Origin of the sequence: Shewanella sp. GXUN23E, from assembly GCF_050865035.1 — a bacterium.
In the GTDB taxonomy this organism is placed as follows: Bacteria; Pseudomonadota; Gammaproteobacteria; order Enterobacterales; family Shewanellaceae; genus Shewanella.
This window is the reverse complement of record NZ_JBOZWP010000009.1, coordinates 1-57671: the sequence shown is the minus strand read 5'-3', so window position 1 is coordinate 57671 and position 57671 is coordinate 1. Positions and strand designations below refer to the sequence as shown.

Annotated in this window: 50 protein-coding genes (1 of these 50 running past the window's edge); 32 read left to right on the top strand and 18 right to left on the bottom strand. The window is 54.6% G+C overall.

Going from position 1 to position 57671, the window contains the following annotated elements:
- Both ACRRUX_RS10035 and ACRRUX_RS10030 read right to left on the bottom strand, forming a co-directional pair.
- On the bottom strand, positions 1-343 hold the 5' portion of the coding sequence (locus ACRRUX_RS10035; RefSeq protein ID WP_432529779.1) for a class I SAM-dependent methyltransferase. The gene continues 236 nt to the left of window position 1, outside the view; 343 of the gene's 579 nt are visible here — the first part of the coding sequence; it begins with the start codon at positions 341-343; its stop codon lies off the left edge, out of view.
- A gap of 215 nt (positions 344-558) precedes the next feature.
- Positions 559-1422 carry a YicC/YloC family endoribonuclease gene (locus ACRRUX_RS10030; protein WP_432529777.1) on the bottom strand — a complete coding sequence of 288 codons (864 nt, stop codon included), beginning with the start codon at positions 1420-1422 and terminating at the stop codon, positions 559-561.
- A 271-nt stretch (positions 1423-1693) separates the two neighbouring features.
- Here ACRRUX_RS10030 and rph point away from each other — a divergent pair, with 271 nt between their 5' ends.
- Positions 1694-2407, top strand: coding sequence for a ribonuclease PH (gene rph / locus ACRRUX_RS10025; RefSeq protein ID WP_432529775.1), 714 nt, complete (start codon positions 1694-1696; stop codon positions 2405-2407).
- Between the two features lie 126 nt (positions 2408-2533).
- Positions 2534-3175: an orotate phosphoribosyltransferase gene (gene pyrE / locus ACRRUX_RS10020; protein WP_432529950.1), complete on the top strand. Its 642-nt coding sequence runs from the start codon at positions 2534-2536 to the stop codon at positions 3173-3175.
- A gap of 93 nt (positions 3176-3268) precedes the next feature.
- Here the strand turns inward: pyrE and folE are convergent, their stop codons facing one another.
- The 5 genes from folE to coaBC form a co-directional block, all read right to left on the bottom strand.
- A complete protein-coding gene (gene folE, locus ACRRUX_RS10015) occupies positions 3269-3913 on the bottom strand; it encodes a GTP cyclohydrolase I FolE (protein WP_432529773.1) in 645 nt (214 codons plus the stop codon).
- 181 nt (positions 3914-4094) lie between these two features.
- Positions 4095-6074 carry an alpha/beta hydrolase family protein gene (locus ACRRUX_RS10010; protein WP_432529771.1) on the bottom strand — a complete coding sequence of 660 codons (1980 nt, stop codon included), beginning with the start codon at positions 6072-6074 and terminating at the stop codon, positions 4095-4097.
- A gap of 308 nt (positions 6075-6382) precedes the next feature.
- Positions 6383-6976 (bottom strand): nucleoid occlusion factor SlmA, encoded by a 594-nt coding sequence (gene slmA, locus ACRRUX_RS10005; protein ID WP_432529769.1) that lies wholly within the window; start codon positions 6974-6976, stop codon positions 6383-6385.
- Positions 6977-7111: 135 nt separating this feature from the next.
- Entirely contained in the window at positions 7112-7570 is a 459-nt protein-coding gene (gene dut / locus ACRRUX_RS10000) for a dUTP diphosphatase (protein ID WP_432529767.1), read from the bottom strand.
- Positions 7567-8763: a bifunctional phosphopantothenoylcysteine decarboxylase/phosphopantothenate--cysteine ligase CoaBC gene (gene coaBC / locus ACRRUX_RS09995; protein ID WP_432529765.1), complete on the bottom strand. Its 1197-nt coding sequence runs from the start codon at positions 8761-8763 to the stop codon at positions 7567-7569. Before coaBC ends, dut begins: the two co-directional genes overlap by 4 nt.
- 290 nt (positions 8764-9053) lie before the next feature.
- Here coaBC and radC point away from each other — a divergent pair, with 290 nt between their 5' ends.
- The 5 genes from radC (at position 9054) to ACRRUX_RS09970 (ending at position 12378) form a co-directional block, all read left to right on the top strand.
- Positions 9054-9731, top strand: coding sequence for a RadC family protein (gene radC / locus ACRRUX_RS09990; protein ID WP_432529763.1), 678 nt, complete (start codon positions 9054-9056; stop codon positions 9729-9731).
- 121 nt (positions 9732-9852) lie between these two features.
- Positions 9853-10089 carry a 50S ribosomal protein L28 gene (gene rpmB / locus ACRRUX_RS09985; RefSeq protein ID WP_011758449.1) on the top strand — a complete coding sequence of 79 codons (237 nt, stop codon included), beginning with the start codon at positions 9853-9855 and terminating at the stop codon, positions 10087-10089.
- Between the two features lie 6 nt (positions 10090-10095).
- Positions 10096-10269: a 50S ribosomal protein L33 gene (gene rpmG, locus ACRRUX_RS09980; RefSeq protein ID WP_011758450.1), complete on the top strand. Its 174-nt coding sequence runs from the start codon at positions 10096-10098 to the stop codon at positions 10267-10269.
- 199 nt (positions 10270-10468) lie between these two features.
- Entirely contained in the window at positions 10469-11803 is a 1335-nt protein-coding gene (argA, locus tag ACRRUX_RS09975) for an amino-acid N-acetyltransferase (protein ID WP_432529760.1), read from the top strand.
- 65 nt (positions 11804-11868) lie between these two features.
- Positions 11869-12378 carry a PH domain-containing protein gene (locus tag ACRRUX_RS09970; RefSeq protein ID WP_432529758.1) on the top strand — a complete coding sequence of 170 codons (510 nt, stop codon included), beginning with the start codon at positions 11869-11871 and terminating at the stop codon, positions 12376-12378.
- Positions 12379-12516: 138 nt separating this feature from the next.
- Here the strand turns inward: ACRRUX_RS09970 and rarD are convergent, their stop codons facing one another.
- Positions 12517-13419, bottom strand: coding sequence for an EamA family transporter RarD (gene rarD, locus ACRRUX_RS09965; protein ID WP_432529755.1), 903 nt, complete (start codon positions 13417-13419; stop codon positions 12517-12519).
- Positions 13420-13546: 127 nt separating this feature from the next.
- Positions 13547-14023: a thioesterase family protein gene (locus ACRRUX_RS09960; protein WP_432529753.1), complete on the bottom strand. Its 477-nt coding sequence runs from the start codon at positions 14021-14023 to the stop codon at positions 13547-13549.
- A 273-nt stretch (positions 14024-14296) separates the two neighbouring features.
- On the opposite strand from ACRRUX_RS09960, the gene recQ reads away from it, so the two are divergent.
- Positions 14297-16120 (top strand): DNA helicase RecQ, encoded by a 1824-nt coding sequence (recQ, locus tag ACRRUX_RS09955; protein WP_432529751.1) that lies wholly within the window; start codon positions 14297-14299, stop codon positions 16118-16120.
- Here recQ and ACRRUX_RS09950 read toward each other — a convergent pair.
- A complete protein-coding gene (locus ACRRUX_RS09950; RefSeq protein ID WP_432529748.1) occupies positions 16117-17880 on the bottom strand; it encodes a hypothetical protein in 1764 nt (587 codons plus the stop codon). The two genes, recQ and ACRRUX_RS09950, sit on opposite strands and share 4 nt — an antisense overlap.
- A gap of 418 nt (positions 17881-18298) precedes the next feature.
- Here ACRRUX_RS09950 and leuA point away from each other — a divergent pair, with 418 nt between their 5' ends.
- The 5 genes from leuA to ACRRUX_RS09925 all read left to right on the top strand — a co-directional run bounded on the left by leuA (position 18299) and on the right by ACRRUX_RS09925 (position 24883).
- On the top strand, positions 18299-19867 hold the full coding sequence (leuA, locus tag ACRRUX_RS09945; protein WP_432529746.1) for a 2-isopropylmalate synthase: 1569 nt from the start codon (positions 18299-18301) through the stop codon (positions 19865-19867).
- Positions 19864-20952 carry a 3-isopropylmalate dehydrogenase gene (leuB, locus tag ACRRUX_RS09940; protein ID WP_432529744.1) on the top strand — a complete coding sequence of 363 codons (1089 nt, stop codon included), beginning with the start codon at positions 19864-19866 and terminating at the stop codon, positions 20950-20952. The genes leuA and leuB overlap by 4 nt, the downstream gene beginning before the upstream one ends.
- Complete coding sequence (gene leuC, locus ACRRUX_RS09935) at positions 20952-22406, top strand: 3-isopropylmalate dehydratase large subunit (RefSeq protein ID WP_432529742.1); 1455 nt, start codon at positions 20952-20954, stop codon at positions 22404-22406. Before leuB ends, leuC begins: the two co-directional genes overlap by 1 nt.
- Before the next feature lie 2 nt (positions 22407-22408).
- Entirely contained in the window at positions 22409-23014 is a 606-nt protein-coding gene (gene leuD / locus ACRRUX_RS09930) for a 3-isopropylmalate dehydratase small subunit (RefSeq protein WP_432529740.1), read from the top strand.
- A gap of 531 nt (positions 23015-23545) precedes the next feature.
- Positions 23546-24883: an outer membrane protein transport protein gene (locus tag ACRRUX_RS09925; RefSeq protein WP_432529738.1), complete on the top strand. Its 1338-nt coding sequence runs from the start codon at positions 23546-23548 to the stop codon at positions 24881-24883.
- Positions 24884-25021: 138 nt separating this feature from the next.
- Here ACRRUX_RS09925 and nrfD read toward each other — a convergent pair whose 3' ends face one another.
- The 4 genes from nrfD to ACRRUX_RS09905 all read right to left on the bottom strand — a co-directional run bounded on the left by nrfD (position 25022) and on the right by ACRRUX_RS09905 (position 31201).
- Positions 25022-25969 carry an NrfD/PsrC family molybdoenzyme membrane anchor subunit gene (nrfD, locus tag ACRRUX_RS09920; RefSeq protein ID WP_432529736.1) on the bottom strand — a complete coding sequence of 316 codons (948 nt, stop codon included), beginning with the start codon at positions 25967-25969 and terminating at the stop codon, positions 25022-25024.
- On the bottom strand, positions 25966-26538 hold the full coding sequence (locus tag ACRRUX_RS09915) for a 4Fe-4S dicluster domain-containing protein (RefSeq protein ID WP_432529734.1): 573 nt from the start codon (positions 26536-26538) through the stop codon (positions 25966-25968). The genes nrfD and ACRRUX_RS09915 overlap by 4 nt, the downstream gene beginning before the upstream one ends.
- 12 nt (positions 26539-26550) lie before the next feature.
- Positions 26551-28830, bottom strand: coding sequence for a thiosulfate reductase PhsA (phsA, locus tag ACRRUX_RS09910; RefSeq protein WP_432529732.1), 2280 nt, complete (start codon positions 28828-28830; stop codon positions 26551-26553).
- 433 nt (positions 28831-29263) lie between these two features.
- Positions 29264-31201, bottom strand: a complete 1938-nt coding sequence (locus ACRRUX_RS09905; RefSeq protein ID WP_432529730.1) for a sensor histidine kinase — start codon at positions 31199-31201, stop codon at positions 29264-29266.
- Positions 31202-31324: 123 nt separating this feature from the next.
- On the opposite strand from ACRRUX_RS09905, the gene ACRRUX_RS09900 reads away from it, so the two are divergent.
- Entirely contained in the window at positions 31325-31939 is a 615-nt protein-coding gene (locus ACRRUX_RS09900) for a response regulator transcription factor (protein WP_432529728.1), read from the top strand.
- A gap of 125 nt (positions 31940-32064) precedes the next feature.
- Positions 32065-33555: a glycerol kinase GlpK gene (glpK, locus tag ACRRUX_RS09895; RefSeq protein ID WP_432529726.1), complete on the top strand. Its 1491-nt coding sequence runs from the start codon at positions 32065-32067 to the stop codon at positions 33553-33555.
- Between the two features lie 60 nt (positions 33556-33615).
- On the opposite strand, the gene ACRRUX_RS09890 is transcribed toward glpK, so the two are convergent.
- Genes ACRRUX_RS09890 through ACRRUX_RS09880 form a run of 3 tightly spaced genes read right to left on the bottom strand, consistent with a single transcriptional unit; the run spans position 33616 to position 35710 of the window.
- A complete protein-coding gene (locus tag ACRRUX_RS09890) occupies positions 33616-33981 on the bottom strand; it encodes a hypothetical protein (RefSeq protein WP_432529723.1) in 366 nt (121 codons plus the stop codon).
- 53 nt (positions 33982-34034) lie between these two features.
- Positions 34035-35075 carry a 2Fe-2S iron-sulfur cluster-binding protein gene (locus tag ACRRUX_RS09885; protein ID WP_432529721.1) on the bottom strand — a complete coding sequence of 347 codons (1041 nt, stop codon included), beginning with the start codon at positions 35073-35075 and terminating at the stop codon, positions 34035-34037.
- On the bottom strand, positions 35072-35710 hold the full coding sequence (locus ACRRUX_RS09880) for a hypothetical protein (protein ID WP_432529719.1): 639 nt from the start codon (positions 35708-35710) through the stop codon (positions 35072-35074). Before ACRRUX_RS09880 ends, ACRRUX_RS09885 begins: the two co-directional genes overlap by 4 nt.
- A gap of 427 nt (positions 35711-36137) precedes the next feature.
- Between ACRRUX_RS09880 and mraZ the strand changes: the two genes are divergently transcribed.
- The 15 genes from mraZ (at position 36138) to lpxC (ending at position 53146) form a co-directional block, all read left to right on the top strand.
- Positions 36138-36608, top strand: coding sequence for a division/cell wall cluster transcriptional repressor MraZ (gene mraZ / locus ACRRUX_RS09875; protein WP_432529717.1), 471 nt, complete (start codon positions 36138-36140; stop codon positions 36606-36608).
- A gap of 25 nt (positions 36609-36633) precedes the next feature.
- A complete protein-coding gene (gene rsmH, locus ACRRUX_RS09870) occupies positions 36634-37575 on the top strand; it encodes a 16S rRNA (cytosine(1402)-N(4))-methyltransferase RsmH (RefSeq protein WP_432529715.1) in 942 nt (313 codons plus the stop codon).
- Between the two features lie 17 nt (positions 37576-37592).
- Positions 37593-37907: a cell division protein FtsL gene (gene ftsL / locus ACRRUX_RS09865; protein WP_432529713.1), complete on the top strand. Its 315-nt coding sequence runs from the start codon at positions 37593-37595 to the stop codon at positions 37905-37907.
- Positions 37904-39655: a penicillin-binding transpeptidase domain-containing protein gene (locus ACRRUX_RS09860; protein WP_432529711.1), complete on the top strand. Its 1752-nt coding sequence runs from the start codon at positions 37904-37906 to the stop codon at positions 39653-39655. The genes ftsL and ACRRUX_RS09860 overlap by 4 nt, the downstream gene beginning before the upstream one ends.
- Positions 39652-41145, top strand: coding sequence for a UDP-N-acetylmuramoyl-L-alanyl-D-glutamate--2,6-diaminopimelate ligase (murE, locus tag ACRRUX_RS09855; RefSeq protein WP_432529708.1), 1494 nt, complete (start codon positions 39652-39654; stop codon positions 41143-41145). Before ACRRUX_RS09860 ends, murE begins: the two co-directional genes overlap by 4 nt.
- The gene (locus ACRRUX_RS09850) at positions 41142-42509 is read left to right on the top strand and encodes a UDP-N-acetylmuramoyl-tripeptide--D-alanyl-D-alanine ligase (protein WP_432529706.1); all 1368 of its coding nucleotides are present in this window, start codon (positions 41142-41144) and stop codon (positions 42507-42509) included. Before murE ends, ACRRUX_RS09850 begins: the two co-directional genes overlap by 4 nt.
- The gene (gene mraY, locus ACRRUX_RS09845; protein WP_432529704.1) at positions 42509-43591 is read left to right on the top strand and encodes a phospho-N-acetylmuramoyl-pentapeptide-transferase; all 1083 of its coding nucleotides are present in this window, start codon (positions 42509-42511) and stop codon (positions 43589-43591) included. Before ACRRUX_RS09850 ends, mraY begins: the two co-directional genes overlap by 1 nt.
- 6 nt (positions 43592-43597) lie before the next feature.
- The gene (gene murD / locus ACRRUX_RS09840) at positions 43598-44938 is read left to right on the top strand and encodes a UDP-N-acetylmuramoyl-L-alanine--D-glutamate ligase (protein ID WP_432529702.1); all 1341 of its coding nucleotides are present in this window, start codon (positions 43598-43600) and stop codon (positions 44936-44938) included.
- The gene (gene ftsW / locus ACRRUX_RS09835; RefSeq protein WP_432529700.1) at positions 44928-46145 is read left to right on the top strand and encodes a cell division protein FtsW; all 1218 of its coding nucleotides are present in this window, start codon (positions 44928-44930) and stop codon (positions 46143-46145) included. The genes murD and ftsW overlap by 11 nt, the downstream gene beginning before the upstream one ends.
- Positions 46145-47251, top strand: a complete 1107-nt coding sequence (gene murG, locus ACRRUX_RS09830; RefSeq protein WP_432529698.1) for an undecaprenyldiphospho-muramoylpentapeptide beta-N-acetylglucosaminyltransferase — start codon at positions 46145-46147, stop codon at positions 47249-47251. The genes ftsW and murG overlap by 1 nt, the downstream gene beginning before the upstream one ends.
- Positions 47252-47253: 2 nt before the next feature.
- Positions 47254-48699: a UDP-N-acetylmuramate--L-alanine ligase gene (gene murC / locus ACRRUX_RS09825; protein ID WP_432529696.1), complete on the top strand. Its 1446-nt coding sequence runs from the start codon at positions 47254-47256 to the stop codon at positions 48697-48699.
- 130 nt (positions 48700-48829) lie between these two features.
- Positions 48830-49594: a cell division protein FtsQ/DivIB gene (locus ACRRUX_RS09820; RefSeq protein ID WP_432529694.1), complete on the top strand. Its 765-nt coding sequence runs from the start codon at positions 48830-48832 to the stop codon at positions 49592-49594.
- Between the two features lie 3 nt (positions 49595-49597).
- A complete protein-coding gene (gene ftsA / locus ACRRUX_RS09815; protein WP_432529692.1) occupies positions 49598-50833 on the top strand; it encodes a cell division protein FtsA in 1236 nt (411 codons plus the stop codon).
- A 29-nt stretch (positions 50834-50862) separates the two neighbouring features.
- On the top strand, positions 50863-52047 hold the full coding sequence (gene ftsZ, locus ACRRUX_RS09810) for a cell division protein FtsZ (protein WP_432529690.1): 1185 nt from the start codon (positions 50863-50865) through the stop codon (positions 52045-52047).
- Positions 52048-52228: 181 nt separating this feature from the next.
- Entirely contained in the window at positions 52229-53146 is a 918-nt protein-coding gene (gene lpxC / locus ACRRUX_RS09805) for a UDP-3-O-acyl-N-acetylglucosamine deacetylase (RefSeq protein WP_432529688.1), read from the top strand.
- A gap of 9 nt (positions 53147-53155) precedes the next feature.
- Here lpxC and ACRRUX_RS09800 read toward each other — a convergent pair whose 3' ends face one another.
- Positions 53156-53608, bottom strand: coding sequence for a DUF721 domain-containing protein (locus tag ACRRUX_RS09800; protein ID WP_432529686.1), 453 nt, complete (start codon positions 53606-53608; stop codon positions 53156-53158).
- A 27-nt stretch (positions 53609-53635) separates the two neighbouring features.
- On the opposite strand from ACRRUX_RS09800, the gene ACRRUX_RS09795 reads away from it, so the two are divergent.
- Entirely contained in the window at positions 53636-54538 is a 903-nt protein-coding gene (locus ACRRUX_RS09795; RefSeq protein WP_432529948.1) for a M23 family metallopeptidase, read from the top strand.
- 53 nt (positions 54539-54591) lie between these two features.
- Entirely contained in the window at positions 54592-57315 is a 2724-nt protein-coding gene (secA, locus tag ACRRUX_RS09790; protein ID WP_432529946.1) for a preprotein translocase subunit SecA, read from the top strand.
- Positions 57316-57671: the final 356 nt, after the last annotated feature.

The window sequence follows — 57671 nt, the reverse complement described above, 5'->3', positions numbered from 1 at the left end:
TTTGCGGTAGTTGACTGGCTGGGACATGTAAAAGTGAGGCACAGGCCCAAATGCCATCGAACAGAACATCTGAGCTGAAATCCATAAAGCGACAGACTTCAACCGGCTGACCAATATACTCCTGTGCCATGGCTGCTAACTGTTCGCTGGCGTCTATGGCTGTAACTGAAAAGCTCATTTCCTTAAAAAACTTACTGTCCCGGCCTGAACCGCAACCCGCATCCAAAATATGACCGCCAGCGGGTACAAGGGATAAAAACTTTGACGTCAAAGGTGTCATTTCGACGTCTTTGGTTGTGTCAAAAAACGCTTTGGCGTGTTGGTTATAGTAGTCGTCGGACATTGGTTGCATCCTGAATAAAGTCAATGAATTTTATATGGGTAGCAGGGCATCTTCAATTGAGCATTTCACAGTAGCCAAAGGGGACAGTCACAAATTGAACCGTATGTTCTCTTAGCGTGTTCCAAGCCATGTAATCTTGAAGCTGAACATTAATCGAGAACACAAAAAAGCCCTGCTGAGGCAGGGCTTTTGAGTGTTTACGAAATAAGTTCGACTTATTCCATATTTTGGATCTGCTCGCGCATCTGCTCGATCAGCACTTTCAGCTCAACGGCGGCTGAGGTGACTTCGGTGCTGATGGACTTGGAGGCCAGGGTGTTCGACTCGCGGTTGAACTCCTGCATCATAAAGTCCATGCGGCGGCCTTCGCTGCCACCTTTTTTGAGGATGCGGCGGGCCTCAACTACATGGGCTTCAAGGCGATCCATCTCTTCGGCGACATCCAGCTTTTGCGCCAGCAGTACCATTTCCTGCTCGATACGGGCTGGATCCAGTTCGCCCTGGATTTCCGCCAGACGGCTGTGCAGTTTTTCCCGTTGCCATTGCATCACTTTGGGCATGTGCTCACGTACGATGGCGATCTGCTCGGTTACCGCATCCAGGCGGGTTGCCAGCATGGTTTTGATGGCGTCACCTTCGCGGCCACGGGCTTCAATAAATTGGTTCAGGGCACTGTCAAAGGCGCTCAGCAGTTCGGCGGCCACGGCGTCCATGTCCTGCTCGGCAGTGGCAATTACGCCGGGCCAGCGCAGAATATCGGTCAGGCTAATGTCGCCATTGCCTGCTTCCTGTTTCAGCCAGTTGGCGGCGCCGAGCAGTTGTCTTGCCAGATCCTGATTGACCTGCAATTCAGCGCCGGCTTTGTCGGCGAGATCCACTCTCAGGTTCACTTCCACTTTACCGCGGTGCAGACGTTTGCGCAGGCGGTCACGCAGGACAGGCTCGAGGCTTCTGAATTGCTCGGGCAATCGCAGGTAGGTTTCCAGGTAACGCTGGTTAACTGAGCGGATTTCCCAGGACGCTGTGCCCCAATCGGCTTTGTACTCGATACGGGCATAGGCTGTCATGCTTTGGATCATGTGTGTTCCTGAATTTCTGAAGATTGACGGTGAGGATTATATACCCATATGGGGATGCTGCGAACCTGTGAACAGTCAGGGGGGGTATCCGCCGGAATACGTGAGAAGTTGGGCTAAACCGGCGTGGCTTGAGTGTGATTGGCGCTGCTATTTTGCAGGTTTGCTGTGTTCTATTGGGGTTTCTGCCAAGGGATCGTGGCATCGGGCGTTGCAACTCCCTATAATACTCAGCCAAATTTGCATGTTTACAGCTATCAAGACAGGAATTGCCATGCGTCCAGGTAACAGAACTCCGGCTCAGACTCGTCCGATCTCCATCACCCGTAACTTCACTGCCCACGCTGAAGGCTCTGTGCTGGTTGAGTTCGGTGAAACCAAAGTGCTGTGTACCGCCAGCTTTACCGAAGGCGTACCAAGATTCCTCAAAGGCTCAGGCCAAGGCTGGGTAACTGCCGAATACGGTATGCTGCCGCGTTCTACCCACAGCCGTATGGATCGTGAAGCTGCCCGTGGCAAGCAATCCGGTCGTACCCAGGAGATCCAGCGTCTGATCGGCCGTGCGCTGCGCGCCGCGGTGGATATGAAGGCGCTGGGCGAAAACACCATTGTGATCGACTGTGACGTGATCCAGGCCGATGGCGGTACCCGCACTGCGGCCATTACCGGTGCCTGCGTTGCGCTGGTGGATGCGCTGAACTGGGCCCGTAACAAGGGCGTGCTGAAAACCAATCCGCTGAAGTTCCTGATCGCTGCGGTCAGCGTAGGCATTTTCGATGGTGAGGCTATTTGCGATCTGGAATATATCGAAGACAGCGCTGCTGAGACTGATATGAACGTGGTGATGACCGAAACCGGCAAGATCATCGAAGTGCAGGGCACTGCCGAAGGCGAGCCATTCAGCCACGAAGAGTTGCTGACCATGCTGGAGCTGGCCAAGCACGGCATTCGCGAGATTATCGATGTGCAGAAAGCTGCACTGAATTGATTTTTAAAAGAGGACCCGTCGAGGGTCCTTTTTTTAAGCCGGTTACAGGGCTTGGCACTTGCTGTGTCCAAACTGTGGCAATCGATCCCCCAAGAAATACCCAAGAAATATAAAGTGAGGAATAAAGTGAAAGCCTATCAGCGTGAGTTTATTGAATTTGCCCTTGAGCGTCAGGTATTGAGATTTGGCGAATTTACGCTTAAATCGGGCCGCAAGAGTCCTTACTTCTTTAACGCTGGTCTGTTCAATACAGGTCGTGATTTGGCGCGTCTTGGCCGCTTCTACGCGGCTGCGCTGGTGGATTCAGGCATTGAGTACGATCTGGTGTTTGGCCCTGCTTACAAGGGCATCCCGATTGCCACTACCACCACGGTGGCGCTGGCTGAGCATCATGATGTAGACATGCCTTACTGTTTCAACCGCAAAGAGAAGAAAGACCACGGTGAAGGTGGTTCACTGGTTGGCAGTGAACTGAAAGGCAAGGTCATGCTGGTAGACGATGTGATCACCGCCGGTACTGCCATTCGTGAATCCATGGATATTATCAAAGCCCACGATGCGACGTTGGCTGGCGTACTGATCGCGCTGGATCGTCAGGAGAAAGGCAAGGGCGAGCTGTCTGCCATTCAGGAAGTGGAGCGTGATTATGGCTGCGCGGTGATTTCCATTATCAAACTGGCTGACCTGATTGCCTATCTGGCGGAAAAGCCAGGTATGGAAACTGAGCTGGCTGCGGTAAGTGGCTATCGCGAGCAGTATGGTATTTAAGCCATGCAAGCAGGCCTGCTCCAGGCCTGAAAACAGAAAACGCTGCCAATGAGCAGCGTTTTTTTATGTCTATTGTTGATGGCCCTTCGGCAATTACTGATGCAGAAACTCGGCGCGGGTAGCCGGGTTGGACTTGAAGATGCCGCCCAGTGCCGTGGTGGTGGTGGAGCTGGTGGCATCCATTACGCCGCGGGATTTCACGCAGTAGTGCACTGCATCGATTTTCACCGCCACGTCTTTGGTTTCCAGCAATGTCTGCAGGGCTACCAGCACCTGTTGGGTCAGACGCTCCTGCACCTGAGGGCGCTGGGCAAAGAAGCGCACAATACGGTTGATTTTGGACAGACCAATAATCTTGGTGCGTGGCAGATAGGCCACAGTCGCCGTGCCGTCTATGGTGACCAGATGATGCTCACAGGTGCTGGTGAGGCTGATGTCCTGCACCCGTACCATTTCATCAAACTGCATCTTGTTGTCGATCACAGTGATCTTGGGGAAGTTTTGGTAATCCAGCCCCGAAAAGATTTCATCGACATACATTTTGGCGACCCGTCTTGGGGTTTCGACCAGGCTATCGTCGCTCAAGTCCAATGACATCAGTTCCAGAATCGCGCGCATATGCTGTTCAATCTGCACTTTACGCTCATCCGCTGTCAGGGAATTTTGCGTCATGGGGGTTTCCAGCCCACGCTCGAGCAGAGCTGCCTGTACTTTGGATGCCGCTTCACTTAATGCCATATTACCTCCGCGATAAATCATGCCTGCCGGGAGTAGTCCTGAGTCCCGACCGGGACGGGGAGAATACCGCGATTTGCGGAAGATTCATACATTCAGGATAACAAAAAAACCGATTAACCCAGTCAGGTATTTGGGTTAATCGGTTTGATAATGGTAGCCGCAGGCAGGGTGACCCTGGGGGTCAGTTCAGGTGTTGCTGCAGAAAGTCGAGCATCTGGGCATAGTATTTGGCTCTGTGCTCATCCTTGTAGAAGCCGTGCCCCTCATCGTCCATCACCAGAGTCTGGAACGGTTTGTTGGCTTTCTTAAGGGCATCGGCCATGGCTTCATATTGCTCAATGGGGGCGCGTTCATCTTCACCGCCATGCACCAGCAAAATGGCCGCTTTCAGTTTGTCGGCATTATAACTGGGCGACATGGCCTTGAGTACAGTTGCATCCGTGCCTATGGCCCGCTCCAGATAGGCGCGGCCAGCGGCTCTGTCCTGCACATCTCCTTCTTCATACATCATAGGCAGGTCATAGATCCCGGCAAAACCGATGGCACATTTGAACATATCCGGCTCCAGAATCGCACTTTGCAGTGCGCTGTAGCCGCCGAAGCTGCCACCGGAAATACAGATACGCTTGCCATCAGCAATCCCCTGGTCAATCACGTAGCGGGTGCCATCGATAATGTCATGCTGAATAGCACTGCCCCATTGGTGGTAACCGGCATGTTCAAAATTGTCGCCAAAGCCACCGCTGCCACGGAAATTGACCTGTAATACAGCATAACCTTTTTGCGCCAGCAACTGATTTTCCGGGTCGAACATCCACCAGTCTCTGGGGCCATGGGGACCGCCGTGGGGGACGACCACCATAGGCAGGTTTTTGGCTTCAGTGTTGGCGGGCAGGGTTAGATAACCGCTGATCTGCATGCCATCGCGGCTCTTGAATTCAATGGGTTTAACTTCAGCCATTTGCTCAGGGTTGAGCCAGCTGCGGCTGGAGAACAGATACTGCAGTTTGACCGGTTTGGTGGTGAACAGATAAAAGTCACCGGGATTTCTGTCATTAAAGGCATGCACCACAAAGGTATCACTGCTGCGGTTTTCACTGACAATCCGTACCTGATGGCCGGGCAGGCTGGCCAGCAGTTGTTTCAGGTATTCACTCTTGGGGTTGTCTGCATTGACGAAGGCATAGGTTGGATAACCCGCGGCAAACTCAACGGCATACAGTTGCTTGCTGTTTCCATCAATCCAGAATTGGCTGGCTTCGACTTTGTCGTCCTGCACTATGGGGGTGTGCTTGCCGGATTTAAGATCAATATGGCGGATCTGTCTGGGCTCGCCCTGCTCACTGACCAAGGCATAGATGCTGTGAGCATTCTCGGCGAACGAAACAGGGGTTAGGCCGTCCAGATCCAGACCGCTGACATTGGTAATGTCGGTCCACTCGCGGTTCTCCCGGCGATAGATTTTGACGTCGTAGTTTTTGTCACGCCCCATGGCGAAGCGCACATCGCCATCATGGTCGGTCAAAAAACTGGTATACCCAATGGGGCCTACTGTGACCTTTTTACGTTTGCCTGAGTAGACATCCACTTCATACACCACCTGAGGTTTTTCCAAATCCAGCGAATTGGTGCTCCAGTGGATCGCTGAAACCAGCATTTTGTCGGGATTGTCGTGCAGTGGGTCCAGCATAAATGAAGTGGCATTGATGGCCGTTGAACGCTTGATATTTGAGCCAATTTGCTGATTTTTATTGTTATATCCAAATAAATACTCAGAGCGGGAACCGTCGACATTGGTGGCCATCATCTCCCCATAGTACAGAGGATGATCGCTCCAGCCTTTCAGGTACTCTTTGGTGACCACCACTCGTTCATCGTTGACCCAGTAAAAATCGCCGATTTGGCCACGCTCACCAAAGTGGACGGCGTGTTTGGGTTTTAGGGTTTGTAAATCGAGAATGAGCAGCACATCTTTGCCTTCGAGTTTTGACTCGACCCCCAAATAGTCTCCGCCAGGGGAGATTTTGGGGTTAAAGAATTCACTACCTTTGGCGAAGTGTTGCGCCAATTTCGCATTGGTTTCACTGTTGTCATTGGCTGCGAAAGTGGTATTGCTACCCAGCAGCATCAGAGCTGCGATGGAAATAGAGGAGATTTTCATACCATATCCTTGGTTTATGAATTGCGTCTTGCTGCAGACACTTTATTCATAAAAAACAAAAATGCAACTTTTGTAGCAATAGGATAAAGGTAGTGATTTGTGCCTGTGCCATGAATCAAATATTAATACCAAGGGCAGCAGCCATGCTGACAGTAACGCGATTGTGCTTTGATGCGGGGACGATATGGCAGACGTTGAGGGGCACGCAAGGCTGTGGAACACTAGGGCAGATCGGGGTGGCTGAATGGCTAAGGAACTGACGGGTTGGGGAGTGGGCATCGGTGCAAATTCACCGATGCCGGTATGGATCAGCTTTGCAGCAGTTGCTGCTGGATAAAGGTCCATTGCTGTTCAAAATGGTCGGTTGGCTTGAGTTTAAACTCGCTGCGCACAAATTGCGCAACACGGCCTTCAGCCACGGCCAGCAGCAGGTTGGCCAGAATCGCTTCATCCAGATTGAAGCCCTTGCCTTCGCGCAGGGTCTTTTCACGCAGGATCTGCTTGAGCTGGGTTTCGATTTTGGCAAACAAGTTGCTGATGCGGCTGCGCAGACGCTCGTTTTCACCCAGCAGAGCATCACCATTCAGCACCCGGGAGATGCCCGGGTTGCGTTCGGCAAACACCAGCAGCAGTTGCAGGGTCAACTGGCAGCGGCGCATGGTGTCTTTTTCTTCATCCATGATGAGGTTGATGCGGGTCAGCAGCGAGTCTTCAATAAAGTCAATTAGCCCTTCGAACATACGTGCTTTGCTGGGAAAGTGACGGTACAGCGCCGCCTCGGAAACGCCGACTTCGGCAGCCAGTTTTTTGGTGGTGATACGTTCTCCCGGATTGGTCTCCAGCATCTGGGCCAGGCACTGGAGAATATGTTCACGCCGGTTGATTTTTTGGCTTACGGCCATTGCAGTATCCTTCGCTCAATTACAACTTTTGTCAGCTTCCAACTTCGTTTCCTGCCGCCACTCAGGGCGATGCAATGGCATCGCACCGGCGCAGGTCAACCTGGGGCTGGGTATTATTATTGGGAACCTGAGTGCTTATTTGGTTCCTGAGTGACCGAATCCACCTTCGCCACGATCTGAGCTGGCAAATTCATCCACCAGACGGAATTCTGCCTGTACTACGGGTACGAAAACCAGTTGTGCCAAGCGGTCGCCGATTTCAATGGTGAAAGGTTCACTGCTGCGGTTCCAGCAGGACACCATCAGCGGGCCCTGATAATCAGAATCGATAAGGCCAACCAGATTACCCAGCACGATACCGTGCTTATGGCCCAGGCCAGAGCGGGGCAGAATGACGGCTGCCAGAGCAGGATCGGCAACATGGACGGCGATGCCGGTTGGGATCAGCACAGTTTCACCCGGCGCTATGGTCAGCGCTGTGTCTGTCATGGCGCGCAGATCCATGCCAGCACTGCCTGGGGTGGCATAGGCTGGCAACGGGAATTCTGAGCCGATACGGGAATCGAGGATTTTCAGTTCAATAGGTGTTTTCATCGTGCTTCTTTAACTCTGGCGATCACACCGAGCAGTTGCCCGGCAAGAGTGTGCTTATCGGTCGCAGGCAGCTCTTCACAGCCTTCTGGCCAGAAGACTTTGAGTGCGTTGGTATCGGCGTTGAAGCCTTGTCCCGGCGTGGAGACATCGTTGGCGGCAATCATATCCAGTTGTTTGCGCTGCATTTTGTCTTTGGCGTAATGCTCGACATCATGGGTTTCAGCGGCAAAACCTACGGTGAAAGGTTTATCTGCCAGCGCGGCGACCGTCGCTAAGATATCAGGATTGCGCACCAGTGCAAGTTGCATGGTCTCGGCAGATTTTTTGATCTTGGCATCGGCAATTTTGTCGATACGGTAGTCGGCCACGGCGGCGCAGCCGATAAAAATATCCTGACCTTTGACTTCAGCCATCACTGCCTCCAGCATCTGCTGCGCCGATTGCACATCGATGCGCTGTACGCCTGCGGGTGTAGGCAGATTCACCGGGCCGGTAACCAAGGTCACCTGCGCGCCCATCTCGGCGGCTTTGGCAGCGATGGCAAAGCCCATTTTGCCTGAACTGTGGTTGGAGATATAACGCACCGGGTCAATGGCTTCGCGGGTGGGGCCGGCGGTCAGCAGCAGCTTTTGACCTTTAAGCGGTTTATTACCAAAGAAGGCTTCTGCACGTTTGGCAATATCCAATGGCTCCAGCATACGTCCAGGGCCCACTTCGCCGCAGGCCTGGCTGCCGCTGTCCGGTCCCCAGATATGCACGCCGCGTTCACCCAATACCCTGAGGTTATGTTGAGTCGCTGCATGTATATACATCTGCTGATTCATTGCCGGACAGACAACTACCGGCGAACCGGTTGCCAGTGCGCAGGTGGTCAGCAGCTCGTCAGCCATGCCAGCCTGCATTCGGGCCAGCACATTGGCAGTGGCCGGGGCGATGATAAACAGATCTGCCCAGCGGGCCAGCTCTATGTGGCCCATTGCGGCTTCAGCCGCAGGATCCAGCAGATCTGAGGCCACCGGATGACCACTGAGTGCCTGCAGTGTCAGCGGTGTAATAAATTCCATGGCGCTTTGGGTCATTACGACCCGCACTTCGGCGCCGCGCTCTTTAAGGCGGCGTACCAGGTCGGCACTCTTGTAGGCGGCGATACCCCCGCCGATACCCAGCAGAATTTTCTTGTGATTCAGGCTCACGGTTATTGTCCAAGGCTCAATCCAGAGGCGCTAACCTTATCATATTCCCTTTTGGGTTAGGTATCCGTGTGACTTCAGGAAGCCGTGATTTCTCTGTTTTGCGCACCAACTCATGCAAGGCAAATATCGTTCTTAATGTATTTGATTGTCATTTGCTGCCGTGAAAGTGACATTTGCGCACCGGCTGCCACGGAATTGGAGGCTGGCGCGAGATACCGCTGTGGTGAGCGCAGGCTGACAAAATCAATTCTGGGCCATACTTGTGAGAGTTAATCGCACAGGGAAAGAACATGGGGATCAAGGATTGGCCGGAAGGAGAAGGCCCGCGGGATAAGTTGCTGACCAAAGGTTGCAGCAGCTTGTCTGATGCCGAGTTGCTGGCAGTTTTACTGCGAAATGGTACGCCGGGAGAGAGTGCGGTGACCCTCGGCAGGCGACTTTTAGCCGAATTTGGTGGGATCCGCGCACTCTTTTGCGCTCCAAAGTCGAAGGTGTGTCGACTTCGTGGTGTGGGATCGGTAAAATACGCGCAGCTTCAGGCGGCCGCAGAACTTGCGCGCCGTATTGCCCGCGAAAACCTGCTGCGAGGGCAGGTGTTGACCAATCCTGATTTAACCCGGGATTATCTGATGACGCAGTTGGCAGACAGGCCTTATGAAGTGTTTGCCATTTTGCTACTGGACAGTCAGCACAGGGTGATTCAATTCGTTGAATTATTCCGGGGAACCATAGATTCTGCGTCGGTTTATCCACGCGAAGTGGTGTCTCTGGTGCTGGAGAACAATGCGGCTGCCGTCATTGTTTGCCACAATCATCCGTCTGGTATCGCCGAGCCCAGTCAGGCTGACAGGCGAATTACTGAGCGATTGAAAAATGCGTTGGCAACCATAGACGTATCCTTGCTGGATCATATGGTAGTAGGGGATCGCGAGATTGTATCCTTCGCGGAACGAGGGTGGATTACTTAATCACCGCTTGATCTTTCCCCTGCAATCCTGTATAAAATGCGCCCTTCGTGTGCCTCGGGCGACGGCCATACGAGGCACATTAATGCTCGAGCGTTAAAATTGTTTTTTGGAGAAGATTGACATGTCAAGAGTATGCCAAGTAACTGGCAAGCGACCAATGGTTGGTAACAACCGTTCGCACGCAAAAAACGCGACCCGTCGTCGTTTTTTACCTAACCTGCAGAACCACCGTTTCTGGTTGGAAACTGAAAAGCGCTTTGTACAGCTGCGTGTTTCCACTAAAGGTATGCGTATCATCGATAAGAAAGGTATCGAAGTAGTTGTTGCTGAACTTCGTGCCCGTGGCGAGAAGGTGTAATAGATCATGGCTAAAGCTAAAGGTAACCGCGAGAAGATCAAGCTGGTATCATCTGCCAAGACTGGTCACTTCTACACTACTGACAAGAACAAGCGTAACATGCCAGAAAAGATGGAGATCAAGAAGTTTGATCCTGTGATCCGTCAGCATGTTATCTACAAAGAAGCCAAGATCAAGTAATTGATTCTATAGCGTTTCTTGAAAGCCCCCTCAACTGAGGGGGCTTTTTTTTGGGCTTAATTTGGCTGCCGTCATTCCAGGTTATCTGATTGCAATCAAAAAATTCTCTATATGTGCAAATAAATGCTTTTTATGTGAATTTTGATGCACTATTATTCGCGTGTAATGAATTTGTATTTATTCCATGTGAGGTATGCCCTTGAACGCCGCAACTGCGCAGTTGATTGACAGCTTTCGTCACTCCGCGCCCTATGTAAATGCCCACAGAGGCAAGACTTTTGTCATTATGCTGGGTGGTGAGGCCATTCAGGATGGGGAGTATCGCGCCATCATCAATGATGTTGCGCTGCTGCACAGTCTGGGGATCAAGTTGGTGCTGGTGCACGGTGCCAGACCGCAAATCGATGCTGAATTGGCAGCTCGCGGGCTGGAGGCGGTATTTCATCATGGCGTGCGGATCACCGATGAGCCCAGCCTGAAAGTCATCCGCCAGGTCAGCGGCTCACTGCAATTCGATATTATGGCCCGTCTGTCCATGGGACTATCCAATACGCCGATGCAGGGAGCCAATATCAATGTGGTCAGCGGTAACTTCGTTATCGCTCAGCCCTTGGGAGTGGATGAAGGCGTGGACTATTGCCTGTCCGGTCGGGTGCGTCGTATTGATGTGGAAGGGTTGCAGCAGCAGTTGGCGAAAGATTGCATCGTACTGGTTGGGCCGGTGGCAGTTTCCGTGACCGGCGAAAGCTTCAATCTGACCGCCGAAGAGGTGGCGACGCAAATTGCCATTCGCCTCAAGGCGGACAAAATCATTGGTTTCAGCCATCAACACGGTCTGCTGGATGAGGATGGTTCGGTGATCAGTGAAATCCTGCCGGGTGAAGCCCTTAGTTATCTGACTCAGCACGGTGAGCAAATCTGTCCGGCCTCAAAAGCCTTTGTGGAAGCCTGCGTGGAAGCTTGCCGTCGTGGGGTTCCCAGATGTCACCTGATCAGCCATTTACAGGATGGTGCGCTGTTGCAGGAGCTGTTTACCCGTGATGGCATAGGTACCCAGATAGTGACCGAGAGTGCCGAGCGCCTGCGACGTGCCAGCATTGCTGATATCGGCGGGGTGCTGAACCTTATCCGTCCGTTGGAAGAGCAGGGCATTCTGGTGCGTCGCTCACGCGAGCAACTGGAAATGGAGATTGAGCAGTTTATGGTGGTTGAGCGTGACAGCCTGATCATCGGCTGCGCTGCCCTGTATCCCTTTGAAGAAGACAACGCCGGTGAATTCGCCTGTTTGGTGGTGCATCCTGACTACCGTGATGCCGATCGCGGCAGTTTGCTGCTGCGTCACATCATTGGTCAGGCCAAGGGACGCGGTTATGATCGGCTGTTTGCACTGACCACCCGCAGTATTCACTGGTTTTTGGAACATGGCTTCAACATAGTGGATGTTGACGCCCTACCAACCAAGAAGAAGCAACTGTACAACTACCAGCGCAAATCCAAGATCCTGATGCTGGAGTTGAAGGATGTGATCAACTGATTGACATAATATGTCTCGATATGTGACTCTGGATGCCTGGTGGTTTTCTATACAGGAATACAGGTATGCACGAGCAGCATTTCGATATCGTTGGTTTGGGCAGCAGCGGCAATCTGAGTTTTTTGGTGTTGACTCTGGTGATGGTGGTGATTGCTGTATTTCTGTGGCGTAAACCATTGCCTGCTGCCGCCAAATCCATCTCTGTTGTTCTGGTGCTGGGATTAACTCTGATATTTTCATGGGCTTGGTACAAAGCCCAAAGCGCCGAAGTGAGCCTGAATATGACTCAGTTCCGTCTGGATGTGCCTTTTTATGGCGAGACCTTGGCGCGCAGTGAGCTGATTGCCGGTGGTGTCAGAGAGATTAATCTGAATGAGGAGCCGGGTCTGAAGCCGGACTTGCGCACCAATGGCATGGGCATGCCGGGGTTTCAGCTGGGTTGGTTCAGGCTGGATGACGGTCAGAAAGCGCTGATGGCGGTAGGCACAGGTACGCAGGTACTGATCCCGACTCACAAAGGGTATGTCATCATTGTCAGTACCTCAGATGCCGAGCGCTTGATTGCCGCATTGTAACCATGCTTCGTTTTGCTTCACCCAAAATCACAAGGGAGCCGTTGGCTCCCTTGTTGCTTTCCGGCATCAAAGGTTAATGACTGCCGCGCAGCCCAAGCTCAATTGAGCCCAGCCTGGTGAGGGATATACAACCCGCAATCAGGCGCGGGCCGTTTTCATTTCCCGCCGGCGTTTATAAACCATGTCTGTTGTGAATGCGATCAGCGCCAGCCAGATAAAGCCGAAGGTGATGCTCTTTTCCATGTCGAAGGGCTCGCCAAACAGGGTAATTGCCAGTAGAAACATGATGCTGGGGCCGATGTACTGAAAAAATCCCAGAATGGTTAAAGGAATACGTATGGCGGCGCCGGCAAAGCACAGCAGCGGCACTGAGGTGACAATGCCTGCCGCCATCAGCAGTAAATTCATATCCATGCTGTTGGTCAGCATGTTGGCTCCAGCTTCCTGTGGCATCCACAGCATGTAGGCCAGGGCCAGAGGTACCAGCAGTGCCGTTTCCAGCAGCAGACCACTTTGGGCGTCAATATTGACCTTCTTGCGCAGCAGGGCATACAACCCAAACGAGGTGGCCAGGCCGATGGAAACAACGGGTACTGAGCCAAAGGAGACAATCTGGATGAGTACGCCGATGGCGGCCAGACTGACAGCGACCCACTGCAGTTTGCGCAGACGCTCACCCAAAAACACCATACCCAGCATGACGTTGAACAGTGGATTGATGTAATAGCCCAGGCTGGCATCAAGCATGTGATCATTGTTGACGGCCCAGATAAACAGCAGCCAGTTGCCCGCGATAAGCACTGACGTTATACAAAGTATCCCCAGCTGTTTGGGGCGTTTGAGGATTTCGCGGACTTTGCTGAAATTGCCAACAAACAGCATCAGAATCATCATAAATACAAAGGACCAGATGATGCGATGCAGCAGGATTTCAGTGGCAGAAACCTGGTCCAGTAATTTGAAATACAGGGGAGCAAAGCCCCACATGCTGTAGGCGCAGAGGGCGAGAATAACGCCCTTGCGGTATTCGGTGTTTTCCATGGGTATCAGTATTGGTCTGTCAGGGCCGGCGATTGTAAGGCCTGTAGTCTGAAATGTCAGTAAAACCGCCGGAATCCTGCACAGCTAACAGCAAGGCAGCTTGTCTATACAACCAGAACCGGCGGTATCAGCCGGTCAGATAGGTCCCTGTACCGAAAGCGATATGCTCACCCTGTTCATTATGTAACTCCATTCTGCACACTGATACTTTGTTACCAGAGCGAATCACCTGACCGGTACCTGTGAAGATGTTACCTCTGCCCGGTCTGAGGTAATCCACCCGCATATCTATGGTGCCCAGGGTCATCAGCCTACTTTTCAATTCCTCTTCCTGCCAGTCATCCCGGCTGGCCACCAGTCCGGCAAATGCCGTGAGTCCTCCGACGACATCAAGCACAGTCGCGGTCACGCCGCCGTGCAAAATCTGCTGGTGGATATTGCCGATGAGTTCAGGTTTCATGGTGATCCGTACTTCAACGCCTTGCAAATCGTATCTGTCGATACGCAGTCCCAGCAGTTTGTGAAAGGGGATATGTTGATCGAACACTTCGGCCACCATGGCCAAAGCACGTTCCTGTATCTGGTCTGTGCTGGGATGTGACATGAGTTCCTTTCCTGAGTACACAATGGCGCGCTACCCACAGCCTGTGCAAATGACTGTGGTGTTTGAGTCTTTACTCTATCGCTGAACAAGGCGAGTTTGCAATTTGTTGATTCAGCAGGCACTGATGAAAACAACCACAGCTGTGCCTGCATTTTATTCGCCATGCGGGTAGAATAGAGCGCTTTGACAGCCGCGACTTGCCGCATGTGCCGTTGGCACCGGGGCTGGTTTCACTTTCTCTGTCTTTTTTCGGGGTTGTTTTTCAGGGTCAGCATGCAAGAAAGCACACTCAAGTCTCCTTTGGATCCCTATCTTGGCTGTTTGCAGCAGGTATTTGGTTACCGGGCATTTCGTGAGGGGCAGCAGGATGTTATCGAGCGTATTTGTCACGGTCAGGACTGTCTGGTGATCATGCCCACCGGAGGTGGCAAGAGTCTTTGCTATCAACTCCCGGCTTTGATGTTGCCCGGTCTTACCGTGGTGGTCTCGCCGCTGATTTCCCTGATGAAAGATCAGGTCGACAGTTTGACGCAAACCGGGGTGTCCGCTGCATTCCTCAATTCCACTTTGCCCAGAGAGCAGGCGCTGGAAATCTATCGTCAGCTGAGAATGGGCGAAATCAAGCTGTTGTATGTATCACCGGAGCGTTTGCTTGGCGGTGATTTTATGGAGCGGCTGCAATCACTGAATGTCAGTCTGTTTGCCATTGATGAAGCCCACTGTATCAGTCAGTGGGGGCATGACTTCCGTCCTGAATACGCGGCATTGGGACGACTCAAGCAGGACTTTCCGCAGATCCCTTTGATGGCCCTGACTGCCACTGCGGATCAAGCGACCCGCAAAGATATCTGTGACCGGCTTGGCATTCAGCCTTATGTGCTGCTGTCCAGTTTTGACCGCCCCAATATTCGTTACACAGTGGCGGAAAAGTTAAATGCAGCTAATCAGTTACGCCAGTTTATTGAGTCGCAGAATGGTGCCAGTGGCATTATTTACTGCGGCAGTCGACGACGGGTGGATGAAGTGGCGCAACGCCTGCGGTTACAGGGGTATCGCGCTGAAGGTTACCATGCCGGTATGACCCAGGAGGAGCGCGCGAGTGTGCAGGAGCGCTTTATCAATGATCAGCTGGATATTGTGGTCGCGACTGTGGCATTCGGTATGGGCATCAATAAGTCCAATGTGCGTTATGTGGTGCACTATGACATTCCCAAGAGTATTGAGGCTTACTATCAGGAAACCGGTCGCGCCGGGCGTGATGGCATGGAGGCCGAGGCTTTTATGCTGTTTGATCCTGCCGATATTGGCCGGGTCCGGCATTTGATTGAGCAGCAGGAGCCCGGGCCCCAGCAGCAGGTTGAGCATCATAAGCTCAACTCTATGGCGGCGTTTGCCGAAGCTCAGACCTGCCGGAGGCAGGTGCTGCTGCATTATTTTGATGAGAGTGCCAGTCAGCCCTGCGGTAACTGCGATATCTGCCTCGATCCCCCCAAGCAATACGACGGGACTCAGGATGCTCAGAAAGTGTTGTCCTGTATTTATCGCCTGAATCAGGGCTTTGGCATCAATCATTTGATCGAAGTGCTGAGAGGCTCCAAGGCCGCCGGCGTTGTTGACCGGGGGCATGACAAGTTGTCCACCTGGGGCATAGGCAAAGACAAGAGCCATGAACATTGGCTCAGTGTTTGCCGTCAGCTAATTCATCTGGGATTGGCCAGTCAGGACATTACCCGCGGCAGTCGGGTGCGCCTGAATCCCGCCGCCAGACCAATTCTCAAAGGTGAGGTTGCCTTGATGCTGGCGGAGCCTCGCATTGCCATACCTGTCACCACCCGCCGTCGCAACAGCACCCGGGTGCCAATGAATTACGACCGCAAATTGTTTGCCCGTCTTAAGGTGCTGCGCCGGTCGCTGGCTGAAGAGCACGACATTCCACCGTATCTGGTCTTCAATGATGCATCCCTGGCTGAAATGGCGGCCATGATGCCCACCACGGAGGCTGAGATGCTGGCTGTCAACGGCGTCGGCGAGCGTAAGCTGGAGAAGTTTGGCAACGCATTTTTGGACGAGATTGAAGCTTTCCTGACCCGGGGTTAACCCCGGGCGGTCATCTGAAACAGTTTTGCCTCTTTGCTTTTTTGTCTCGAGGCCTGACTGGCAAAGGCGCGTTTGACCAGCGATGTGGCCGTATCGAATTGCTGCATGGCCGCAATCCCAACGCTGACCATAGCGTGCCGGTGCCAAGGCCGGATCCGTTCCAGTAGCTGCTCCATGACCTGCTGCGCACCGGTTTGTGAGGTCCCAGGCAGGATTAACATTAATGACTCTGGAGTCAGGTATACCAGCTTATCCTGCTCTCTGAGCTTAGTGATGATTTTTTCCTCCAGCTCAGGCATATCTTCCCTGAGTGTGGGACTGATACCAAACACCAGAATTGCCAGTGGATACTGAGCACGCTTGGCATTATTCATTGCCAGTTCCAACACCTGATACTGAATGGGAGTCCTGCTGCTGATCTGCTGCTCAGTGCTGCTTTTCTGCTTGCGATGGATAAGCAAATACAGGCAACTGGCAGGCAGCATCACGCCAAGTATCACCAACAGCAACAACCAGCCAACAGGCACGCCCAGACCTGACTCAGTCACCAAACCTGTGTCTGGCTGACGATCCCAGCCAAGTCTGGCTTTGTATTGTACAAAGCGGATATCGGCCAGGTGCTTGTTGGCTTTGCCCGCGGCCTTGTATGCCAGCTGCAGATAATCATAGGCAAGACGATAGTCGGCCTTGCCTTGGTAGAAGTCGCTTAGCTCCAGATACAGTTTTTGCAGATATCCCTGCTGTCCCAGCTGCTGGGCGGTGTTGATGGCCGCCTGGGTATATTCGAGCGCGGTCTGAGTGTCTCCGGCGGCAAACCTGATGCTCGCCAGCAACCGGTTGGTCTGCATTATGCTGAGCCGGTGCCGGTATTGGGTGAAAATTTCCAGACTGCTGTGAGCGTAGTTTTCTGCCTGTTGCAGGTTCCCTTTTTCGATTTCAATCGATGCAATGATGGCGTAACTGTATGCCTGCTCGAGTGGGGTAGTGAGGGTTTGCAGGGATTCTATTCCGGCGTTCAGCAGTTGGTCACTGGCGCTGAAATCACCGGTATCCCGCAAGATTCTGGCGGCGTTAAGCAACAGGATGTGTCTGACCTTACCCTGGGCATCGTCCTGCTCCAGAGCCTGATAGGCATACTGCACGGCCTGCAGCAAGTCACCACTGGCGTACAGCAGATTCCCCATGGCGCCGAGCAGGTAGGCATGTGGTGGCCAAATCCAATTGAGTGACTGTTGTTGCATCTCATCGGTAACATCCAATGCCAGGCGCAAGTCTTCCATAGCCTGCAGGTAGTTTTCACCGTCGGTGTCCAGCTGGCCACGCAGACGCAGCAGATTAACCAGAGCCTGTGGTTGCTTCAGCTGTTTTGCCTGGTTGATGCCATTTTCCATTAGTGGCAGCGCCGACTTCAGATCTCCCATGTTGACATGCCCTTCTGCCTCGCAGGCAGTGAAATAGGGCATAGCCTGCTCGAGGCCGAGCTTCCTGGCATCGACCCGGCCGACCGAAGCCAGCTGAATTGCAGCCTGATACTCGCCATGCTGAATAAGCAGCTGGCATTTCAACATCTGCAGTCTCAGGGTGTGGGTTGCCGGGGAATCCGGACTGAGTTGGTTCTCCAAATCGGCAATCTGCTGTTGTGCTGATGCCGGCGCCTGGTAAACCAACCCGTTGAGCTGATCCATCTGGCTCAGTGCTGCCTGGGCGCCCAAGCCGGTCAGGCTCAGGGTAACCCCCAACATGAAGGCGTATAAATCCATTTAACGCTCCGCAAGGGTAAAGTGCTGATAAAGTTTAATACGATGGTAACAATAATTGAGTGATTTGTGCATCGATAGTAACGGTCGCATCTTCTGAATACCCCGGATACGCTGTCGGCGCCCACTGTTAAATGCGACCAAAGTTTCTGCAACTTGAGCAAAATTTGGTTGACACCCTAAACGTCAGCAGGTTAAAAGTTACCCGTTAACATTTATTGAACCTTGAGATTTTATTGTAAAACCATGAGTCACTATTCAGCTCGACTGCTACTAAACCTATTGATTCTGGCACCTGGTGCGCGGAAGGTTTAGACATGGTTTTGAGTTAACACCCGAATTCCATCACCCCGCGCAACAGTCGCGGGGTTTTTTTTGGGGCTCCTTTCAACGGGAGCAAACAGGGCTGCGGAGAAGGATGATGTCTGACAGAGTAATAATTTTTGATACCACATTGAGAGATGGCGAGCAGGCGTTGGCCGCCAGTTTGTCGGTGAAGGAAAAACTGCAGATTGCCATGGCCCTGGAGCGACTGGGGGTGGATGTGATGGAAGTGGGCTTCCCGGTATCCTCGCCCGGTGATTTTGAGTCGGTACAGACCATTGCACGCACCATTAAAAACAGCCGGGTATGCGCCCTGTCGCGGGCGCTGGAGAAGGATATCGATGCCGCCGCGCAGGCGCTGAGCGTCGCCGAGCAGTTCCGTATTCATACCTTTATTTCCACCTCGGATATCCATGTACAGAGCAAGCTCAAGCGCTCTTTTGATGATGTGCTGGAGATGGCGGTCGGTGCAGTCAAATACGCCCGTCGTTTTACCGATGATGTGGAGTTTTCCTGCGAGGATGCCGGCCGTACCCCCATAGATAATCTGTGCCGCATGGTGGAAGCGGCCATTAAGGCCGGTGCCCGCACCATCAATATTCCCGATACCGTGGGTTACACAGTGCCCAGTGAATTTGGCGGCATTATTCAGACCCTGTTCAACCGCGTACCCAATATTGACGAGGCGGTGATCTCAGTGCACTGCCATGATGATCTGGGCCTGTCGGTGGCTAACTCCATTACCGCGGTGCAGCAGGGGGCCCGTCAGATCGAATGTACCGTCAATGGCATAGGCGAGCGTGCCGGCAACTGCTCGCTGGAAGAAGTCGCCATGATCCTGGCCACCCGCAGGCATCTGCTGGGGCTGGAAACCAATATCAATGCTAAAGAAATTCACCGTACTTCGGCACTGGTCAGTCAGCTGTGCAATATGCCAGTGCAGGCCAACAAGGCAATCGTCGGCACCAATGCCTTCAGTCATTCTTCCGGTATTCATCAGGATGGCATGCTCAAGGCGCAAAACACCTATGAAATCATGACACCGGAAAGTATTGGCCTGACCCGTAACAATCTGAACATGACATCCCGCTCAGGCCGCCATGTGATCAAGCATCGCATGAGTGAGATGGGCTACAGCGAGCAGGATTACGACATGGACTCGCTGTACAAAGCCTTCCTCAAGTTGGCGGACAAGAAAGGCCAGGTATTTGACTATGACCTGGAAGCGCTGGTGTTCATCAAGGCGCAGCGCCGGGAAGATGATCATTATCGTCTCAAGCAACTGATCATCCATTCTGACTCCAAAGAGGGGGAAGCGACGGCCACAGTGCGGCTGGAAATCGGCGGCGAAAAGGTAACCGAAGCGGCAACCGGCAACGGCCCGGTAGATGCGGCTTACAACGCCATTGCCCGGGCGACGCACCGCAAAATCGATATCGCGTCTTACAAGCTCGGTGCCAAAGGCGAGGGCCAGAATGCACTGGGACAGGTGGATATTACCGCCCGTTATCAGGGCCGTAATTTCCATGGCGTGGGGCTGGCCACTGATGTGGTGGAGGCTTCGGCCAGAGCCCTGGTACATGTGATGAATCTGGTGCGCCGGGCTGATGAGGTGGCGGACAAAAAACAAGAAATTCAAAAAGCTAGGGAGTTAGGTGGAGTATGAGTTACCAAATCGCAGTATTGGCCGGGGATGGCATTGGTCCGGAAGTGATGGCGCAGGCGCGCAAGGTGCTGGCGGCGGTTGAGCACAGATTCAATCTCAGCATGGAGTACAGCGAATACGATATCGGTGGTATCGCCATCGACAACCATGGCTGCCCTCTGCCGGAAGCAACATTGAAAGGCTGTGAAGCGGCCGATGCCATTTTGTTTGGTTCAGTGGGCGGCCCCAAGTGGGAAAAATTGCCTCCTGACAGTCAGCCAGAGCGTGGTGCCTTGCTGCCGCTGCGGGCCCACTTTGGTCTGTTCTGTAACCTGCGCCCTGCCAGATTGCATGACGGGCTTGAGCATTTAAGCCCGTTGCGCGCCGACATCTCTGCCCGTGGTTTTGATGTGGTGTGTGTCCGTGAACTCACCGGCGGGATCTACTTTGGCAAACCCAAAGGCCGTCAGGGCGAGGGCGAAGCAGAAGAAGCGTTCGACACCATGAGATACAGCCGCATGGAGATCCGCCGCATCGCCCGTATCGCGTTTGAAACCGCCCGTGGCCGCAAAGGCAAGGTCACCTCAGTGGATAAAGCCAATGTGCTGGCCTGCTCAGTGCTGTGGCGTGAAGTGGTGGAAGAGGTTGCCAAAGACTTCCCGGATGTCACGCTTGAGCATATCTATATCGACAATGCCACCATGCAGCTGCTGCGTCGCCCCGATGAGTTCGACGTCATGCTGTGCTCCAACCTGTTTGGCGACATCATCTCTGACGAGCTGGCCATGCTGACCGGCTCCATGGGGCTGTTATCTTCTGCCAGCATGAATGCCTCGGGTTTTGGTCTGTATGAGCCCGCCGGTGGCAGTGCGCCGGATATCGCTGGTAAAGGCATAGCCAACCCGATTGCCCAGATCCTGTCGGCTGCTCTGATGTTGCGCCACAGTCTGAAGCAGGAAGAAGCCGCTGCCGCCATTGAGCGCGCCGTGGGTAAAGCCTTGTCGGAAGGCTTCCTCACCGGCGAGCTGGCCACCAATAGGGCGCAGGCCAAGACCACTGCCGAAATGGGCGACTTTATTGCCAATGCTATTGCGGAGGGGATCTGATGACTGCCACCAATCAATCCACTGGCAATCCGCCAGCCAGAACCCTGTATGAAAAGATATGGGACAGTCATGTGGTCGTCGAGCCACAGGGAGAGGCCCCTATTCTGTATGTAGACCGGCATCTGGTGCATGAAGTGACCTCACCGCAGGCCTTCAGCGGTCTGAAAACAGCCGGTCGGCCGGTGCGCGCACCGCAAAAGACCTTTGCCACCATGGATCACAACACCTCCACCAAGAGCGCCAGTCTGGATGCATTAAGCCCGATGGCGCGCACTCAGGTGGAAACCCTGGCACAAAACTGCAAAGACTTCGGTATCCGCCTGTATGACATTCACCATCCCAATCAGGGCATAGTGCATGTGATGGGGCCTGAGCTGGGGATCACCCTGCCGGGCACGGTAATTGTGTGCGGCGATTCCCACACTGCCACTCACGGCGCTTTTGGTGCCCTGGCCTTTGGGATCGGCACCTCGGAAGTGGAGCATGTGCTGGCGACCCAGACGCTGCGCCAGCTCAAGGCCAAAACCATGAAGATTGAGGTCAAGGGTAAAGTCGGCGCCGGGATCACTGCCAAAGACATAGTGCTGGCCATTATTGGCCGGATTGGCATGGATGGCGGTACCGGCCATGTGGTGGAGTTTTGCGGCGAGGCCATTCGCGATCTGTCGATGGAAGGGCGCATGACCCTGTGTAACATGGCGATTGAGATGGGCGCCAAGGCCGGGCTGGTGGCGCCGGACGCCAAGACCATCGCCTATCTGGAAGGCCGCGAGTTTGCTCCCAAAGGCGATGCCTGGCAGCAGGCCGTCATCGCCTGGCAACAGCTGGCCACCGATGAAGGCGCTGCGTTTGATGCTGAGGTGGTGCTCAATGGTGCCGAGATTGCGCCGCAGCTGACCTGGGGCACTAACCCGGGACAGGTGGTGGCCATAGATCAGCCGGTGCCCAATCCCGCCGACGAGACCGACGCTTCGGTGCGTGATTCCATGGAAAAGGCACTGAAATACATAGGGCTGGAGCCTGGCGTGCGGATGACTGATGTCAGTATCAACAAAGTATTTATCGGCTCCTGTACCAACTCCCGCATTGAAGATCTGCGCTCAGCAGCGGCCCAGATCCGTGGTGGCAAAGTGGCCGATGGCGTCACTGCCATAGTGGTGCCAGGCTCGGGGCAGGTGAAGCTGCAGGCCGAAGCAGAAGGGCTGGATAAGCTGTTTATCGAGGCGGGTTTTGAGTGGCGTTTGCCGGGCTGCTCCATGTGTCTGGCGATGAATGATGACAGGCTGGAGCCGGGCGATCGCTGCGCCTCTACCAGTAACCGTAACTTTGAGGGACGCCAGGGACGGGGCAGCCGTACCCATCTGGTGAGCCCGGCCATGGCCGCGGCGGCTGCGATTGCCGGTCATTTTGTGGATATTCGTGGCGTGGTTCCAGCAGACAGCAGGGAGGCATAAGCATGCAGGCATTTACCCAACATATAGGTCTGGCCGTGGTATTGGATAACGCCAATGTGGATACCGACCAAATTATCCCCAAGCAGTTTCTGTCCAAGGTGACCCGTGATGGTTTTGGTGTGCACCTGTTTCATGACTGGCGCTATCTGGATGAGGCCGGACTTAAGCCCAATCCTGAGTTTGTGCTGAATAAGCCGAGATTTGCTGGTGCTTCGATTCTGATTGCCCGGGAAAACTTTGGTTGTGGCTCCAGCCGCGAACATGCGCCCTGGGCACTGGCGGACTTTGGGCTGAGGGTGATTATTGCATCGAGTTTTGCCGATATCTTTTACGGCAATGCCATCAACAATGGCCTGTTGCCGGTGAGATTGGCAGAGGCCCAGGTGCAGCAGCTGATGGATGAAGTGATGGCGGTGGAAGGTGCCGCCGTGACTGTGGATCTGGACAAGCAAAAGGTCACTTCACCCTCGGGCAGTGAGTTTATGTTCGAGATTGCCCCATCGGCGCGTCATAAGTTACTTAAGGGACTGGATGCCATAGGGCTGACGCTGGAGCATGATGCTGAGATTGCGGTTTTCGAAGCTGACATTCCCCCGTGGCGTCAATAACGATATACCCATGACACCAATCGAGATCATAGTGCAGTAAATACAGCGTACACATGTACCGTGAGTGTTAGCCGAAAAGGCGGCATAAGCATTTGCTTATGTCGCCTTTTGCTTTTTCTGATGCGCGCCGATTTATATGTATTTGAATAATATGTTTATTTTGATTTTTTGGTCGAAGCGAAATTCATATTATGTACACATGTTAGTGAAATGTGCTGATGATTGGTTGGTAAAAAAGATAACGCATGTTCATGCCTTATGGCTTTTTTATTTATTTGTATTTAAACGAAAATATCTAAAAATTATTTTTTGCATGATAGTGTTCAGCGAATCTTTCAGGCTTTTTGTTCGCAGTGAAAATGATGTTTATGGTGATATTGCTCACATTGATATGTATCGACTGCATCTTTTGCGGATAAATATGCTGTTTTGGGTTGGGTTATTGCAAAAAGATGCTGCATGAGTACACTGCCTGACTAAATTTTAGAGTGCATACTCTATTTACTGATCACAGATAATCAGAGAATAACAATGAAACAGCGTACATTGACTCTTGCCGTGACTTCGGCACTTTTGGGGATGACGGCTCAGGTTCAGGCTGCCGGTTTTCAGTTGGCTGAGTATTCAGCAACAGGTTTAGGTCGTGCTTACGCCGGTGAAGCGGCCATGGCCGATAACGCCGCGGCTCAGTTCCGTAACCCAGCCATGTTGACCTATCTCAAGGGTACTCAGGTATCTGCCGGTGGCATTCTGGTGATGCCTAACATTGATATTGAAGGTCATACTGTGGCTGTCGATATGACTGGCAAGCCATTGGCTGCACCTGTTGCCACTCAGGCCAATGATATTGCTGACGCGGCTTTTGTGCCTAACTTCTACCTGAGTCATCAGCTGAATGATGATCTGTATCTGGGTCTGGCGCTGGCCACCAACTTTGGTATGGCCACTGAGTTGGAAGATAGCTTCAAAGGCACTCAGTTCGGCAACGAAGCTGCGGTGACCACCATGGAAATCAACCCCAACATTGCTTACCGCATCAATGACCAGTTCAGTGTTGGCGCCGGTGTCCGTATGGTACTGGGTGAAGGCAGCATAGGTGCCAAGAGCAGCGCTGATGTGCCCATGTTTGGTGTACAGACTGGTGACACTCTGAAATATATGAAGGGTGATGATATCGCCTGGGGCTGGCAGCTGGGCGGTGCCTGGCAGATTAATGCCGATAACCGTATCGGTGTGAACTATCGCTCAGCGGTGGATCTGGATCTGGAAGGTCATGCCAAGGGTTTTGCCTTCAATCTGGCGGCAGTCAAAATGGGTCTGGCTCCACAGGCGGAATACGCCGGCAGTATGGAGCTGACTCTGCCTGCCACGGCAGAAATCGCCTCTTTCCATCAGCTGACTGACAAGTTTGCCATGCATGCCAGCATCAACTGGACTGACTGGAGTTCGTTCGAGAAGCTGGAAGCGGAAATCCCTTATCTGGTTGCGGCCCCAAACCAGCTGGTGAAGCAGGAAAATTGGCGTGACAACTACCGCTTCGCCATTGGCGGTACTTATCAGCTGGATGATCAGTCGGTACTGCGCGCTGGTGTGGCTTATGACAAGTCCGCGGTTACCGATGCCAACCGTACTCTGACCATTCCTGAAATGGACAGATACTGGTTCAGCCTGGGTTATGGCTACAAGTACAGCAACAACCTAACGCTGGATGCCGGTGTGACTTACATTCTGGCTGACGAGTCACCTGTGACTGAACCACGTCCGGGTATTGAGTCTGACAAGTCTTCAGCACTGTTTGGTGGCGCCTTTATGGGCAGCACCAGCGGTGATTTGCTGCTGTTTGGTGTACAGGCCAGCTACAAGTTCTAATCCTGCACGGACGTTTGCATAGCTTGTATAGACAAGTGTATTGAACGGTAAGTGAATAGCAAAGGGGCGCCAATTGGCGCCCCTTTTTCATGTCATGAGTTTGATGTCGGATGATTGCGGGAGTGAATGTATCCGCAATCAGCTGATGTAGCTCTGGCCGGCGTACACCACGAAGTGACGCAGTGCCAGTACCCCAAGGATGGTGCAGCTGGATACCGCAATCAAAAAGCCTTTGCTGTGTTTCCAGGACTTGGGGGCCAGCGTGGAAGCCAGTACCGGCACCGCCAGACCCAAACCGACAACGCCAATCCAGAACACACCAGCCCAGGCACCTGTGGTGATGGCGGCAGTGGCGGCCTGCGCTGCCGGGCCGGAGAAGTTCAGACCGACGAACAGCAGTACCAGACACAGGGCTTCGTTAAAGGCTACCGGATACTCGATTCTGTGCACCTGCTCGATACAGTCAGACTCTTTCTTGCTGAAGAACAAGGTCGCGACCAGGATGTTACCCGCGCTGCCGACAGACAGAGCCGAGGCCAGGAACAGCGCAGGCAGTACTGCGGTGTTGAGGATTGGGTAGCTGATCAGCGCCGACAGCAGGAAGCCGGTGTATACACCCACACCCAGTGCCAGGGCGAAGATCACCTTGTTCAGCGTGCCTTCTGCCTGACGACAAACCTTGAGGATACCGCCAAGCCAGGGGGCAAATTTAAGCACCTGCTTTTCAAACACTAAACCTGCGAATACAAACACCAGCGGGATGTACAGCAGCAGGGCAATTACCCCCCAGGCCATCACTGAGGTCAGGTTGTAGTTGATCAAAATCAGGTAGAAGTGGAACGGTTTGGTCAAATCCAGCACCAGCAGCGCCATGCCCAAACAGATCGCCAGTGGCCCGATGATCCCGGCAGCTTTAATGACCGGCAACCCTTCCGATGGCAGACCACGGGCCTGCTTGTACCACTTCAGACCGATGGCAACCAGCATAGAGCCTGCAGACAGACCGGCCATAAACAGGTAAACCGCGATAATCCAGTTCCAGACGACGGGATCATATTGCTCCATGGAGCCCCAGATATTGTTCATGCTTGGATCCCTCCTTTACGGCCAGGAATGCGGTACAGGCGGGGCTGGGTGCCCAGATGTACTTTTTGCTGATAATTGGATTTGGTATCCAGTACCTTGCGGACTTCACTGGTTGGGTCGTTGGCATCACCAAAGACCAGTGCCTGAGTCGGGCAGACGCTGACGCAGGCTGGCTGCTCGCCGCGGGCCAGACGGGTGTCCTTACAGTAGTTACACTTGTCCGGCACCCGGGTTTCCGGATTGACGAAGCGGACTTTGTACGGGCAGGCGGCGACGCAGTAGAGGCAGCCGACACACTTGTCTTCCTTGATGGAGACAATGCCGTTGTCATCCACATAGGCGGCGCCGGTTGGGCACACCTTCACGCAGGGGGCGTTTTCGCACTGCTCACAGGACACCCGGTTGTACTTGAAGTGCAGATGCGGGTAGTTGCCATAAGGGCCTTCAATGCGTACCTGCAGTCGGGTCACCGACTCAGGCACATTGTTTTCACTGCGGCAGGCCACGTTGCAGGCCTGACAGCCGATGCACTTGTTTTCATCGTGCACGAGAACATAACGCTTGGTCATATTGGACTCCGATTAAATCTTGGCGATCTTCACACCTGTGGTGTGCAGGTTCATACCGGTCACGGGTGACGTGACATGAGGCAGCAGGTTGCCACAGTGCACGCCTTTGCCGGTGGCGCGTGACAGCTCTTTGTTTTTGGAGCCAAAGCCCATGTAGGCGAACACGGTATCCGGACGGATCCCCGGGGTGACCAGTGCATGGCCTTCCTCGCTGCCGGTGTCGTTGTAGATGCGAATTTTGTCGCCACTCTGGATATTCAGCAGGCCTGCAGTCACCGGATGGATCCACACTGCGTTGTCAGACATCAGGTTGGCCAGCATGGGCACGTTCTGACTGCCGGCGTTGGTGTGCACAGCCACCTTGCCCTGAATAAAGAACAGCTCATCGGCTTTCTTCATGGTGACTTCGCGGTAGCGGATAACCCCGCGCCCCGGCGCCATCTGCTCAACCTTGTCTGAACTCAGTTCAATCTTGCCGCTGGGCGTTTTGAAGGTCAGAGAGCTGGCATACGTGCCGTCTTCATCGGCGGCTTTGGCGTTGGGGTAGGCTGAGATGAACGTCTGCACCATGTCGCGTTCACGCAGCATCAGTGGTTTGCCATAGCTGACAAAGCCGTCCTGCTTAATCTTGCTGAGCAGCGCCACATCACCGCCGGTCTGGAATAGCTGCAGGGTGTCCATGTTTTCCCAGGGGAAATACTGGCCAAGGCCCATGGCGTCACCGGCTTCTTTCCAGATCTGCCAGCTTGGGCGGGTATTGCCGATAGGCTCAACCACTTTTTGGCGTACATAGTAGGCCGGGCTCTTGCCGGACTTGTCGGTGATCTCTTCATCCCGCTCCAGATAGGTGGATTCAGGCAGGAAGATATCGGCATAAGCGGCACTTTCGCTGATATAGATATCGCAGCACACCACGAAATCCAGCTTCTTCAGGGTTTCCACCACCCGGGCTCTGTCGGTCATGGTCTGCATTGGGTTGGTACGGCTCATCACCCAGCCACGCAGCTGATAAGGCTGCGCCTCAAGGGTGGCGTCCAGAATAGTCTGGTACACACCGCCGGATGACCACAGCATGGCGTACTGTTCATCCACCATATCGATACGCTTGGCATCGGACTTGGGCATGTCTTTCACCCCTGGCTTGGCCAGAGATGGTGCAACCGACTCACCGGCAAATTTGTTATAGCTGGAGGCTTTTTTGCCAAAGTACAGGCCGCCTTTGCGCTCGATGTTGCCAATCAGAATATTGGCAGCGTACAGGGCGCGGCGCATTTCAAACTCTTCAGTGGTGAAAGAAGAGCGGTGACCGAAATCGACACAGGCATGAGGGGCGCAAGCGGCATATTCGCGGGTTATGCGGCGAATATCTTCGGCAGGCACGTCAGACACTGATTCGGCCCACTCAGGGGTATAGGCTTTGACTTCATCGGCGAAGGCTTCAAAACCGCTGACATAGCGATCGACAAAGGCCTTGTCATACAGGTTTTCGGCAATCAGCACATGACACATGGCCAGCGCCACGGCCACGTCAGTGCCCGGCTTGATGGCATACCATTCATCGGCCTTGTCGGCGACCACAGAGAAGCGAGGCTCGAACACCACCAGTTTGGCACCTTTCTCCATCTGGGCGTTCATCATGCCGCGGGTCTCAGACATGTTGATGCCTTCGTACAGGTTGTGGCCGAAGTTGATGATGTACTTGGAGTTACCCAGATCCCGCTTGACCTTGCCGCCAAACATCGCCTGGGCGGCAACCACATAACCTGCCGGACAGGTGGTGGCGTGGGTAAAGGTATTGGGGCTGCCATAGGCTTTGGCCAGGTGGAACAGGTGACCTGACAGGGAGCCGGACTTGGAAGAGAAGGCGACGGTTTCGGCACCATACTGATTTTTAATGCGGGTCAGATTGTCGGCAATGATGGCATAGGCTTCATCCCACTCGATCTCCTGCCAGTTGCCTTCGCCGCGCTCGCCCACGCGCTTGAGCGGCTTGACGATACGCTGCTTGTCATACAGTTGGCTGTGACCTGCACCACCACGGGCACACACAGCGCCGCCGAAGGATTTGGCCTTGGGGTTACCCAGAATGGAGACGTTCTTGCCGTTCACTACCCGGGCAGAGATAGGGCAGCGGGTTGAACACATTTCACAGATACTGGCGACTTCGCTGCCAGTGCCTTTCAGCTCGGTGCGCTCCAGAGCGGCCAAAGACCCGGGCAACATGCTTGCCAGGGCACAGGTCGCGGTGCCGGCACCGGCACCTTTGATAAAGGTTCGCCGATCTAATTTCATTATTCTTATCCCCGTTTTATTGCAGATGCGACAGGCGGGTCAGCCCGTCATATGGGCACATTCTGTGGCGGTAATGGCGGGGCGGATATTGTGGTAAACCACATATCGGCAGATGAGAGTAGTCGATTGTGAAGCGCTTCAAAGTTCGCTTTTTAACCACCAGCTCATGGTGGCAATGTCTATTGTGGTAAACCACATATCGGCTGCCAAAGGCGCAAAAGTGGGGGCTTGGTGGCAATGTGGGCAAAGGGCGTGAGGAAAGTCGCTGCTTAATTTGGCGATGAGCGACAGCACTGATCTGTGTTCAATAGATCTCGCTCGATTGACGCTTATCTTCGATGAACCCTCGGCATATCAACGAGGGTCTCGACAGTAGGGCTTGGGTTAACAGTGCGGCCTGTTATGTGCAGTCAGGTTTGAACTTTTGGATTCTCTAGATAATGGCCGCTGTGCTGCCTCTGCGTTTCAGCTTAAGGGTGGCGGTGCAGCCGTGCTCGCCGTCGTTGCGGTTGCTTAAACTGAAGCTGCCTTCATGCTGTTTGAGTACGTCGGAGCAGATCGCCAGCCCCAGCCCCAGGCCATTGGCCTTGGTGGAAAAGAAGGTGGCCATGAGTTCATCGCCGGGCAGGCTCAACCCCGGGCCGTTGTCGGTCAGGCTGAGGTTTAATTGATGCTCGAGAAATTCAAACTGCACTTCGATATGACCACTGTGACCTGCCGGCATGTCGGTCAGTGCATCCAGGCTGTTTTTCAGCAGATTAACCAGCACCTGCAGCATGCCAACTCTGTCTGCGGTAACAAAGAAGGGCTCACCGCTGACTCTGGTACTGACTCTCACGCCTCTGCGCTCCAGCTCCAGCTTGAGCAGGGCAATACTTTCTTCCACCAGGGTCAGCATGTTGACATCTTCCATCACAGCTTCACGGCGCTTGAGCAGGCCGCGGATGCGATGCACCACTTCACCGGCACGTACCGACTGGCGATTGATTTTTTCCAGCAGTGCCAGACACTCCTCGTAACCTTCGCCCTTGGCCTGTAGGCGCATGATGCCACCCTCGCTGTAACTGGTGATGGCGGCGATCGGTTGATTCACTTCATGGGCCAACCCGGCACCGATCTCGCCCAGAATCGCGCTGCTTTGCAGCCTTTCCATGGCCACGGCCTTGAGTTTGAGCTGACGCTCGGTTTCCACCAGGGTGTCACTCTTTTGGCGGAACTTATACTCAATCCACAGGTGATAGATGGTGGCAACCAGAAACAGTAAGACAGCCAAAATGCCCCAGTGCTGATTGGCCCGCAGCCAGTGCATCACCGATTCCCACTTGGGATGCTGATCTTTGGCGACATTCAGCTCGCCAAACAGCTGGATCACCTGCAACTGGCTGATGGGAGAGGTCCAGCCGGAAAGTTCGGCCTTGATGGCGGCCTCAGAGTCCGCCGGCATCGCCAGCAGCGCCTGAGTGACAGCCTTGGTCAGCCTGACATCCACATGTTCGCTGGCGGCAAACGACCAATTGGGATACAGATTGGTCGAGCACTGACATTCATAACCCTCAGGGCGACTGGGATTCAGTACCCGAAAGTCCTGCTCTTTTATCAGCCCGCGCTTGGCCATATCCTCCAGGGTGCATAAGGGGGTGATGGCAGCATCCACATTGCCATCCCTGACCTGATATACCAGTGGATCCAGCGGGAAGCCGAGAAACTTTACCTGTCTGAACCAGCTGTCAGGTTCCATGCCAAGTTTGTGCATCAGCCCGACGGTTGCCTGATACCCCCCCAGCGCATGGGGGCCACTGGCGGCAACCACTTTGTCTTTGAGGTCGTACAGGGTGCGGTAATCGCTGTCGGCACGCACCAGAATCGCCGAGCCTATGGCCTTGGTGGTGCCATTGTGGCGCAGGGATCTCATGGTCGCCAGCCAGGACAGCGGATATTGATTGGACAGATACAGATACTGCCCCGGGTTGGTGATGATGAACTGGATGCGATTATCCAGCAGCGCCTGATTCAGCTCTTCAAAGTTGCCGGGCTGCACCTCGAATCTGGCGCCCGGCACATGGGCACTGAGATAATCCATCATAGGTTGCCAGCGCTCTTTGGCTTTTTGATAGCCCCAGTTGGCGAGCACTCCGACCCGATAGACTTTTACCTTGGCGACAGGCTGACTGACAGAGGTTTTGCTGGCATCAATATCGGAGACGTTGGCTGTGGCATGTTGCGGAGTATCAGACGCCGACGCTGACGCCGAAACCAAAACCAAGGGCGCGATGAGCAGCCCAATCAGGCTGAAGATAATGCTGACAGACAGCAGCAGGGCGCGCAGGTACAAAGGGCGTTCTCCGACAAAAAATGCATAAAACCACAACATTAACTTACTCTTAAGCCAACGCAGTGTGGCGGGAGTCAAATTTCCGGGGCCTGAATTCGCGCCTGACGCAAAACTGAGATATGACTCATCTAAAGATGTTCGTTTTATTGCTCAGGACCTGCCATGAAATCTGCTGAACCCCAAATTCTCTATTTGGTTGATGACGATGAAGCCATTGCCGATTCCCTCAGTTTTCTGCTGGAGGGCTTTGGCTATAAGGTGATGTGGTTTGACGATGGCCAGACCTTCCTGAATTCAGTGGATTTACAACAGCCGGGCTGCGCAATCCTCGATTCCCGTATGCCGGGACTCAGTGGCCAGCAGGTACAGCAGCTGCTCAATGACAGCGCCAGTCCGCTGTCGGTGATATTTCTGACAGGTCATGGCGATGTGCCTATGGCAGTGGATGCCTTCAAAAATGGTGCCTTCGACTTCTTCCAGAAACCCGTGCAGGGCAAGGCGCTGGCCCAGGCTATTGAAAAAGGACTGACGCACAGTCGGCGGCAAAGCTGGAAGCTTAAGCATCAGGCATTGATCGACAGCCTGACCGAGCGTGAGCAGGAAATTTTCCGGCTGGTGGTCAATGGCTATACCAACAAACAGATGGCTGAAACTCTGTTTGTGGCGGTGCGCACCATAGAAGTGCATCGGGCCAAGGTAATGAAAAAGCTGGGGGTCACCAATATGGCAGAGCTGCTGAAACTGGCACCACTGCTGCACCGGCCGGAAGAAGCCTGAACCCATATGGGGAATTACGACAATGGGGTATTACAACGCCCGCTAAAATGCTGCGCCGGACTTTGCATCCTTCCTGGGCTTGGGTATAACTTCCCCTAAGCAAAGTTTCACAAGGAAACCCAAGGGTGACAAAGAAATACGTGGTGGCGCTGGATCAGGGCACAACCAGTTCAAGAACCATAGTGTTCGATCATGATGCCAATATTGTATCGGTATCCCAGCGGGAATTTACCCAGATCTATCCGCAACCCGGTTGGGTCGAGCACGATCCCATGGAGATCTGGGCCAGTCAGTCATCCACATTGATTGAGGCGCTCGCCCGCGCCGGGATCCGCAGCCGCGAAGTGGCCGCCATCGGTATTACCAATCAGCGTGAAACCACAGTGCTGTGGAACAAAACCACCGGCAAACCCATTCACAATGCCATTGTCTGGCAGTGTCGCCGCAGCGCGGATATCTGCGATGCGCTCAAGGCGCAGGGGCTGGAAGATGAAGTGCGCAGCCGTACCGGGCTGGTGCTGGATCCTTACTTTTCCGCCTCCAAGATTAAGTGGCTGCTGGACAATGTGCCCGGTGCCCGTCAGCAGGCCCAAAACGGCGAGTTGCTGTTTGGCACCATAGACACCTGGCTGACCTGGAAGCTGACTGAGGGCGAGGTCCATGTGACCGATCCCACCAATGCGTCGCGCACCATGTTGTACAACATTCATGACCTTAAGTGGGATGAGCGGCTGCTGGAGATCTTCGATATCCCGGCCTCCATTTTGCCGCAGGTGCAAGGTTCCTCCGTCATTGTCGGCAAGACCCGTATTACTGGCCAGGGGCAGGAGATCCCGGTAGCCGGTATGGCCGGGGATCAACAATCGGCGCTGTTTGGTCAGCTGTGCATTGATAAGGGTATGGCCAAGAATACCTATGGCACCGGCTGCTTTTTGCTGATGAACACCGGCACCGAGGCGGTGAGTTCACACCATGGATTGCTGACCACAGTGGCGGTTGGGGCTGGCGGCGAAGTGAATTATGCGCTGGAAGGCGCGGTATTTATGGGCGGCGCCACCATTCAGTGGCTCAGAGATGAGCTGGGGCTTATCCGCGAGGCTCAGGATACCGAGTATTTCGCATCCAGAGTGGCCGACACCAATGGCGTGTATCTGGTGCCTGCATTTGTGGGCCTTGGGGCGCCTTATTGGGATTCCGGTGCCCGCGGGGCACTTATTGGCCTGACCCGTGGCGCTAACCGTAACCACATTATCCGTGCGGCGCTGGAGTCCATTGCTTACCAAAGCCGGGACTTGCTGGATGCCATGGCCAAAGATTGTGGCGTGCCGCTCAAGCAGCTCAAGGTCGATGGCGGTGCGGTGGCCAATGATTTTCTGATGCAGTTTCAGGCCGATATTACCCACGCTGAGGTACTGCGCCCACAATTGACGGAAACCACCGCCATGGGAGCTGCCTTCCTGGCTGGCCTGGCGGTGGGCTTCTGGCGCTCGACCGAAGAGTTGAGCCATAAAGCCAGCATTGAGCGGCGCTTCACTCCTCAGATAGATGAGGCGACTAAAGAGGCCCTGTATCAGGGCTGGCAGGAGGCCGTCGAGCGTACCCGCAGTCAGTCATAAAAAGACAGTAAAAAGCCAGGCTCAGCCTGGCTTTTTGCTGTACTGAGTCATCAGCGCACCCTAGATCTCAATATCCACATGCTTACCTGTGCTGTCTCTGGGAGAGGTGCTGTGTTTTCCCTGTTGTTCACTGGCGAGCGCCTGAGCCTCCTGTGCCAGTTGCTCCTCGGTGGCGGGGACGAACTTATCTTTATGGGGTTGAGCAGATGACTGCCGGTCGGTTTTGCGTCGCCCACCGGCACGGAATTTGCGGCGGCCGGAGTGGCGTTTACGGCGCTCCAGCCGGTAGCTGGGTTCGTCGGTCTGAGTCTGATGGTCATCAACGTCGATGGCGGGCTCGGGCGTGACACGCTGCACTCTGCGCGCCCGCTCAATTCCGGCCCGCACAGGTTTTGCCAGCATGTTATAGAGTGCATCCAGTCCCATGATTCACAGACCTATTCCATCGTCAGGTTTTGTCATTATATCGGCAGCAGTGCTTAAAGTTTAACCTTTTCATCTGCTTGCTCCTGTGCGTCAGATAGCCAGTATTTGTGCTGCGCCGGTGTGACCAGGGCAAGCCGCAGGCTGGTGGCTTTGTGCTGACAGGCCAGACGCACGCCCTGAGCCAGCATGGCATCTGACAGGGTGCGGTTATCGGCATCGGTGGCCTTTGGCGGCGTATCCAGCCAACGCAGTCGGCACATGCCGCAGTTGCCCCCACCGCCACAGCGGGTGCGAAGTCGGGTATTGGTGCTGTTGAGGGTATTGAGCACGCTGCCCTTGCAGGGAAAACTGCTCAGCTTCTGCCCCTGAGCATCAAATAGCTGCACGAATTGGCGGCGATACCGGCCCAGTGGCAATATCAGCGTTCCTTGTCTGGCTTTGCTCATCATGGTTGCGACCCCTGCCAGCGCCATCATCAGCGCCAGCAGGGCGGTGAGCTGAATAGGCAGGGCGTTGAAGCTGATACCGTTGGCGGGGAAATAGTCCATGAAGTGCAGCATCAGCAGCCATTGTCTGAGCTGGCTGCCGGGATGCCTGTGCGCTATTACTTCCCCGGAGTCGGGATCGACATAAATCACCGTGTCTTTGGCCTGCACCGCAAACACCGGTTTGTCGGCGATATCTGCCGGAGGCTGCGCCAGCCATTGCGGGGCAGACAATAGGTCTCTGAGGCCTGAGCCGGGCTTTAGGCTCATACGCGCCTGTTGCCGGATTGCCTCAACAGACAGTGTCAATGGTGTCAGTGAATCAGCCCGCAACCAGACGATTGCCGATGGCGTTTGCAGCCGGTATACCGCAAAGGGCAGATGCTGCCTTAGCTCCAGCGATTGCAGGCTGTTACCGTAGCGCGCCAGCAAAGGGCTAATATCGGCCAATTGGGTAATGTGCGTTTGCAACTCCATCTTTGCCCGATAGCGATTGTCATCCAGCAGATCGGCCGGCAGCAGGTTGAGCAGCAGGCCGGTGATCAACCAAACCAGCAGCTGGGCGCTGGCTACCCAGGCGAGTATTCGATGCCATTTTTGCCAGTTCATACCGCTTTCCCCCGGCGTCCAAGCCAGAGCAGCAGCACCCCGGCCAGCGCCGACAGCAGTGCCAGTGTGGCCGCCATGCTCAGCAAGGGATTGTGAATATCCTCGCGGCTGTCATAGTCCATGATGTGCAACATCCACAGGAAATCAAACCACTGCCAGTAATCATGTCGTTTGCTGATGAGCTGGCCGGTTTGTCCATCCAGATACAGCCTGGGATTACCCAAGCCTGTAAAGTTGACCTGCCACAATGGCGGTTGTGCCCAGCTGATTTCGTCAGGTGTACTTTCCAGCAGCCTGGCATTTTTTACCTCGCCGGAAAGTGCATAGTGAGCTCGCCCCAGCGCGATCGCCTGCCCCTGCGTCAATAAAGACGGCAGTTCCTCGCCGCTGATGGCTGATAGCAGCCGTCGCTGCTGATTGGCTTCTATCAGATAAGCCGGACCTGAGGGGTGGGCAAGTAAGGTCAGCCGGGTCAGCGGACCATAGGATTGCTGCAGCATGGCTGGCTCTATTTTGAATTTGTCCAGCTCTGCGATGGGGGCTGAGTGCTGTTTGATGAGCTGCTGGCCACGGATAAACTGAATATCCATCCACACCATATAGCAGCCACTGAGTAGCCACAGCAGTAATTGCACACCCACAATCAGGTTGAGACTGTTATGAATTTTCCGAAAATTGGCAGCGGAAAGCATAAGGAGACCGGATTTATTATTGTTGTCAGAATGTTAACTCAATCTTTGTGGCAGTGACCAGCAGCAGACTGGTTGCGATTGCTGCAGCTGCCGCTTTGGCACTTTTTTCTCCGGAAGATCGGATCCCGGGTCCTTGGCAAGTCCACCCATGGCGCATTTTTTCATCTGAATTCACCTAATTAGTGTTCAGCTGTGCCACAAATTCCCACTTTGACAACCTGTTGTTCATACCCTGCAAACTCCCGTATAACCCGCTTGCTGACTGGTGTTGGTCAGCTTGACAATGCTTGCGCCCTGTCCCTAAACTTAGGAGTTGTGGGAATTTGTGGATTTTTGTGGATCATGTAATCGGATACGGGAATCAAGACGCATGTTTCGTGGGGCCAGCTCGATTAATCTCGACGCCAAAGGACGGATCGCCATACCGGTGCGATACCGCGATGCCCTGCGCGATCATCAGGATCCCGCGATGGCCGGTCGTCTGGTCATCACGGTGGACATTAACTCTGCCTGCCTGTTGCTCTATCCCCTGTGGGAGTGGGTCAAGGTTGAGAGCAAGTTATTGACCCTGTCCGACACCCAACCCACAGAGCGGGCGCTCAAGCGCAGATTGCTGGGACACGCCCATGAACTCGAGCTGGATACCCATGGTCGCTTATTGCTGCCACCGCCTTTGCGTGTGCATGCGGGGCTGAGCAAAAAAGCCATGCTGGTGGGCCAGCTGAACAAGTTTGAGCTCTGGGACGAGCAGAGCTGGATGCAGCAGCTCGAGGATGATCAACAGGTTATCCAAAACAGTGCGCTGGACGCCAATGAGCGTCTGGCGGATTTCTCATTGTAATGAATTGAATTTAAAGAAGAGTGCCATGAGCCAGGAATTTGCCCATTTAACAGTACTGCTGGATGAAACCGTCGCGGGTCTCAATATCCGTCCCGACGGCATCTATATCGACGGTACGTTCGGCCGTGGCGGGCACTCGCGTCTGGTGCTGGCCCAACTGGGCGAGCAGGGGCGGCTGATCGCCATCGACCGTGATCCACAGGCGATCGAAGCGGCCAAACAGTTTGCAGATGACAAGCGTTTTCAGATTGTGCACGGCGGTTTTGGCCAGCTGGCCGACTATGTGGCCGATCTGGGACTGACCGGCAAGATTGACGGTGTGCTGCTGGATCTGGGGGTTTCCTCGCCGCAGTTGGATGACGCCGACCGCGGCTTCAGCTTCCTGCGTGACGGCCCACTGGATATGCGCATGGACAACAGTCAGGGCGAAACCGCGGCCCAATGGATTGCCCGCGCTGAAATTGAAGATATGGCCTGGGTGTTCAAGACCTTTGGTGAGGAGCGCAACGCCCGCCATATCGCCCGTTGTATTGCTGCCGACCGGGAAAAAGAGCCGTTTGTGCGCACCAAACAACTGGCGGATTTGATCGCCCGTGTCGCCAAGACCAAAGAGCGCAACAAGCATCCGGCGACCCGGGTGTTTCAGGCGATCCGCATCTATATCAACAGCGAACTGGAACAGATTGAACAGGCGCTGGAAGGCTCGCTGACCGCACTGGCGCCACAGGGCCGGCTGTCGGTGATCAGCTTCCATTCGCTGGAAGACCGCATTGTAAAACGCTTTATCCGTAAGCATTCCCAGCGCGAGGAAGTGCCTTACGGCTTGCCCGTGACCGAGGCGCAGATTAGCGGCAATCGCAAATTGATGCCGGTGGGCAAGGCGATGAAGCCATCAGAAGCTGAGCTGGAACGTAACCCAAGAGCCCGCTCCAGCGTGCTGCGGGTGGCTGAGCGTCTGGAATATTGACAGGGATGACGGCGAGCGTGAGCAAACCTCAGCTGAACCTGCCCCGCATTGTGCTGCTGGATTTGTGGCATCACAAGTGGCTGTGTTTGCTGGCCGTCACCGTCGTGCTTAATGCCGTGGCAGTGGTGTATGCCAGTCATGTGAACCGGCAGCAGGTCAGCCGTTGGGACCAGCTGCTGCAACAGCGGGACAAGCTGGATATTGAGTGGCGTAATTTGCTGCTGGAAGAGCAGGCGCAAACCGAGCACAGCAAGATTACCCGTATCGCTACCAAAGAATTGGGGATGCACAGACCCGCCCCGAGTGAAGAAGTGGTCGTGAGAGTGCCATGAGCAGAAAAACCAAACAGGCCAAGCGCAATCAGAAACCAACATTGTTCCCCATGCGGGTAAAGGTGATGCTGGGTTTCATTTGCCTGTTTTTCGGCAGTTTGGTCGCGCGTGCTGCTTATATCCAGATTATCGAACCGGGCAGATTGCGCCACGAAAGTGATATGCGCACCCTGCGTACAACGTCCAGTGATGTGCAGCGTGGTCTGATCGCCGACCGTAACGGTGAAATGCTGGCAGTCAGCGTGCCAGTGAAGGCGGTGGTAGCCGACCCCTTTGAGGTGTTCGACAAAGGCGGCTTCGCCGCGAGCAATGACAAACGCTGGAAGGCGCTGGCAGATGTGCTGCATCTGGATGAGGATGAGCTGTTAAGCCGCATCAAACGCAATCCGGACAGCCGTTTTGTGTACCTCAAACGGCAGGTAACCCCCGAAGTCGGCGATTATATCAATGAGCTGAAACTGAAAGGGATTTCTCTGCGCGATGAGTCCCGTCGTTATTATCCCAGTGGTGAGATCAGCGCCCAGTTGGTGGGCATTACCAATATTGATGATCTCGGCATTGAAGGCATAGAAAGGACCTACAACGACTGGCTGACCGGTAAGCCTTCCAAAGAGAAAGTGCGCAAATCCCGTGATGGTCAGGTGGTTGAACGTCTGGGCGTGGTGCAGGAAGGCGAAAAGCCCAATGATCTGGTCCTCAGTATCGATCAGCGTATTCAATCGCTGGCTTACCGTGAGCTGAAAAAGGCCACTGAACTCAACCAGGCCACAGGTGGCAGCGTGGTGGTGCTGGATGTGCACACAGGCGAAATTCTCGCCATGGTCAACACCCCATCCTACAACCCCAATTCCCGCGATCAACTGCAGAGCTTCCGTATGCGTAACCGGGCGGTGACCGACACCTTTGAGCCGGGTTCCACCCTCAAGCCTTTCGTGGTGGCCGCCGCGCTACAATCCGGGGTGGTCAAAGCCGACGAGCTGGTACCAACATCGCCGGGCTGGATGCGTATTGGTGGTCGTCAGGTGCGTGATGCCGTCAACTATGGCGACATGTCACTGGCCAAGATCCTGGTCAAATCCAGTAACGTGGGCGTAAGTAAACTGGCCCTGTCGATGCCGGTTGAGCAGTTGCTGGGCACTTATTACAGCATGGGGCTGGGCAGCCAGTCCGGCAGCGATCTGACCGGGGAAAACGCCGGTCTTATCCGCGAACGCTACAAATGGTCTGACTTTGAACGGGCAACCTTATCCTTTGGCTATGGTCTGACTGCCACCACACTGCAGTTGGCGCGTATGTACGCGACCCTGGGCTCAGGAGGGCTGCTCAAGCCCGTATCTATTCTCAAGCTGAAAACGCCACCCGAAGGTGAGCGGGTGCTGTCACAGCAGGTGGCGCACGATGTGATGCACATGTTGGTTGGCGTGACTGAAGAGGGCGGCACTGCCCGCAAGGCGCATATCAATGGTTATCCGGTTGCCGGTAAAACCGGTACCAGCCGCAAGGCGGTGGCCGGAGGCTATGGTGATGACTACTGGGCGCTGTTTGCCGGGGTTGCGCCGGTGAATAACCCAAGATTGGCTATCGCCGTGGTGGTCAACGACCCCAAAGGGGACAGATATTACGGCGGTGATGTGGCAGGCCCTGTCTTTGCAAATGTGATGTCAGGGGCACTGCAGATGTTAAACGTAGAACCTGTAACCCGACGCGAGCAATTGCAGCTGGCGTCGGTTGGGGGGAGAGCAGAATGATGTACTTACGGGATCTGCTGGCTCCCTGGATGCATTTCGCCGGCGATGAACAGTTCGGTGATTTGACTTTGGACAGCCGGGCCATTCAGCCCGGCGCTGTGTTTGTGGCGTTGCCGGGACATGCCGTCGACGGCCGCCAGTATATTGAAAGTGCGCTGGCCAAAGGTGCAGTGGCGGCTCTGGTGCACACCGATGATGCGGCCGAGCACGCCAAAGTCAGCCGCGAAGCCGGACTGAAGATCTATTTTCACGGTCTGTCACACCAGGTTTCAGCGCTGGCGGCGCAGGCCTGGCCGTTGCTGCCGGGCAAGCTCAAGGTGATCGGTATTACCGGTACCAATGGCAAGACCTCAGTCAGCCAACTGATCGCGCAGTTGCTGGTGCTGGGTGGTCAGCGGGCGGCGGTAATGGGCACCATGGGTAATGGTGAATGGCGCGATGCCAACGCCGCCAGTTTGCTGGATGTGGGCAATACCACTGCCGATCCGCTGACCATTATGCGTCAGCTCAAAGGCTTTGAGCGCGAAGGCCTGAGCGCCTGCGCCATGGAAGTCTCCAGCCATGGTCTGGTGCAGGGACGGGTGGATGCTGTGCCTTTTGAGGTGGCGGTGTTTACCAATCTGAGCCGGGATCATCTGGATTATCACGGTGATATGGCCAGTTATGGCGCGGCCAAAAAGCGCCTGCTGAACTTTGCCAGCCTGCGCACTGCACTGGTGAATCTGGATGATGCAACCGGTCTTGGCTGGTATCAGGCCGTTGCCGGTAAATACACTGGCTTTTCCATTCACGGACATGCTGATGCCAGTTATGGCGCCAGCAAGGTGCAATACCACAGCGCCGGCGTGAAGGCGACTGTGCACTGGCCGCAGGGGCAGGCTGAAATTGACTCGCCACTGCTGGGTGAATTTAATCTGTCCAATCTGCTGGCGGCGCTGAGTGCGCTGAATGCCTGTGGTTACGATCTGCAGGATTGCTGCGCCAATGTTGCCAGGCTCAAGCCGGTGGCCGGGCGGATGGAATGTTTTGCCGCGCCGGGCAAGCCAACTCTGGTGGTGGATTATGCCCATACGCCGGATGGTCTGGAGCAGGCATTGAAAGCCGCGCGCATTCACAGTCAGGGCAAGCTCTGGTGTTTGTTTGGCTGTGGCGGCGATCGCGATAAAGGCAAGCGGCCCATGATGGCGGCGGTGGCCGAGGCGTTTGCCGATGAAATCGTGTTGACCAGTGACAATGCCCGCAATGAAGATCCCATGGCGATCATTGCTGATATGCAGGCCGGGCTGAAGCAGCCACAGGCGGCACTGGTCAATCCGGATCGCCGTGAGGCCATCAAACAAGTGTATGCCCGTGCCCGGGCCGGCGACATAGTGCTGCTGGCGGGCAAGGGACATGAAACCTATCAGGAAATCGCCGGTGTGAAGCATGACTATGATGAACGCGCACTGGCGGCACGCCTGGCTGCACAGATGGCCGTGGAGGCGCAATGATCCGTGTTGAATTAACTCAGTTATTGGCGCCATTGGCGGCCACACTGGTGGGCAACAACCTCAGCATTGCCAGTGTCACCACTGACAGCCGCAATGTGGCGGCTGATGGTCTGTTTGTCGCGCTTAAAGGTGAGCGTTTCGACGCCCACGATTTTGCCCAAACCGCCATCGACAATGGCGCGGTGGCGCTGCTGGTCGAGCGTGAGTTGCCTGTGACGGTGCCGCAGTTGCTGGTGGCGGATTGCCACCAGGCGCTGGGTCAATTGGGCGCGCTGGTGCGTGACGCTGTGGCCCCAAAATGTCTGGCGCTGACCGGCTCCAACGGTAAAACCTCGGTCAAAGAGATGGTGGCGACAATTTGTGCCCAGCAGCACAAGGTGCTGTTTACCGCCGGTAATTTCAATAACGACATAGGTGTGCCGCTGACCTTGCTGCGGCTCGAGCCGGGCGATGAAATCGGGGTGTTTGAGCTGGGTGCCAATCACATAGGTGAGATTGATTACACCTCCGCCCTGGTGCGCCCTGATGTGGCCTTGGTGAACAATGTTGCCAGTGCTCACCTGGAGGGATTTGGCTCCGAAGCCGGGGTAGCCCGGGCCAAAGCGGAAATTTTCAATCATCTGGCGGCGGATGGCACGGCCATTATCAATGCCGATGATCAGTATGCACAGGTAATGCAAGCCGCCGCCGGTGACCATAGACAGCTGACATTTGGCGTTGAGCACCCCGCCGATGTGCAGGGGCTGAACCTCAGTGCGGATGCCTTTGGTCGCTATCGTTTTGAGTGCCGTTATCAGCAGCAGACTCAGGCCATCAGTTTACCTTTGGCCGGACGTCATCAGGTGTCCAATGCACTGGCGGCAGCGGCCATGTGTCTGGCAGCGGGTTTCTCGCTGGCACAGATTGCCTCCGGACTGGCGCAGCTCAAGCCGGTGAAAGGCCGCATGATGCCGGTGGCGCTTGGGCGGGTGATGGTGGTGGATGACAGCTATAACGGCAATCCGGCGTCCGTGGGCGCGGCCATCAACTGGCTGAAAGAAATTGACGAAAATCGCTGCCTGGTACTGGGCGATTTGGGCGAATTAGGCGACAATGCGTCCCTTTTGCACGGCGAATTGGGTGCCAAAGCCAAACAGGCTGGAATTAACCAACTGTTTTGTTTGGGGCAATTGTCCAGTGCCGCCAGTGAAGCCTTTGGCTCGCGCCACTTCACTGAGCTGGATGCACTGGTTGCTGCACTCATCAGCCATATACAAGTGTCACCGGGACAGGTGACCGTATTGGTAAAAGGGTCGCGCAGCGCGGGGATGGAGCGCGTTGTTGAGGCCTTGAAAGCCGCCTTTGGGCGCGGGGAGTTTTGTTAATGCTGGTTTATCTGGCTGAGTATCTGACCCAGTTTTATACCGGGTTCAACGTATTTTCATACCTGACCTTCAGAGCGATCCTGGGGCTGCTCACTGCCCTTTCTTTCAGCTTGTGGTGGGGACCTCGCCTGATTGAGCGTCTGCAATTGCTGCAGATTGGTCAGGTGGTGCGTAACGATGGGCCTGAGTCCCACTTCAGTAAGCGTGGCACGCCAACCATGGGTGGTTTGCTCATTCTAGCGGGGATTTTCATTTCCGTCCTGCTGTGGGGCGATCTCGACAGCCGTTATGTGTGGGTCATGCTGTTTGTACTGGGGGCCTTTGGTCTGATCGGTTTTATCGACGACTACCGCAAGGTGGTGCGCAAGAATACCGATGGCCTGATCGCCCGCTGGAAGTACCTGCTGCAATCACTGGCAGCGCTGGTGGTGGCGTTTTACCTCTATTACAGCGCGGCGGCGCCCGGCGAAACCCAATTGGTTGTTCCGTTTTTCAAAGACGTGATGCCACAGCTTGGTGCGCTGTTTATTGTGCTGGCCTACTTCACCATTGTGGGCTCCAGTAACGCCGTGAACCTGACCGATGGTCTGGATGGTCTGGCGATTATGCCGACTGTAATGGTAGCTGCGGCGTTTGCGCTGATCGCTTATCTGTCCGGCCACGTGCAGTTCTCTGCCTATCTGCATATTCCTTATCTGCCTGGCGCCGGGGAACTGGTGATCGTCTGTACCGCTATTGTTGGTGCGGGTCTGGGCTTTTTGTGGTTCAACACTTATCCGGCGCAGGTGTTCATGGGAGACGTGGGCTCTCTGGCACTGGGCGCGGCGCTGGGCACCATGGCGGTGCTGGTGCGTCAGGAGATTTTGCTGGTGATCATGGGCGGTGTGTTCGTGATGGAAACCCTGTCAGTGATCCTTCAGGTGGGCAGTTATAAGCTGCGTGGCCAGCGGATTTTCCGCATGGCACCCATCCACCACCACTATGAGCTGAAGGGTTGGCCCGAGCCCAGAGTGATTGTCCGCTTCTGGATTATCTCCCTGTTCCTGGTATTGCTCGGTCTGGCGACGCTGAAGCTGAGGTAATTTTTGATGAGCACAGCAGATGTCTCGATGACAGCTTCGGTTCCTACCCATCTGGTATTGGGTCTGGGGGCCACCGGCTTGTCTGTGGTTCGTTTCCTCTGTGCCAGGGGCGTGGTGCCCATGGTGATGGACAGTCGTGATAATCCTCCCGGTGCAGCTGAGCTGGCGCGGGAGTTTCCGCAGGTAGTGCTGAGCACAGGCGGTTTTGATTGTCGTTATCTGGTGCAGGCGCAGCAGATCATTATCAGTCCCGGGATTGCGCTCAGTACCCCTGAGGTGCGTGCGGCACTGGATATGGGCATAGAAGTGATCGGCGATATCGAGCTGTTTGCCCGTTCAATTTCGGACCAGCCGCCCTGTGTGCTGGGCATCACCGGCTCCAATGGCAAGAGTACCGTGACCACCCTGGTGGGCATGATGGCGCAGGCGGATGGCAAGTCTGTGGGCGTGGGCGGCAATATTGGCACGCCGGCGCTGGATCTGCTGGGCAAGCACGATCTGTATGTGCTGGAGTTGTCGAGTTTCCAGCTGGAGACCACGGCGAGCCTGAACTGTATTGCGGCAACTTGTCTCAACATCAGCGAAGACCATATGGACAGATACACAGATCTGGCCAGCTATCGCTACGCCAAGATGGGGCTGTATCGCCAGAGTCATCTGCAGTTGTTCAATCGTGAGGATGAGTTGACTCTGCCTCTGGAAGCCGGGAATCGCGAAAGCTTTGGCTTGAATGAACCCGAAGGTGATGACTGGGGCGTTCGTGACGGCATGCTGGTACACGGTGACTCAGAGATCATGTCTGTGGGCGATGTGGCGCTGATTGGCCGGCACAACGTGGCCAACGTGCTGGCAGCGATGGCGCTGGCCTTTGCAGCGGGCATCAGCAAACAGGCAATGGTGCAGGTAGCGTCAGAGTTCACCGGGCTGAGTCATCGTTGTGAGCGGGTAGCCCGTCGCAACAGTGTCACCTGGGTGAATGACTCCAAGGCCACCAATGTGGGTGCCACTGCGGCAGCCCTGGCCGGTCTGGAAGACTATCCGGGCAAGGTGATTCTGATCGCCGGCGGGGATGGCAAAGGCGCGGATTTCTCGTCGCTGACTCCCTTGCTGGAGAAAGTGGCTTATTTGATTACCCTGGGGCGCGATGGGCATAAGATTGCTGCCCTCAAGGACGGTGCCATTGAAGTGCAGAGCATGGCTGAGGCTGTAGCTCAGGCTGACGCGCTGGCGCAGGCCGGTGACATAGTGTTGCTATCGCCTGCCTGCGCCAGCCTGGATATGTACGCCAACTTTATGGCCCGGGGCGATGATTTCCGCGCTCAGGTGGAGGCCCTGGATGGCCAGTAATGAGCGGCAATTGGGGCTGTTTGAACGCCGTCCTGATTGGCCGTGGCGCAACTGGCTCAGTGCCGGTGACGCGCCCGGCATGCAGCTGTATGACCGAGGTCTGCTGGCTGCCGTGCTGTCACTGATTGCGTTTGGGTTTGTCATGGTGATGTCAGCTTCGCTGGCAGAAGCCCAGACCCTGACCGGCAATCCGTTTCACTTTGTCGTGCGCCACCTGATGTATCTGGTGGGGTGTGTGCTGATTGCCGCGGCTGTGCTGCGGATGCAGATTGCCACCTGGGATAAATACAGCAACAAGTTGCTGATAGGTGTGCTGGTGCTGCTGGTGCTGGTGCTGCTGGTTGGCCATACGGTCAATGGCGCCACTCGCTGGCTGGTCATTGGACCGGTGCGGATCCAGGTAGCAGAGCTGGCCAAGTTTGCCTTTGCCATCTACATGGCAGGTTATCTGGTCAGGCGACATGAGGAGATCCGGGAAAATGCCAAAGGTTTTTACAAACCGATTGCGGTACTGGCGTTTTACGCGTTTCTGATCCTGCTGCAGCCGGATCTGGGCACAGTGGTGGTGCTGTTTGTGATAACCATGGGCCTGCTGTGGCTCGCCGGTGCCAGATTGAAGGACTTTATCATTCTGATCATGGCGGCGCTGGTGCTGTTTGTGCTGCTGATTGTGGCAGAGCCTTACCGGATGGCGCGGGTGACTTCGTTTCTGGATCCCTGGCAGGATCCGTTCGGCAAGGGCTACCAGTTGACCCAGTCGCTGATGGCTTATGGCCGCGGCGACTGGTTTGGACAGGGACTGGGTAACAGTATCCAGAAACTGGAATACCTGCCAGAAGCTCATACCGACTTTATCTTTGCCGTGGTGGGTGAAGAACTGGGGTTCGTGGGCATCATCTGTGTGCTGGCGGTACTCATGTTCATCGTGATCCGCGCGGTGCAGATTGGCAACTGGTGCCTGACTGCCGACAAGGCGTTTGAAGGTTATCTGGCCTATGGCCTGGGGATCTGGATTGGGTTTCAGACCGTGGTCAACATAGGCGCCAGTATCGGCATGTTGCCGACCAAAGGGTTGACCCTGCCGTTTATCAGTTATGGCGGCAGTAGTTTATGGGTAATGACGGCCGCAGCCATGATTTTGTTGCGGATAGATTATGAAAGACGCCTCAGCCAGATCCAGGCGGTATCCGGCAGAGGCAAACAATAATGGCCGAGACGACAGTGGAAAAACGAATTCTGGTAATGGCGGGCGGAACCGGGGGGCATGTATTCCCGGCGCTGGCGGTTGCCAAAGCATTGGCCAAACAGGGATGGCAGGTCAGATGGCTGGGAACGGCCGATCGGATGGAGGCACGTCTGGTGCCTCAGTATGGCTTTGACATCAACTTTATCGATATCAAAGGCGTACGAGGTAACGGCCTGATACGCAAACTGGCGGCGCCGTTTAAGATCCTGCGCTCTATCATGCAGGCCCGCGAGGTGATTAAGGAATTTAAGCCCGATGTGGTACTGGGCATGGGCGGTTTTGCCAGTGGTCCGGGTGGCGTTGCTGCAAAGCTTGCCGGTGTGCCGCTGGTGCTGCATGAGCAGAACGCCATTCCCGGCATGACCAACAAGCTGCTGTCACGTATCGCCACCAAAGTGCTGTGCGCCTTTGACAACGGCACCTTTGTTGGGTTGCGGGATGATGCACAGGTAGTCGGCAACCCGATCCGCGAAGAATTGATGCAGCTGGGCAGTGAGCCCAGAGTGTGCCGTGATGAAGCGGCGCTCAAGGTGCTGGTGGTCGGCGGCAGTCTGGGGGCCAAAGTGTTTAACGACTTGATGCCCCAGGTAGTGGCGGTGCTCAGCAAGCAGCAGTCCATCACGGTCTGGCATCAGGTCGGGCGGGATAATGAACAGCAGGTGCTGGCCAGCTATCAACAGCTGAATCAGGATGGCGGCGTTAAGGTTGCCGAGTTCATTGACGATATGGAAGCGGCCTATCGCTGGGCGGATGTGGTGGTGTGCCGCAGTGGCGCGCTGACGGTTTCTGAGCTGGCCGCTGTGGGCTTGCCCAGCTTGCTGGTGCCTTATCCCCATGCAGTGGATGATCACCAGACCCTGAATGCCAAGGTACTGGTGGATGCCGGAGCGGCCTTCCTGTTGCCGCAACCGATAGTGAATGTAGATAAGCTGGCGGACAAGCTGCAAATGCTGGCCAGCGACAGACAAGAATTGGTCCGTATGGGACAAAGAGCCAGGGCGGTGGCGGTACTGGATTCCACCACCCGTGTCGCAGATATCTGTAAATCCCTGGCCGAAAAAGGTTAATCATGAGAACGACAGAGAAGTACAAGCAGTTTCGCAAGATGATCCCGGAAATGCGCCGGGTGCGCCGCATCCACTTTGTGGGGATAGGTGGCGCCGGTATGGGCGGCATCGCGGAAGTGCTGGTGAATGAAGGTTATGACGTCAGCGGCTCGGATATTGCCCGCAGCGCGCTGACCGAGCGTCTGCAATCGCTGGGGGCTGACATCACCATAGGTCACACCCAGGAGTGTGTGAAGGATGCTGATGTGGTGGTGGTGTCCACCGCCATCAATGCTCAGAACCCTGAGATTGTATATGCCAGAGAGCAGCGTATCCCCGTGGTGCGCCGTGCCGAAATGCTGGCGGAGCTGATGCGTTACCGTCACGGTGTGGCGGTTGCCGGTACCCATGGCAAAACCACCACCACCAGTCTGATCGCCAGCGTGTATGGCGAGGCGCAGCGCGATCCGACCTTTGTGATTGGTGGCCTGCTCAACAGTGCCGGCACCAATGCCCGCCTGGGCAGCAGCCGTTATCTGATCGCCGAGGCTGATGAAAGTGATGCCAGCTTCCTGCATCTGCAGCCTATGGTCAGTGTGGTGACCAATATTGAAGCCGACCACATGGATACCTATGGCGGCGATTTTGAGCAGCTCAAGACCACCTTCGTGGACTTCCTGCACAATCTGCCGTTTTACGGTGTGGCGGTGCTGTGTATCGACGACCCTGTGGTGCGCGAGATCCTGCCACGGGTAGGCCGCCATATGGTGACTTATGGCTTCAGCGATGATGCCGATGTGCAGGCGCTGAATTTCGAGCAGCACGGACATCAAAGCCGCTTTACCCTGCGCCGCAAAGGCAAAGAGGACATGCCACTTTTGCTGAATCTGCCGGGTCGCCACAATGTGCAGAATGCGCTGGCGGCCATTGCCGTGGCCACCGAAGACGATATTGATGATGTTGCCATTGAGCGTGCTCTGGCCAGCTTTGAAGGTATTGGCCGTCGCTTCCAGCATCTGGGTGAATATGACACACCAAAGGGCAAGGTGATGCTGGTTGATGACTATGGGCATCACCCCAGCGAAGTGGCTGCCACCATTAAGGCTGCCCGTGCCGGTTGGCCGGACAAGCGTCTGGTAATGGCTTACCAGCCACACAGGTACACCCGCACCCGGGATCTGTATGAAGATTTCGTGGAGGTGTTGTCGCAGGTCGATGTGCTGTTGTTGCTGGATGTGTATGCCGCCGGCGAAGCGCCGATTGCCGGTGCCGATGGTCGGGCGCTGAGCCGCTCTATCCGTCTGCGCGGTCAGGTGGACCCGGTATTTGTGGCGTCGCCGGATCAGCTGGCTGAAATACTGCCGGATATTCTGGAAGACGGCGATCTGCTGTTGACTCAGGGGGCCGGTAACATTGGTGCGCTGTCGCGACAGTTGGCTGGCAGTAAGCTGGGCTTTGACAAGTACTAGAAAACCGCTTGTGCGGTTCAAAATTTGAACTGTAACCCGGTGCTTTAAATGAATTTTTGACCCCGGGGGTGAGCGCTATATAATTGCCGGTTTTCGCCCTGCGAGGCCGGTGTTTTGGGGCAGGAGCAGTGTGAGCTGGAAGGATAAGATGCAGCGCGGGCGGCAACGACTGGCTGCAGTGAACTGGTATCTGGTCAGTGGACTGGCGTTTTTGCTGCTGGTTATCGTCGCTTTTGCCCTCGGCGCTCTGCGATTGCATGACCTGCTGGGAGATGCCGAAGCACTGCCCATTGAGTCGGTCATTATCAAGGGCGAGCGTCAGTACACCAGTGATACCGAGGTGCAACTTGCCCTGCAAAGCCTGATGCGCCGCAGCTTTTTCAGTGCCGATGTGAATCAGGTTCAGCAGGCGCTGGAACAACTGCCCTGGGTTTACCAGGCTTCGGTCAGACGCAAGTGGCCCGCCAGGCTGAAGGTGTTTTTACAGGAGCAGCAGCCGGTTGCTCACTGGAATGGTGACCGTTGGCTGAATGTTCATGGTCAGGTATTTACTGCGCCGCACCCGGATGGGCTTGATGGTTTGCCGTTGCTGGCCGGGCCGGACGCCATGGCGACAGAGGTGCTGACCAGCTACCAACAGATCCGTGAGCTGTTGCATATCAATGGTTACGGACTGAAAAGTTTAAGTTTGAATCCCCGTCATGCTTGGCGGGCTGAGCTCGACAACGGTGTCACACTGGAGCTCGGGCGGGAAGACACAATGGCCCGGATACAGAGATTTATCAATGTCTATCCGGTATTGGCCAAGCAGCCTGACAAGGTCGCTCGGGTGGATTTGCGGTATGACACGGGTCTGGCCGTTGGCTGGGAAGATGCACAACAAGAGAGTCGTTAAAGAATGACCAAAAACCTGGATAGAAATCTCATCGTTGGCCTGGACATAGGGACGTCCAAGGTAGCTGTAATCATCGGTGAAGTGATGCCCGATGGCGAAATCAGTGTGATTGGCCTGGGTAATCATCCTTCCCGGGGGATGGACAAGGGCGGGGTGAATGACCTCGACTCCATCGTGCGCAGTGTGCAGCGGGCGCTGGATCAGGCTGAGTTGATGGCTGACTGCCAGGTGTCTTCCGTGTATCTGAGTATTTCCGGCAAGCACATCGCCTGTCAGAACGAAAATGGCATGGTCTCCATCAATGATGAAGAGGTGACCCAGGATGACGTGGACAATGTGATCCACACCGCCCGTTCGGTGAAGATCCCGACTGAGCGCCGCATTCTGCATGTGCTGCCGCAGGAATACGCCATCGACGTGCAGGAAGGCATTCGCAGTCCAATCGGCATGTCCGGTATGCGCATGGAGGCCAAGGTACACATCGTCACCTGCGCCAACGACATGGCCAAGAATATTACCAAGAGCGTTGAGCGCTGCGGTTTGAAGGTGGATGATCTGGTGTTTTCCGGTATCGCCTCGGCCGACTCAGTGCTGACCAATGATGAAAAAGATCTGGGTGTGTGCATTGTCGATATCGGTGGTGGCACCACGGATATTGCGGTGTACACCAATGGCGCCCTGCGTCATTGCGCTGTGGTGCCGGTAGCGGGTAATCAGGTGACCAATGATATCGCCAAGATTTTCCGCACCCCGCTGTCCCATGCAGAGCAAATCAAGGTGCAATACGCCAGTGCGCGCAGTGCCGTGGTCAGCCGTGAGGACAGTATTGAAGTGCCTTCTGTGGGGGGGCGCCCATCGCGCACCATGTCGCGCCATACATTGGCCGAGGTGGTGGAACCAAGGTATCAGGAATTGTTTGAACTGGTCCTCAAGGAGCTGCGTGACAGTGGCCTGGAGGAGCAGATTGCCGCCGGTATCGTGTTGACCGGTGGGACCGCGTCCATCGAGGGCGCTGTCGAAGTGGCTGAGGCCACCTTCGGCATGCCGGTGCGGGTGGCTTCACCTCTGCCGGTCAAAGGATTGTACGAATATGTCGACCAACCTATCTATGCAACCGGGGTAGGTTTGTTGCATTACGGCGCCAGACAACTGCTGGAAAAACAGCAGGAACGTCCTGAGCGTCAGGGGGTTACCAGCCTCTGGAATCGGGTTCAGAGCTGGTTTAAAGGCGAGTTTTAAATAACGCAGGCAACAACGGAGAATTGACCATGTTTGAGATCATGGACACCCATTCCGACGAGGCGGTGATCAAAGTCATCGGCGTCGGTGGCGGCGGTGGTAACGCCGTCGAACACATGGTGAAGCACAACATTGAAGGTGTTGAGTTTATCGCCACCAATACAGATGCGCAGGCACTGCGTAAATCTGCAGCCGGTTCAACCATTCAGTTGGGCCGAGATGTCACCAAAGGTCTGGGCGCTGGCGCTAACCCGGAAATTGGCCGTCTGGCTGCTGAGGAAGACAAAGAAAATATCCGTGCGGCGATCAAAGGCTCAGACATGATCTTTATCGCGGCCGGTATGGGCGGTGGTACCGGTACCGGTGCTGCGCCTGTGGTTGCCCAGATTGCCCGTGAAGAAGGTATTCTGACGGTCGCTGTGGTCACCAAGCCATTCCCGTTTGAAGGCAAAAAGCGCATGGCTTATGCCGAGCAGGGCATTGGTGAGCTGGCCAAGCATGTCGACTCGCTGATCACTATTCCCAACGAGAAGCTGCTCAAAGTGCTGGGTCGTGGCACCTCACTGCTGGATGCTTTCGCGGCAGCCAACAATGTGCTGCTGGGAGCCGTGCAGGGGATTGCCGAGCTGATCACCCGTCCTGGCCTGATCAATGTCGACTTCGCCGACGTGAAGACAGTTATGTCCGAAATGGGTAATGCCATGATGGGTACAGGTGTGGCTTCCGGTGAAGACCGTGCTGAAGAAGCGGCTGAAGCGGCTGTTGCCAGCCCGCTGCTGGAAGATATCGATCTGGCCGGTGCCCGTGGCGTACTGGTGAACATCACTGCCGGTATGGACATGAGCATTGAAGAGTTCGAAACTGTGGGTAACCACGTTAAGGCTTATGCTTCTGATAATGCCACTGTGGTAGTGGGTGCGGTGATCGATCCGGAAATGAGCGACGAACTGCGGGTGACTGTGGTGGCAACTGGTATCGGTGCTGATAAAAAGCCGGACATTCAATTGGTGTCCAAGCCTGCGCCGCGTCCAGAGCCTGAAATTCGGGTGGAAACTCCTGTTTACGCCGAAGAGACAGTTGCTGTTTCGTCCGCGGCTATGGGTAATGTGGCTCAGCAATCTCAGCCCAAGCCTCAGCCTGCGGTAGCGCCAACGCCCAAGAATGATCTGGATTACCTGGATATCCCGGCGTTTTTGCGTAAGCAGGCAGACTGAAGACTGTTGTTTTGACAGGGCGAAATGGCTCCAATGTTGCCTGGAGAGATTCGCCCGTCAATTGCAGGAATTTTTGCCAATTGGGCTATTTGTGCTAGCATATCCGACCAGCTTGAGCTGGGGCGTTGCTACGCGCTTCGATAACACCAGCATTTTTGTTGAGAATTACACGGGTAACTGAATGATTTTTCAAAGAACTGTTCAAAAAATGGTAAAGACAACCGGTGTTGGCCTGCATTCGGGCAACAAGGTGACTCTGACCATCAAACCCGCGCCGATCAACTCGGGCATCAAGCTCGTGCGTACCGATTTGGAGCCGGCAGTGGTTATTCCTGCATTGGCAGACCAGGTGCGTGAGACCACCATGTGTACTGCACTGGTGAATGACGCCGGCGTTCGTATCTCAACCATCGAGCACCTGTTTGCTGCGTTGGCAGGTTTGGGGATCGATAATGCGATTATCGAAGTCGATGCTCCGGAAATCCCGATCATGGATGGCAGCGCCAGCCCATTTGTATTCCTGTTGCAGTCAGCGGGTATTGAAGAGCAGCGCGCTGCCAAGAAATACCTGCGTATCAAGCGTACCATTCGCGTGGAAGACGGTGACAAGTGGGCGGAATTGCGTCCATTTGAAGGTTTCCGGGTGAACTTTGCCATTGACTTCGCGCATCCGGAAATCGCTCGCAGCCAACAGCATATGCTGATGGATTTCTCCACCGATGCCTTTGTAAAGGATATCAGTCGCGCCCGTACTTTCGGTTTTATGCGTGATATCGAATATCTGCGTGCCAACAACCTGGCGTTGGGTGGCAGCATGGAAAATGCGGTGGTGCTTGACGAATATCGCGTCCTCAACCCCGATGGTCTGCGTTATGAGGATGAGTTTGTTAAGCACAAAATTCTGGATGCCTTTGGTGATCTGTATGTATCAGGTCACGCGATTCTGGGTGAGTTCTGTGCCTACAAAACCGGTCACGCGCTGAATAACCAACTGGTTCGCGCTGTACTGGCCCAGGCTGATGCATGGGAACTGGTCAGCTTCGATAACGAAGCAGAAGTACCGGTTCGATTCGTTCCCGGTGCACTGGCGCTGGCTTAAGCGCGAATGTTATGACTGCCGAGAACGGCTGGCTAATGCAGCCAGCCGTTTTAGTTTCTGAGCCAGGCTGCCGTCGGTATGTTCTGCCAGGGCCTGAATGTGAGCAGCGGCGTCCGCTGATAGCTCGCGTTGTGGGATTTTGGGGGCAGGCGCTGTTCTTGCCAACGCCGGGTTGACTTTAACCTCGATAGCAGTGAGCATTGGGAGCGTTTGAGCCTGAAGTTGCGTCAATAACATCGCCTTTTGGAAGTTGATGCGGGCCGCCCAGGCAGACGAGGTGGTTTCTATCACCAGCACACTATCGCGCAGATTAGCTACCTGTAGCTGCTGGGCAACGTGCTCTGCCAACATTTGTTTGACCTGCTGATCCAATTGTCTCAGTAACTCTGCTTTTTCTGCCAGACTCGGCAGTTTGCCTGAGTGGTGCATGAGTCGACTGAGATCCTGTGGGTGCTTTTTCATACAAAAAAGAGATGGCTGACTAAGGCTATGAGTGTAACAGTTTTAATTCAGGGTCGGAACGGGGTAACCCGCTGGCAACCCGGTAAGCGGTGGCTTATCTTGCCAATGATGCTGCTGGTTGCTGGCGCCGGTGTTGTATGCTATTCCGTCGATAAATTTTCTAATCAGCAAACGCGTGTAGACAATGAGCGTCAGGCCCGTAAGGCCCAGCAACAGCAAGTTGAAGATCTTAAGCACGCGACCGAATCCCAACTGGCCACCCTGGCTGCCCATGTCGCGCGTATGCAGGCTGAAATTACTCGCCTGGAAGCGATGGGGCAGCAGGTTGCCCAGACCTATAACCTCGAAGATCAATTTGATTTCTCCGCCCGTGCAGGTGTCGGTGGTGTAAGCGATCTCGGGCAGAGCATAGAACTGGATCAATTGATCCAGGATATGGATGCCATGATGCAGCGGATGGACTATGCCAAAGTTCAGATCCCGCTACTTGAAACCGTGGCTTCCAATCTCCATATAGATCAAGAGCGATATATTTCCGGACGCCCCATAGGTAAAGGTTGGTTGTCTTCACCTTATGGACTGCGGAATGATCCATTTAATGGACGTCGCACCATGCATAAAGGCATTGATTTTGCTGGCAGTGAAGGAGCTGAAGTGCTTGCGACTGCCGGTGGGGTAGTGACTTGGGCTGGCAGTATGTTTGGTTATGGCAATCTGGTTGAAATTGACCACGGTAATGGGCTCAAAACCCGTTATGGCCACAATAAAAATATTGATGTCAGTGTAGGTGACGTTGTTGCCAAAGGTGTAAAGATTGCCAGTATGGGAAGCACGGGCAGGTCGACAGGCCCCCATGTGCATTATGAGGTGTTGCGGGGTGGACAGCAGATCGATCCGAGTAAGTACGTCTACCGCAAAGCAAACAATTAATCCGGCTCACTGCACTTATGTGTAACAGCCTACAAAGATAATAAGTGAATCAGATGTTTGGTAATTTACTGACAAAAATTTTTGGCAGTCGCAATGACCGCACCCTTAAATCCCTTGGCAAAGCCGTCGACAAAATCAATGCACTGGAAGCTGAATTTGAAAAGCTCACCGATGAAGAGCTGAAAGCCAAAACCGCTGAATTCCGTGAGCGTCTGGAAAAAGGTGAAAGCCTGGAATCGCTGATCCCCGAGTCTTTCGCCACAGTGCGCGAAGCGTCCAAGCGGGTGTTTGAGATGCGTCACTTTGATGTGCAGTTGATTGGTGGCATGGTACTGGACAGTAATCGCATTGCCGAGATGCGTACCGGTGAAGGTAAGACCCTGACTGCCACGCTGCCTGCTTACCTCAATGCGCTGACTGGTAAAGGTGTTCATGTCATCACAGTGAACGACTACCTGGCCCGCCGTGACGCAGAAACCAACCGTCCGCTGTTTGAATTCCTGGGTATGACTGTCGGCATCAACATTGCCGGTATGAGCCCACAACAAAAGAAAGACGCCTATAACGCCGATATCACTTACGGTACCAACAATGAGTTTGGTTTCGACTATCTGCGCGACAACATGGCATTCTCGCCATCCGAACGGGTACAGCGTCCGCTGCATTACGCGCTGATCGACGAAGTGGACTCCATTCTGATCGACGAAGCCCGTACACCACTGATTATCTCCGGCGCCGCTGAAGACAGTTCAGAGTTGTACATCAAGATGAATACCTTGATCCCGTTGCTGGTGCGTCAGGATAAAGAAGATACTGAAGAGTACATTGGCGACGGTGATTACACTATCGATGAGAAAGCCAAGCAGGTACACCTGACCGAGCGCGGCCAGGAAAAAATTGAACAGCTGCTGATCGATCGCGGCATGTTGCCTGAAGGTGACTCACTGTACAGCGCCGCCAACATCTCCTTGTTGCACCATGTGAATGCTGCACTGCGTGCCCATACGCTGTTTGAAAAGGACGTGGATTATGTGGTGCAAAACGGTGAAGTGGTTATCGTCGATGAACACACAGGCCGTACCATGGCAGGGCGTCGCTGGTCTGAAGGTTTGCACCAGGCGGTTGAAGCCAAAGAAGGTGTAAAAATCCAGAACGAAAACCAGACGCTGGCGTCCATCACCTTCCAGAATTACTTCCGTCTGTACGAGAAGCTGGCGGGTATGACGGGTACTGCTGATACCGAAGCGTTCGAATTCCAGCATATTTATGGTCTGGATACTGTGGTGGTACCGACCAACCGTCCGATGATCCGTAACGACATGGCGGACCTGGTATACCTGACCGCGGCTGAAAAATACAACGCTATCATCGCCGACATTAAAGATTGTCGTGAGCGTGGCCAGCCGGTGCTGGTTGGTACAGTCTCCATTGAGCAATCTGAATTGCTGTCGCACATGCTGAAGCAGGAAAAGATCCCGCATCAGGTACTGAATGCCAAATTCCACGAAAAAGAAGCTGAAATTGTTGCCCAAGCCGGTCGCGCAGGTGCGGTGACTGTGGCCACCAACATGGCCGGTCGTGGTACCGATATCGTGCTCGGTGGCAGCTGGAAAGCGGAAGTGGAAGCGCTGGAAAACCCCAGTGAAGAACAAATTGCGGCAATCCGCGCCGATTGGCAGCAGCGTCATGACGATGTGGTTGCCGCTGGTGGTTTGCACATTCTGGGTACTGAGCGTCACGAGTCCCGTCGTATCGACAACCAGTTGCGTGGTCGCTCCGGCCGTCAGGGCGATGCCGGTTCTTCCCGTTTCTACCTGTCCATGGAAGACAGCCTGATGCGTATCTTCGCATCAGAACGAGTATCCAATATGATGAAAGCCCTGGGTATGGAAGAGGGCGAGGCAATCGAACATAAGTGGGTATCCCGCGCCATCGAAAATGCCCAGCGTAAAGTGGAAGCCCGTAACTTCGATATCCGTAAGCAATTGCTGGAGTTTGATGACGTGGCCAACGATCAGCGTCAGGTAGTTTACGCCCAGCGTAACGAACTGATGGATGCTGAGAGTATTGAAGATACCATCAAGAACATTGAAGTCGACGTACTGGCCTCTCTGATCGATCAGTACATTCCACCTCAGTCTGTTGAAGAGTTGTGGGATGTGCCGGGTCTGGAGCAGCGGCTGCACCAGGAGTTTGCACTGCAGCTGCCGGTTCAGAAATGGCTGGATGAAGAGGAAGACCTATACGAAGACACCTTGCGTGAGCGCATCATCGACGCCTGGAGTGCCGCATATAAGGCCAAGGAAGAGATGGTTGGTGCACCTGTACTGCGTCAGTTCGAGAAAGCCGTTATGTTGCAGACGCTTGATGGTCTGTGGAAAGAACATCTGGCTGCCATGGATCATTTGCGTCAGGGGATCCACCTGCGTGGTTATGCGCAGAAGAACCCTAAACAGGAATATAAGCGTGAGTCCTTTGAACTGTTCCAGCAGATGCTGGAAAGTCTGAAGCATGATGTGATCAGCATACTGTCCAAGGTACAGGTGCAGGCGCAATCTGATGTGGACGAGATGGAAGAACGTCGTCGCCAGGAAGAGGCCAGACTGCAGCGTGATTTCCAACATGCAGAAGCTGAGTCCATGACCGGGGAGCCTGTGATGCCTGAACAGCAAGGGCATATCCCCGTGGTTCGTCAGGGGGAAAAAGTCGGCCGTAATGATCTTTGCCCCTGTGGCAGTGGTAAAAAGTACAAACAGTGCCACGGTAAGTTGAGCTAACCTCATCAATATAAAAAGGCGACCTAAGGGTCGCCTTTTTACTTATTAGTCTAAAAGCAGCTATCAATGATTCAAATAAAGGGGTTAATGAAGGCACTTGCTTGAACTATTTCCTCACCAAAACCGCCTGAAAACAGACTGTCTGTTGATAACTTTGGGGGTAACTGGTGATTAGCATGTGTCTAACCTTGAAATCCTCAGAAAGTGCCGATTTTATTGAAAAAAGGGCTTGCGCAAATAAATCTGCTCCCTATAATGCGCCTCCATCGACACGGCACAACGGGCTTCTCTGGTAGAGATAGCGCCCGATAAGCAGGTCGAAAGGGAAAGTCGCCAACGGCAACTGACCCTGGCAC

Coding starts and splice junctions, on each gene's coding strand:
- ACRRUX_RS10010 (WP_432529771.1), bottom strand. CDS start 6,074: ATGAAAATCTCCTCTATTTCCATCGCAGCTCTGATGCTGCTGGGTAGC.
- ACRRUX_RS09950 (WP_432529748.1), bottom strand. CDS start 17,880: ATGGATTTATACGCCTTCATGTTGGGGGTTACCCTGAGCCTGACCGGC.
- ACRRUX_RS09850 (WP_432529706.1), top strand. CDS start 41,142: ATGATCCGTGTTGAATTAACTCAGTTATTGGCGCCATTGGCGGCCACA.
- ACRRUX_RS09960 (WP_432529753.1), bottom strand. CDS start 14,023: ATGTCACATCCCAGCACAGACCAGATACAGGAACGTGCTTTGGCCATG.
- ACRRUX_RS09795 (WP_432529948.1), top strand. CDS start 53,636: ATGAGTGTAACAGTTTTAATTCAGGGTCGGAACGGGGTAACCCGCTGG.
- folE (WP_432529773.1), bottom strand. CDS start 3,913: ATGGCATTAAGTGAAGCGGCATCCAAAGTACAGGCAGCTCTGCTCGAG.
- murE (WP_432529708.1), top strand. CDS start 39,652: ATGATGTACTTACGGGATCTGCTGGCTCCCTGGATGCATTTCGCCGGC.
- ACRRUX_RS10030 (WP_432529777.1), bottom strand. CDS start 1,422: ATGATCCAAAGCATGACAGCCTATGCCCGTATCGAGTACAAAGCCGAT.
- slmA (WP_432529769.1), bottom strand. CDS start 6,976: ATGGCCGTAAGCCAAAAAATCAACCGGCGTGAACATATTCTCCAGTGC.
- ACRRUX_RS09915 (WP_432529734.1), bottom strand. CDS start 26,538: ATGACCAAGCGTTATGTTCTCGTGCACGATGAAAACAAGTGCATCGGC.
- secA (WP_432529946.1), top strand. CDS start 54,592: ATGTTTGGTAATTTACTGACAAAAATTTTTGGCAGTCGCAATGACCGC.
- rpmG (WP_011758450.1), top strand. CDS start 10,096: ATGGCTAAAGCTAAAGGTAACCGCGAGAAGATCAAGCTGGTATCATCT.
- rarD (WP_432529755.1), bottom strand. CDS start 13,419: ATGGAAAACACCGAATACCGCAAGGGCGTTATTCTCGCCCTCTGCGCC.
- radC (WP_432529763.1), top strand. CDS start 9,054: ATGGGGATCAAGGATTGGCCGGAAGGAGAAGGCCCGCGGGATAAGTTG.
- ftsZ (WP_432529690.1), top strand. CDS start 50,863: ATGTTTGAGATCATGGACACCCATTCCGACGAGGCGGTGATCAAAGTC.
- ACRRUX_RS09905 (WP_432529730.1), bottom strand. CDS start 31,201: ATGTTGTGGTTTTATGCATTTTTTGTCGGAGAACGCCCTTTGTACCTG.
- ACRRUX_RS09860 (WP_432529711.1), top strand. CDS start 37,904: ATGAGCAGAAAAACCAAACAGGCCAAGCGCAATCAGAAACCAACATTG.
- murD (WP_432529702.1), top strand. CDS start 43,598: ATGAGCACAGCAGATGTCTCGATGACAGCTTCGGTTCCTACCCATCTG.
- ACRRUX_RS09800 (WP_432529686.1), bottom strand. CDS start 53,608: ATGAAAAAGCACCCACAGGATCTCAGTCGACTCATGCACCACTCAGGC.
- rsmH (WP_432529715.1), top strand. CDS start 36,634: ATGAGCCAGGAATTTGCCCATTTAACAGTACTGCTGGATGAAACCGTC.
- recQ (WP_432529751.1), top strand. CDS start 14,297: ATGCAAGAAAGCACACTCAAGTCTCCTTTGGATCCCTATCTTGGCTGT.
- phsA (WP_432529732.1), bottom strand. CDS start 28,830: ATGAAATTAGATCGGCGAACCTTTATCAAAGGTGCCGGTGCCGGCACC.
- ACRRUX_RS09970 (WP_432529758.1), top strand. CDS start 11,869: ATGCACGAGCAGCATTTCGATATCGTTGGTTTGGGCAGCAGCGGCAAT.
- ftsW (WP_432529700.1), top strand. CDS start 44,928: ATGGCCAGTAATGAGCGGCAATTGGGGCTGTTTGAACGCCGTCCTGAT.
- rpmB (WP_011758449.1), top strand. CDS start 9,853: ATGTCAAGAGTATGCCAAGTAACTGGCAAGCGACCAATGGTTGGTAAC.
- dut (WP_432529767.1), bottom strand. CDS start 7,570: ATGAAAACACCTATTGAACTGAAAATCCTCGATTCCCGTATCGGCTCA.
- rph (WP_432529775.1), top strand. CDS start 1,694: ATGCGTCCAGGTAACAGAACTCCGGCTCAGACTCGTCCGATCTCCATC.
- mraY (WP_432529704.1), top strand. CDS start 42,509: ATGCTGGTTTATCTGGCTGAGTATCTGACCCAGTTTTATACCGGGTTC.
- leuC (WP_432529742.1), top strand. CDS start 20,952: ATGACTGCCACCAATCAATCCACTGGCAATCCGCCAGCCAGAACCCTG.
- ACRRUX_RS09885 (WP_432529721.1), bottom strand. CDS start 35,075: ATGAACTGGCAAAAATGGCATCGAATACTCGCCTGGGTAGCCAGCGCC.
- nrfD (WP_432529736.1), bottom strand. CDS start 25,969: ATGAACAATATCTGGGGCTCCATGGAGCAATATGATCCCGTCGTCTGG.
- ftsA (WP_432529692.1), top strand. CDS start 49,598: ATGACCAAAAACCTGGATAGAAATCTCATCGTTGGCCTGGACATAGGG.
- murG (WP_432529698.1), top strand. CDS start 46,145: ATGGCCGAGACGACAGTGGAAAAACGAATTCTGGTAATGGCGGGCGGA.
- mraZ (WP_432529717.1), top strand. CDS start 36,138: ATGTTTCGTGGGGCCAGCTCGATTAATCTCGACGCCAAAGGACGGATC.
- murC (WP_432529696.1), top strand. CDS start 47,254: ATGAGAACGACAGAGAAGTACAAGCAGTTTCGCAAGATGATCCCGGAA.
- ACRRUX_RS09890 (WP_432529723.1), bottom strand. CDS start 33,981: ATGGGACTGGATGCACTCTATAACATGCTGGCAAAACCTGTGCGGGCC.
- ACRRUX_RS09925 (WP_432529738.1), top strand. CDS start 23,546: ATGAAACAGCGTACATTGACTCTTGCCGTGACTTCGGCACTTTTGGGG.
- lpxC (WP_432529688.1), top strand. CDS start 52,229: ATGATTTTTCAAAGAACTGTTCAAAAAATGGTAAAGACAACCGGTGTT.
- leuA (WP_432529746.1), top strand. CDS start 18,299: ATGTCTGACAGAGTAATAATTTTTGATACCACATTGAGAGATGGCGAG.
- leuD (WP_432529740.1), top strand. CDS start 22,409: ATGCAGGCATTTACCCAACATATAGGTCTGGCCGTGGTATTGGATAAC.
- leuB (WP_432529744.1), top strand. CDS start 19,864: ATGAGTTACCAAATCGCAGTATTGGCCGGGGATGGCATTGGTCCGGAA.
- ACRRUX_RS09900 (WP_432529728.1), top strand. CDS start 31,325: ATGAAATCTGCTGAACCCCAAATTCTCTATTTGGTTGATGACGATGAA.